Source organism: Bradyrhizobium sp. UFLA05-153, assembly GCF_054185185.1.
Genome location: NZ_JBBIAM010000018.1, coordinates 55858 through 111372 on the forward strand (window position 1 = coordinate 55858; position 55515 = coordinate 111372).

The 55515-nt window shown below is 64.4% G+C and carries 57 protein-coding genes, 2 tRNA genes and 1 pseudogene (2 of these 60 cut by a window edge); 25 read left to right on the forward strand and 35 right to left on the reverse strand.

Annotation, left to right across the window (positions count from 1 at the left end; genetic code table 11):
• A protein-coding gene (gene groL / locus Q2941_RS13430) for a chaperonin GroEL (RefSeq protein ID WP_458192770.1) crosses the window boundary here: on the forward strand, nt 1-1359 show its 3' portion. 282 nt of this gene lie to the left of the window's left edge; 1359 of the gene's 1641 nt are visible here — the last part of the coding sequence; its start codon lies off the left edge, out of view; it ends in the stop codon at nt 1357-1359.
• 155 nt (nt 1360-1514) lie between these two features.
• Here the strand turns inward: groL and Q2941_RS13435 are convergent.
• The 6 genes and pseudogenes from Q2941_RS13435 to Q2941_RS13460 all read right to left on the reverse strand — a co-directional run bounded on the left by Q2941_RS13435 (nt 1515) and on the right by Q2941_RS13460 (nt 5446).
• Nucleotides 1515-1783 (reverse strand): annotated as a pseudogene (locus tag Q2941_RS13435) (GIY-YIG nuclease family protein).
• A gap of 117 nt (nt 1784-1900) precedes the next feature.
• Entirely contained in the window at nt 1901-2647 is a 747-nt protein-coding gene (gene lepB / locus Q2941_RS13440) for a signal peptidase I (protein WP_458192771.1), read from the reverse strand.
• Between the two features lie 142 nt (nt 2648-2789).
• Nucleotides 2790-3941, reverse strand: coding sequence for a slipin family protein (locus Q2941_RS13445; protein ID WP_458192772.1), 1152 nt, complete (start codon nt 3939-3941; stop codon nt 2790-2792).
• A 340-nt stretch (nt 3942-4281) separates the two neighbouring features.
• Nucleotides 4282-4345, reverse strand: a tRNA-Lys gene (locus Q2941_RS13450).
• A gap of 6 nt (nt 4346-4351) precedes the next feature.
• Nucleotides 4352-4423, reverse strand: a tRNA-Leu gene (locus tag Q2941_RS13455).
• 183 nt (nt 4424-4606) lie between these two features.
• A complete protein-coding gene (locus tag Q2941_RS13460) occupies nt 4607-5446 on the reverse strand; it encodes a LysR family transcriptional regulator (protein WP_458192773.1) in 840 nt (279 codons plus the stop codon).
• Nucleotides 5447-5575: 129 nt separating this feature from the next.
• On the opposite strand from Q2941_RS13460, the gene Q2941_RS13465 reads away from it, so the two are divergent.
• Nucleotides 5576-6169: a cysteine hydrolase family protein gene (locus Q2941_RS13465; RefSeq protein WP_027525287.1), complete on the forward strand. Its 594-nt coding sequence runs from the start codon at nt 5576-5578 to the stop codon at nt 6167-6169.
• Nucleotides 6170-6198: 29 nt separating this feature from the next.
• Nucleotides 6199-6828, forward strand: a complete 630-nt coding sequence (locus tag Q2941_RS13470) for a glutathione binding-like protein (protein ID WP_027525288.1) — start codon at nt 6199-6201, stop codon at nt 6826-6828.
• Nucleotides 6829-6832: 4 nt separating this feature from the next.
• On the opposite strand, the gene Q2941_RS13475 is transcribed toward Q2941_RS13470, so the two are convergent.
• Nucleotides 6833-7993, reverse strand: coding sequence for a DUF2778 domain-containing protein (locus tag Q2941_RS13475; protein WP_371260508.1), 1161 nt, complete (start codon nt 7991-7993; stop codon nt 6833-6835).
• Nucleotides 7994-8565: 572 nt separating this feature from the next.
• On the opposite strand from Q2941_RS13475, the gene Q2941_RS13480 reads away from it, so the two are divergent.
• The gene (locus Q2941_RS13480) at nt 8566-9105 is read left to right on the forward strand and encodes a FecR domain-containing protein (RefSeq protein ID WP_027525290.1); all 540 of its coding nucleotides are present in this window, start codon (nt 8566-8568) and stop codon (nt 9103-9105) included.
• Nucleotides 9106-9154: 49 nt separating this feature from the next.
• A complete protein-coding gene (locus Q2941_RS13485) occupies nt 9155-11131 on the forward strand; it encodes a CHASE2 domain-containing protein (protein WP_458192774.1) in 1977 nt (658 codons plus the stop codon).
• On the opposite strand, the gene Q2941_RS13490 is transcribed toward Q2941_RS13485, so the two are convergent.
• The 5 genes from Q2941_RS13490 to Q2941_RS13510 form a co-directional block, all read right to left on the reverse strand.
• Nucleotides 11059-12561, reverse strand: coding sequence for a glycosyltransferase family 39 protein (locus tag Q2941_RS13490; protein ID WP_458192775.1), 1503 nt, complete (start codon nt 12559-12561; stop codon nt 11059-11061). The two genes, Q2941_RS13485 and Q2941_RS13490, sit on opposite strands and share 73 nt — an antisense overlap.
• A 6-nt stretch (nt 12562-12567) precedes the next feature.
• Nucleotides 12568-13713 (reverse strand): glycosyltransferase family 2 protein, encoded by a 1146-nt coding sequence (locus Q2941_RS13495; RefSeq protein WP_458192776.1) that lies wholly within the window; start codon nt 13711-13713, stop codon nt 12568-12570.
• Between the two features lie 229 nt (nt 13714-13942).
• Nucleotides 13943-14146, reverse strand: a complete 204-nt coding sequence (locus Q2941_RS13500) for a hypothetical protein (protein WP_027525293.1) — start codon at nt 14144-14146, stop codon at nt 13943-13945.
• 93 nt (nt 14147-14239) lie between these two features.
• Complete coding sequence (locus Q2941_RS13505) at nt 14240-14602, reverse strand: hypothetical protein (RefSeq protein ID WP_027525294.1); 363 nt, start codon at nt 14600-14602, stop codon at nt 14240-14242.
• A 554-nt stretch (nt 14603-15156) separates the two neighbouring features.
• On the reverse strand, nt 15157-15669 hold the full coding sequence (locus tag Q2941_RS13510) for an Lrp/AsnC family transcriptional regulator (RefSeq protein WP_051389911.1): 513 nt from the start codon (nt 15667-15669) through the stop codon (nt 15157-15159).
• 164 nt (nt 15670-15833) lie between these two features.
• Here Q2941_RS13510 and Q2941_RS13515 point away from each other — a divergent pair, with 164 nt between their 5' ends.
• From Q2941_RS13515 to Q2941_RS13545, 7 genes are all read left to right on the forward strand, one after another.
• The gene (locus tag Q2941_RS13515) at nt 15834-16070 is read left to right on the forward strand and encodes a hypothetical protein (RefSeq protein WP_458192777.1); all 237 of its coding nucleotides are present in this window, start codon (nt 15834-15836) and stop codon (nt 16068-16070) included.
• Nucleotides 16067-17326: a 3-methyl-2-oxobutanoate dehydrogenase (2-methylpropanoyl-transferring) subunit alpha gene (locus Q2941_RS13520; protein WP_254113792.1), complete on the forward strand. Its 1260-nt coding sequence runs from the start codon at nt 16067-16069 to the stop codon at nt 17324-17326. Before Q2941_RS13515 ends, Q2941_RS13520 begins: the two co-directional genes overlap by 4 nt.
• 3 nt (nt 17327-17329) lie before the next feature.
• Nucleotides 17330-18343 carry an alpha-ketoacid dehydrogenase subunit beta gene (locus Q2941_RS13525; RefSeq protein WP_254111739.1) on the forward strand — a complete coding sequence of 338 codons (1014 nt, stop codon included), beginning with the start codon at nt 17330-17332 and terminating at the stop codon, nt 18341-18343.
• A 1-nt stretch (nt 18344) separates the two neighbouring features.
• A complete protein-coding gene (locus Q2941_RS13530; protein ID WP_458192778.1) occupies nt 18345-19559 on the forward strand; it encodes a dihydrolipoamide acetyltransferase family protein in 1215 nt (404 codons plus the stop codon).
• 4 nt (nt 19560-19563) lie between these two features.
• Nucleotides 19564-20961, forward strand: coding sequence for a dihydrolipoyl dehydrogenase (lpdA, locus tag Q2941_RS13535; protein WP_458192779.1), 1398 nt, complete (start codon nt 19564-19566; stop codon nt 20959-20961).
• 319 nt (nt 20962-21280) lie between these two features.
• The gene (locus Q2941_RS13540) at nt 21281-22138 is read left to right on the forward strand and encodes a DUF72 domain-containing protein (RefSeq protein WP_371933056.1); all 858 of its coding nucleotides are present in this window, start codon (nt 21281-21283) and stop codon (nt 22136-22138) included.
• Between the two features lie 9 nt (nt 22139-22147).
• A complete protein-coding gene (locus Q2941_RS13545) occupies nt 22148-22609 on the forward strand; it encodes a DUF488 domain-containing protein (protein ID WP_027525302.1) in 462 nt (153 codons plus the stop codon).
• A 137-nt stretch (nt 22610-22746) separates the two neighbouring features.
• Here Q2941_RS13545 and Q2941_RS13550 read toward each other — a convergent pair whose 3' ends face one another.
• The 9 genes from Q2941_RS13550 to Q2941_RS13590 form a co-directional block, all read right to left on the reverse strand.
• Nucleotides 22747-23661, reverse strand: coding sequence for a PhzF family phenazine biosynthesis protein (locus Q2941_RS13550; RefSeq protein ID WP_027525303.1), 915 nt, complete (start codon nt 23659-23661; stop codon nt 22747-22749).
• 174 nt (nt 23662-23835) lie between these two features.
• A complete protein-coding gene (locus tag Q2941_RS13555; protein WP_254111736.1) occupies nt 23836-24735 on the reverse strand; it encodes an amidohydrolase family protein in 900 nt (299 codons plus the stop codon).
• 23 nt (nt 24736-24758) lie between these two features.
• On the reverse strand, nt 24759-26006 hold the full coding sequence (locus tag Q2941_RS13560) for an MFS transporter (protein ID WP_027525305.1): 1248 nt from the start codon (nt 26004-26006) through the stop codon (nt 24759-24761).
• A gap of 49 nt (nt 26007-26055) precedes the next feature.
• Nucleotides 26056-26787: a GntR family transcriptional regulator gene (locus Q2941_RS13565; RefSeq protein WP_458192780.1), complete on the reverse strand. Its 732-nt coding sequence runs from the start codon at nt 26785-26787 to the stop codon at nt 26056-26058.
• 133 nt (nt 26788-26920) lie between these two features.
• Entirely contained in the window at nt 26921-28228 is a 1308-nt protein-coding gene (locus Q2941_RS13570; RefSeq protein ID WP_458192781.1) for an adenylate/guanylate cyclase domain-containing protein, read from the reverse strand.
• A gap of 32 nt (nt 28229-28260) precedes the next feature.
• The gene (locus tag Q2941_RS13575; protein ID WP_458192782.1) at nt 28261-29424 is read right to left on the reverse strand and encodes an ABC transporter permease; all 1164 of its coding nucleotides are present in this window, start codon (nt 29422-29424) and stop codon (nt 28261-28263) included.
• Nucleotides 29421-30359, reverse strand: coding sequence for an ABC transporter ATP-binding protein (locus Q2941_RS13580; protein WP_458192783.1), 939 nt, complete (start codon nt 30357-30359; stop codon nt 29421-29423). Before Q2941_RS13580 ends, Q2941_RS13575 begins: the two co-directional genes overlap by 4 nt.
• On the reverse strand, nt 30356-31159 hold the full coding sequence (locus Q2941_RS13585; RefSeq protein WP_027525310.1) for an HlyD family secretion protein: 804 nt from the start codon (nt 31157-31159) through the stop codon (nt 30356-30358). Before Q2941_RS13585 ends, Q2941_RS13580 begins: the two co-directional genes overlap by 4 nt.
• The gene (locus Q2941_RS13590) at nt 31156-31851 is read right to left on the reverse strand and encodes a TetR/AcrR family transcriptional regulator (protein WP_458192784.1); all 696 of its coding nucleotides are present in this window, start codon (nt 31849-31851) and stop codon (nt 31156-31158) included. The genes Q2941_RS13585 and Q2941_RS13590 overlap by 4 nt, the downstream gene beginning before the upstream one ends.
• A gap of 110 nt (nt 31852-31961) precedes the next feature.
• Here Q2941_RS13590 and Q2941_RS13595 point away from each other — a divergent pair, with 110 nt between their 5' ends.
• Genes Q2941_RS13595 through Q2941_RS13605 form a run of 3 tightly spaced genes read left to right on the forward strand, consistent with a single transcriptional unit; the run spans nt 31962 to nt 33184 of the window.
• Entirely contained in the window at nt 31962-32297 is a 336-nt protein-coding gene (locus tag Q2941_RS13595; RefSeq protein ID WP_027525312.1) for an ArsR/SmtB family transcription factor, read from the forward strand.
• Nucleotides 32294-32755, forward strand: a complete 462-nt coding sequence (locus Q2941_RS13600) for an SRPBCC family protein (protein WP_254111731.1) — start codon at nt 32294-32296, stop codon at nt 32753-32755. The genes Q2941_RS13595 and Q2941_RS13600 overlap by 4 nt, the downstream gene beginning before the upstream one ends.
• Before the next feature lie 15 nt (nt 32756-32770).
• Nucleotides 32771-33184 (forward strand): GFA family protein, encoded by a 414-nt coding sequence (locus Q2941_RS13605; RefSeq protein WP_027525314.1) that lies wholly within the window; start codon nt 32771-32773, stop codon nt 33182-33184.
• Nucleotides 33185-33194: 10 nt separating this feature from the next.
• Here Q2941_RS13605 and adhP read toward each other — a convergent pair whose 3' ends face one another.
• Both adhP and Q2941_RS13615 read right to left on the reverse strand, forming a co-directional pair.
• Nucleotides 33195-34220 (reverse strand): alcohol dehydrogenase AdhP, encoded by a 1026-nt coding sequence (adhP, locus tag Q2941_RS13610; protein ID WP_458192785.1) that lies wholly within the window; start codon nt 34218-34220, stop codon nt 33195-33197.
• 166 nt (nt 34221-34386) lie between these two features.
• Nucleotides 34387-34797, reverse strand: coding sequence for a DUF2000 family protein (locus tag Q2941_RS13615; RefSeq protein ID WP_254111729.1), 411 nt, complete (start codon nt 34795-34797; stop codon nt 34387-34389).
• A gap of 312 nt (nt 34798-35109) precedes the next feature.
• Here Q2941_RS13615 and Q2941_RS13620 point away from each other — a divergent pair, with 312 nt between their 5' ends.
• Nucleotides 35110-36798: a CYTH and CHAD domain-containing protein gene (locus Q2941_RS13620; RefSeq protein ID WP_458192786.1), complete on the forward strand. Its 1689-nt coding sequence runs from the start codon at nt 35110-35112 to the stop codon at nt 36796-36798.
• A gap of 40 nt (nt 36799-36838) precedes the next feature.
• On the opposite strand, the gene Q2941_RS13625 is transcribed toward Q2941_RS13620, so the two are convergent.
• From Q2941_RS13625 to Q2941_RS13665, 9 genes are all read right to left on the reverse strand, one after another.
• Nucleotides 36839-37228: a DUF4189 domain-containing protein gene (locus tag Q2941_RS13625; RefSeq protein ID WP_458192787.1), complete on the reverse strand. Its 390-nt coding sequence runs from the start codon at nt 37226-37228 to the stop codon at nt 36839-36841.
• Between the two features lie 170 nt (nt 37229-37398).
• Complete coding sequence (locus Q2941_RS13630; protein WP_458192788.1) at nt 37399-39003, reverse strand: NTP transferase domain-containing protein; 1605 nt, start codon at nt 39001-39003, stop codon at nt 37399-37401.
• A complete protein-coding gene (locus Q2941_RS13635) occupies nt 39000-39701 on the reverse strand; it encodes an XdhC family protein (protein ID WP_254111726.1) in 702 nt (233 codons plus the stop codon). The genes Q2941_RS13630 and Q2941_RS13635 overlap by 4 nt, the downstream gene beginning before the upstream one ends.
• Nucleotides 39702-39703: 2 nt before the next feature.
• Nucleotides 39704-40027 carry an XdhC family protein gene (locus Q2941_RS13640; RefSeq protein WP_027525321.1) on the reverse strand — a complete coding sequence of 108 codons (324 nt, stop codon included), beginning with the start codon at nt 40025-40027 and terminating at the stop codon, nt 39704-39706.
• 10 nt (nt 40028-40037) lie between these two features.
• Nucleotides 40038-41240 (reverse strand): vWA domain-containing protein, encoded by a 1203-nt coding sequence (locus Q2941_RS13645; protein ID WP_458192789.1) that lies wholly within the window; start codon nt 41238-41240, stop codon nt 40038-40040.
• Nucleotides 41241-41352: 112 nt separating this feature from the next.
• A complete protein-coding gene (locus tag Q2941_RS13650; protein WP_027525323.1) occupies nt 41353-42258 on the reverse strand; it encodes an AAA family ATPase in 906 nt (301 codons plus the stop codon).
• Between the two features lie 36 nt (nt 42259-42294).
• On the reverse strand, nt 42295-43101 hold the full coding sequence (locus Q2941_RS13655; protein WP_027525324.1) for an FAD binding domain-containing protein: 807 nt from the start codon (nt 43099-43101) through the stop codon (nt 42295-42297).
• Between the two features lie 39 nt (nt 43102-43140).
• On the reverse strand, nt 43141-43626 hold the full coding sequence (locus Q2941_RS13660) for a (2Fe-2S)-binding protein (RefSeq protein ID WP_027525325.1): 486 nt from the start codon (nt 43624-43626) through the stop codon (nt 43141-43143).
• A 134-nt stretch (nt 43627-43760) separates the two neighbouring features.
• Nucleotides 43761-44207, reverse strand: coding sequence for an SRPBCC family protein (locus tag Q2941_RS13665; protein ID WP_027525326.1), 447 nt, complete (start codon nt 44205-44207; stop codon nt 43761-43763).
• 169 nt (nt 44208-44376) lie between these two features.
• On the opposite strand from Q2941_RS13665, the gene Q2941_RS13670 reads away from it, so the two are divergent.
• From Q2941_RS13670 to Q2941_RS13680, 3 genes are all read left to right on the forward strand, one after another.
• Complete coding sequence (locus tag Q2941_RS13670; RefSeq protein WP_027525327.1) at nt 44377-45732, forward strand: 3-carboxy-cis,cis-muconate cycloisomerase; 1356 nt, start codon at nt 44377-44379, stop codon at nt 45730-45732.
• A 15-nt stretch (nt 45733-45747) separates the two neighbouring features.
• A complete protein-coding gene (gene pcaD, locus Q2941_RS13675) occupies nt 45748-46530 on the forward strand; it encodes a 3-oxoadipate enol-lactonase (protein ID WP_254111723.1) in 783 nt (260 codons plus the stop codon).
• Between the two features lie 108 nt (nt 46531-46638).
• Nucleotides 46639-47031, forward strand: a complete 393-nt coding sequence (locus Q2941_RS13680; RefSeq protein ID WP_254111722.1) for a carboxymuconolactone decarboxylase family protein — start codon at nt 46639-46641, stop codon at nt 47029-47031.
• On the opposite strand, the gene Q2941_RS13685 is transcribed toward Q2941_RS13680, so the two are convergent.
• Nucleotides 46993-47538: a hypothetical protein gene (locus Q2941_RS13685; protein ID WP_027525330.1), complete on the reverse strand. Its 546-nt coding sequence runs from the start codon at nt 47536-47538 to the stop codon at nt 46993-46995. The genes Q2941_RS13680 and Q2941_RS13685 overlap by 39 nt on opposite strands.
• Nucleotides 47539-47725: 187 nt before the next feature.
• A complete protein-coding gene (locus Q2941_RS13690; RefSeq protein WP_284272422.1) occupies nt 47726-47884 on the reverse strand; it encodes a hypothetical protein in 159 nt (52 codons plus the stop codon).
• 262 nt (nt 47885-48146) lie between these two features.
• Here Q2941_RS13690 and Q2941_RS13695 point away from each other — a divergent pair, with 262 nt between their 5' ends.
• The 5 genes from Q2941_RS13695 (at nt 48147) to Q2941_RS13715 (ending at nt 53242) form a co-directional block, all read left to right on the forward strand.
• Nucleotides 48147-49064, forward strand: a complete 918-nt coding sequence (locus Q2941_RS13695; protein ID WP_027525331.1) for an ABC transporter permease subunit — start codon at nt 48147-48149, stop codon at nt 49062-49064.
• A gap of 12 nt (nt 49065-49076) precedes the next feature.
• On the forward strand, nt 49077-50405 hold the full coding sequence (gene livM, locus Q2941_RS13700) for a high-affinity branched-chain amino acid ABC transporter permease LivM (protein ID WP_458192790.1): 1329 nt from the start codon (nt 49077-49079) through the stop codon (nt 50403-50405).
• Complete coding sequence (locus Q2941_RS13705; protein ID WP_458192791.1) at nt 50402-51235, forward strand: ABC transporter ATP-binding protein; 834 nt, start codon at nt 50402-50404, stop codon at nt 51233-51235. The genes livM and Q2941_RS13705 overlap by 4 nt, the downstream gene beginning before the upstream one ends.
• Nucleotides 51232-51972, forward strand: a complete 741-nt coding sequence (locus Q2941_RS13710; protein ID WP_458192792.1) for an ABC transporter ATP-binding protein — start codon at nt 51232-51234, stop codon at nt 51970-51972. The genes Q2941_RS13705 and Q2941_RS13710 overlap by 4 nt, the downstream gene beginning before the upstream one ends.
• A gap of 151 nt (nt 51973-52123) precedes the next feature.
• Entirely contained in the window at nt 52124-53242 is a 1119-nt protein-coding gene (locus Q2941_RS13715; RefSeq protein WP_027525335.1) for a branched-chain amino acid ABC transporter substrate-binding protein, read from the forward strand.
• A 78-nt stretch (nt 53243-53320) separates the two neighbouring features.
• On the opposite strand, the gene Q2941_RS13720 is transcribed toward Q2941_RS13715, so the two are convergent.
• Entirely contained in the window at nt 53321-53698 is a 378-nt protein-coding gene (locus Q2941_RS13720) for a response regulator (protein ID WP_027525336.1), read from the reverse strand.
• A gap of 237 nt (nt 53699-53935) precedes the next feature.
• Between Q2941_RS13720 and Q2941_RS13725 the strand changes: the two genes are divergently transcribed.
• Nucleotides 53936-55515, forward strand: the 5' portion of a protein-coding gene (locus Q2941_RS13725; RefSeq protein WP_458192793.1) for a PAS domain S-box protein. Its footprint extends 1258 nt past the window's final position; 1580 of the gene's 2838 nt are visible here — the first part of the coding sequence; the start codon lies at nt 53936-53938; its stop codon lies beyond the right edge, outside the window.

A 55515-nucleotide genomic window follows, 5' to 3' on the forward strand; every position in this document is an offset into this window, starting at 1 on the left:
CTCGCGGCTGCGATCGTCCGTGAAGGCGCCAAGGCGGTTGCCGCCGGCATGAACCCGATGGACCTCAAGCGCGGTATCGACCTCGCCGTCGACGCCGTCGTCGCGGACCTCCAGAAGAACTCCAAGAAGGTCACCTCGAACGACGAGATTGCCCAGGTCGGCACCATCTCGGCCAATGGCGACCAGGAGATCGGCAAGTTCCTCTCCGACGCCATGAAGAAGGTCGGCAACGAGGGTGTCATCACCGTCGAGGAAGCCAAGTCGCTCGAGACCGAGCTCGACGTCGTCGAGGGCATGCAGTTCGACCGCGGCTACATCTCTCCCTACTTCGTCACCAACGCCGACAAGATGCGCGTTGAGATGGACGACGCCTACATCCTCATCAACGAGAAGAAGCTCTCCTCGCTGAACGAGCTGCTGCCGCTGCTCGAGGCCGTGGTGCAGACCGGCAAGCCGCTGATCATCGTCGCCGAGGACGTCGAAGGCGAGGCGCTCGCGACCCTGGTCGTCAACCGCCTGCGCGGCGGCCTGAAGGTCGCGGCCGTCAAGGCTCCGGGCTTCGGCGATCGCCGCAAGGCCATGCTGCAGGACATCGCGATCCTGACCGGCGGCCAGGCGATCTCGGAAGATCTCGGCATCAAGCTCGAGAACGTGACGCTCAACATGCTCGGCCGCGCCAAGAAGGTGATGATCGACAAGGAGAACACCACGATCGTCAACGGCGCCGGCAAGAAGGCCGACATCGAGGCGCGCGTGGCCCAGATCAAGGCGCAGATCGAGGAGACCACCTCGGACTACGACCGTGAGAAGCTCCAGGAGCGTCTCGCCAAGCTCGCCGGCGGCGTCGCGGTGATCCGCGTCGGCGGCGCGACCGAGGTCGAGGTCAAGGAGCGCAAGGATCGCGTTGATGACGCGATGCACGCGACCCGCGCCGCGGTCGAGGAAGGCATTGTCCCGGGCGGCGGCGTCGCCCTGCTCCGTGCTTCCGAGCAGCTCAAGGGCATCCGCACCAAGAACGACGACCAGAAGACCGGCGTCGAGATCGTGCGCAAGGCGCTGTCCTGGCCCGCTCGCCAGATCGCGATCAACGCCGGCGAAGACGGTTCGGTGATCGTCGGCAAGATCCTCGAGAAGGATCAGTACGCCTACGGCTTCGACTCGCAGACCGGCGAGTACGGCAACCTCGTCACCAAGGGCATCATCGACCCGACCAAGGTCGTGCGCACCGCGATCCAGAACGCCTCCTCCGTGGCGGCGCTGCTGATCACCACCGAGGCCATGGTCGCCGAGCTGCCGAAGAAGGCCGCTGCCGGCCCCGCCATGCCCCCGGGCGGCGGCATGGGCGGCATGGACTTCTGATCCAGCCGTTCTGGCAAACTCAAGAAATGCGAAACCCCGGCAGCGATGCCGGGGTTTTTGTTTTTATGCGCACTTTCTCCGCCCGTCATTCCGGGGCGCGCGAAGCGCGAGCTATGATGCGCAATTGCGCATCTGAGAATCCATAACCACGAACGTCAGTTGGTTATCCCGGAATAGAGATCGTCCCAGTTCGGGTTCTGCTCCTCGATCAGCCGCGTCTTCCAATCGCGCCGCCACTTCTTGAGCTCCTTCTCGCGCGCGATGGCATCGCTGCGTCATCGTAGACCTCAAACAGCACGAGCTTGTCGACGCCGTACTTTGTCGTGAAGCCGGGAACGGCTTTCGTTTTGTGCTCGCCAACGCAGCGTACGAGGTCGTTGGTCACGTCGATGTTGAGCGTGCCGTGCTTCTTGCTCGCGAGGATGTAGACGTACTAGGCCATTGCAAGCGCCTGGGGTTATGGATTCTCAGATGCGCAATTGCGCATCATAGCTCGCGCTTCGCGCGCCCCGGAATGACAGCTGAGAGAGCTGCAGCCCCCTCACCTCACCACCTTCCAGAACCGCTCCATGCGCGGGTCGCCGTCCTCGTCCATCGACCAGAAGATGCGGCTGACGCGGCCGACGAGATTGTCCATCGGCACGTAGCCGATCGAGGTCATCACGCGGCTGTCGGTCGAGCTGTCCCTGTTGTCGCCGAGCACGAAGACGTGGCCGGCCGGCACGGTGAAGACGAGCGTGTTGTCGTAGAGGCCGTTGTCGATGCAGTCATAGGTCTCGTAGCTCACGCCGTTCGGCAGCGTCTCGCGCCAACGCTTCACTCTTGCGCGATCGAGGCCGCACACGTTGGCGCTGGGGGAATCCTTCAACCGCTCGCGCGCGACCGGGCGGTCGTTGATGACGAGCTCGCCCTCCTGCATCTGGATGCGGTCGCCGGGCAGCCCCACCACGCGCTTGATGTAGTCGACGTTCGAATCCATCCCTGAGCGAAACACCACGATGTCGCCGCGCACGGGATCGGATGCGGAGATGCGCCCCGAGAACAAGGGTAGTGCATAGGGAAAGGAGTAGCGGCCGTAGCCATAGGCATACTTGCTGGCGAGGACGTAATCGCCCGTTAGCAGCGCCGGCGCCATCGAGCCGGAGGGGATGCTGAACGGCTCGAACAGGAAGAAGCGAAACACGAGCGGCGGCGACCACAGCACCGGGATCAACAGAATCAGGATCAGAACCGCCTTCCATTCACTGGATCGCGGCTTCGGACGAACGGATTCTTGAAGAGTGGTCATAATCCTGCCCGCGATACCTTCGAACGCGTCGAGACTGTCGCGCGGCTCGGCGCACTCAATACTCGCCTCACCTTGGTCGCAGTGTCCCTGCACTTCGTTCACCGGATAAACGAAAGGCCGCCCGTGGGCGGCCTTTCTGACGTCACGCGCTCTCGGGCGCCTTCAGGCGCACCAGCCGGGTGAGCAGGGCATCGAGGCCCTCGCCGTCACCGGCATGGAGGTCGATGCGGCCGACCTTCTCGACCAGCCGCTCCAGCGACTCCAGCTCCTTGAGCCGCAGCAGCAGGGGGTTCTCCTCCATCAGGCGGGCGGTGTTCAGAAGCGAACGCGTCGCCGCGGTCTCTTCCTGCCGGCGGATCAGGTTCGCCTTCGCGACCCGCTCCGCCTCCACCACCTTGTTCACCAGCTCCCGGATTTCGCCGGGCAGGATCACATCCTTGACGCCGAGCTCGGTGACCTCGACGCCGGATACCGCGACGCGTGCGCGCACATAGTCGCGCAGCTCCGCATCCAGCGCCGCCTTCGCCGACAGCACCTCGTCCAGCGTTCGGCCCGCCACCGCCTCGCGGATCGCGAACTGCACCAGGCGGTACAGCCAGGCATCCACGTCGGGCACGGTCGCAACCGTCCGCTCGGGATCGACGATCCTGCGGAACGCCGTCAGCGTCACCCGCAGCGCGATGCGATCCTTGGTCAGCATCTCCTGCGCGGTGATCTCGACCGCCTGGGGCCGCAGGTCGAGGCGCTTCACCTCGATCTTGCGGCCGACGGTCCAGAAGGCGTGCCGGCCGGGCGCAAGCCGCTCCACGAGCCGGCCCTCGACATAGAGCAGGCCCGCCTCGTGGTTCTCGACCACCGTCTCGCTCACGACGGTCGAACGATTGCGCTCGATCATGGTCAGGTGCCGCGCATCGACCTGGGGATCGCGCGACACATCGATGCGCTCGACATCGATGCGGGTTGCGACCTTCCAGTAGACACGCACCTGCCAGGGCGTCATCAGGTGCACGGGCCGTCCGTCAAGGCTGACGATGGCGATCTCGTCCGCCTTGGTCTCGACCGCCTCGAACAGCTCGGCGGCAAGATCAGGCCGTGCGGCCTTCAGCACCGCGTAGCGATCCGCAGAGAATTCGCTGCGAACCACATCGAGCACTTCAGCCTTCAGCTCGTGCAGGGGATCGAACAGGCGATGCCGACCGGGCGCAAGCACGCGCACGAGCTGCCCGTTGCGCGTGAGCAACGCACGCTCGCCATCCTTCACCGTCACGTTCAGCATCAGCAAATGCCAGCTCATGGCACGCCTCCATCATGTTGCCCTCCGGCCAGACGCGGCCGGACGGCGGGTTTCGTTTGCAAAGGACGTGAGGACGCGGACGACGCTTCCTGAGAAATCGGCGGGCCGGGGCTTGAGCTTGCGTGATGACGGGCGCACGCGCGCAATCGCCCGACGTGTGTCGAGCGGTCGCACGGAGCCACCCGGCATCGGCGCAAGCGGTATCTACCCGCGGCGCAAAGCCGGTCTCACAGTGTCGTTGTGCGGACGGAAAGCCTTTCGGCAAAACGGCCGGACTGCGACTGAAGCGCGCGTCCGGTCCCCTTCAGAGGAATCAGCTTTCTAGGCTGAAACGGAGCGCTGGAGCGGGATTCGAACCCGCGTCACGATGATTAAACGTCATCTGCTCTACCACTGAGCTATCCTTTGGTTGGTACAAGAAATCGGAATCGAACCGATGCCTTCGGATTTTACCCCGACGCTCTCCATGAGCTACATCCTGCATCTTCGTTCGGCGGAACACGAAACCGGAGACCGGCCCGCGCCAGTCGGGTCTCAGAGAGCCCGAACACATGGCCAACGCGAAGGAGCGCGCTCATAAGGCAAGCCGAGCTCGATTGCAAGCGTGATTCTTGCGACAATTTGAATTCGGCGCGCGAAGCCGCGAGATTGGTCGCCGGAAGCCGTTAGCTTTTCGCGAAATCCTTGAAGCAGGAGCGCACCCACTCGATCGTCAGACGCGTTGCGGGATCGCGCTTGAGGTGGTTTTGCACCAGCAGCCAGACGTCGCGGCGCCGGGGAAGCAAGGTGGCGCGCAGGCTGCGATCGACGAGCAACGCCTCGCAGCTGTATTCGGGCAGCACGCCGATCACCTGATGCGACTGGATCAGGGTGCGCATGACGCGGATGTTGTCGGTGACGCAGCGCGCATTCTTCAGCCGCTTCGCGCGCAAGAATTGCGCCTCGGGGATCGCGTCGAGCTCGTCCGGATAGCCGCACACGATCGGGTCGATGTCGCTCCGATCCGCCGGCTCGAAGAAATACAGGCGCACGTCGGCGAGCTTCGAAATCGTGAAATCGCCCTTGTCGGGCTTGCGCAGGCGAATGGCCAGATCGGCCTGCCAGCGCGAGAATTTCACATTCTCGCTCGAGGTGAGGAATTGCAGCGTCAGCCCGGGATTGTCGCGCAGAAAAGCTTGCGCGCGCGGCGCCAGCAGCTCCTCGGCGACCGTATTGGTGGAGGCGATACGCAAGCGGCCGACTGCACCGGGCTCGCTCTCGCCGATGCGATCGATCGCGGCGATATGCGCCGCCATGGCCTTGACGTGCTCGAGCACCGCTTCGCAATGGCGGGTCGGCCGGCGCAATCCGTCGACCGCCTCGAACAGGGGCACGCCGAGGTCGCGCTGGATCCGGGCGAGCCTGCGCCCGACCGTGGTCTCATCGATGCGCAGCCGTGCGCTGGCACCGGCATAGGTGCCCTCCTCCCGCACGGCCGCGATGATGCGGAGATCGTCCCAGTTCATGCAGCCATTTAGCACGCACGGCGCCACGCCTGCAAATTCGCAGCCATATGCTGCAATATTCCTGCACAATAGCAGGCCGGAGCTGCGCTAGGTTTTGTCGATCTGACGTCACCGAAAGGCAGCCTCACCATGACCGCTCCCAAGACCCTGCTCGAACTCGCCGGCGCTGATTTGAGCCTGCCCCGGCTCGGCGAGAGCTGTCTCGTCCTGATCGATCTCCAGAACGAATATCGCGCAGGCCCGCTGGCGCTGCCCGATGCGGAGGCGGCCATCGCGCGCGCGGCGCAACTGTTGGCCCGCGCGCGGCAGAGCGGTGCGGCGATCCTCCATATCGCGCACAAGGGCCGATCGGGCGGCCTGTTCGACCGCGAGGCGGAGCGCGGCGCGATCATTGCGAGCCTGGCGCCGCTCGCAACCGAGCCGGTGATCGAAAAGGCGCTGCCGAATGCGTTTGCCGGCACTGACCTGCAAGCACGGCTTGCCGCGACCGGGCGCAAGAACATCGTCATCGCGGGTTTCATGACCCACATGTGCGTCAGCTCGAGCGCGCGCGCCGCGCTCGATCTCGGTCTGCGCACCACGATTGCCTCGGATGCCTGCGCGACGCGCGACCTGCCTGACGGCCGCGGCGGCACGATCGCAGCCAGAACCGTTCATGACGTTGCACTCGCCGAACTGTCTGACCGCTTTGCCATCATCGCGCGCAGCGATGCGTTGATCTGATCAAATCCGAACACGGAGCATATCAACACATGCTGCAGCTCTTCTTCCGGCCAATGGCCTGCTCGCTCGCAAGCCGTATTGCGTTGATGGAGGCTGGCATCGAGGCGCGCTATCACCTCGTCGATCTCTGGACCAAGAAGGTCGTGGACGACGGCAGCGACTTCCGTAGCGTTTCGCCAAAAGGCGCCGTGCCGGTGCTGGTCCTGGAGAATGGCGAACGGCTGACCGAGAGCGCAGCGGTGCTGCAATATATCGCCGACTTGAAGCCTGAGCTCGGTCTCGCGCCGCGGCCCGGCGATCCCGATCGCTATCGCCTGCAGGAGTGGCTCAGCTTCATCGGCGCCGAGATCCACAAGGCGTTCCTGTTTCCGAGCTTCTGGTACAAGGACGAGGCGTCGCTTGCGAAGCCGCGTGCAAGAATCGGACAGACACTATCGATGCCCGCCACGCATCTCGCCGAGCGCGAATTCCTGGTCAGCGACCGCTTCACCGTTGCGGATGCGCATCTCACCTGGGCCTTGCTGCTGCTCCGTCCCGCAGGCGTCGACATTGCGCAATGGCCGTCGCTGGTCAGCTATCTCGCCCGCATGCAGGCGCGGCCCGCGGTGCGGGACGCGATTGCGACCGAAATGGCGCTGCGCAAGACAGTGACGGCTTAAGGTCTCACTCCACCCGCGCGAGCACGGCGAGCTTGCGGATGCCCCTGTTGCGGTAGGCATCAAGGAAGGCCGAGTAGTCGCGGAACGACACGCAGCCGTTGGAATCGCCGTTGGGTCCGAGCATGAAGGTGTGCGCGAGCAGGCCGTCGCGGCCGTAGATCGCGTTCTCGCCGCCGATCGGCGTCAGCCGCAACGCCGGTACGCCGTGGAACAGCGCCTCGCGCGGCTTCAGCGTATAGATGTGCGGCGGCGTCACGCCGCGCATGCGGACACGCGAGGAGTGCGGATCGTCGAGATTCGAGCCGAGGCCGGAATGCGCCTCGAGCTTCGTGCCGTCGGGCAGATACACCGTCTTGGCGGTGATGTCGTAGACCGCCGTGTCGCGGTCATAGGGCGGCGCACCGCCGAGCATCGGGTTCTGCTCCTTCGGCGCGATGCTCGCGGTCACACTCGCATCGGCTGAAGCGTAAGCAAGCAGGCCGCCTGACGGCTCGCGCTTGCCCCAGAGCTTCTCGACCATCGACTGCCGCGGCCCGGTGATCGCCATCACCGCCGCCTTCGCGCGATCGGCGAAAGACTTGGGCTTCGCCTCTGGCACGCGCGCGGTCTCGGCCGGCTCGGCCGAGGCAAGCTGCACCGGCGCATCTGCGCCGCGCTTGGCCTTTGCGGCGTCTGCGATCTTGGCGGGGCCTTGCGCCTTCGGCGCTTCCGCGACCTTCACAGGCGCGGCGGGCTTCGCGGTCTCCTTGGCGTCGGCAACGTTCGTGGCGGGCGCCTGCGGCGCCGCGCTCGCCGCGTTGGACGCCACGCTCTGCGGGGCTGCGGCGGCAAAACGCTCGTTGAACATTTCGCGGGTCATCGGCGTGACCACCCGCCCGCGATCGGGCAGCATCGCAAAAACTTCCCTGACCGCTTCGCCGGCCTCGCGCAGCGCGACCTTCGGCGCACGCTTGATCACGGGCTCGTCGTAGCCGGCGGTGCCAACGGTCGGATAGACGTTCGCGCCGAAGACGTTGTTGTAGACGGTCCAGCCGGCGCCCAGCACGAGGCAGCCGATCGCGGCGGCGCCGACGATGGTCTGGGTGGTCACTTTCCGGGAAGACTTCCGAGAATTCTTCTTGGACTTCCGTGCCGCGTTACTTTGCGCAGCGATACTCGTACTCATTCGCCTTGCGTCCAGGACGGTGTCACTCAGTCCCCCTTCGAAGTGCCGCTGCTGGTCACGGTCCGAGAACTGCATCTCGCAGAGGGTCGGAGCGTCATTAAGGCGACTTTTAGTTAAATGCGGATTAAGTTCGGGCGGATATGGGGCATCCCGCAAAGGCTGTCCCATTTCGGGAAAAAGTCCGCAGAATTACGGACTTAGACGAAGTTGTTAACCATATTTCTCGACCGGTTTGGCGCGATGATCTGCCCCCTCCGGTCACATCTCATGACGCATCCAACCACGGCCTTTTCGTGATCTTGAACGCCGCCGGATCATAGCGACGGAGCGTTGCGCGAGGCTGGCGGACTCCTCTGATGCGACACGCGATGCGCCGGCTGACATCGGTCTCATCGCGCGCCGAACGCCCACGCTACACGGCGCGCTGACCCAGAGTTGATTGCTCACGATCTGGAAAAGAGCCCAGCGACAAAATAGGTCCCATCTCGGCACTTTTCGGCAGCCTCTGCGCGTGATACGGTACCGTATCAAGATTGCCTTGAAATGTGCCGAGCACGCCAATGGAGGCTGGCATGAGAAGGGTCGCACACGCCGGATTTTGGTCTCTGGCGTCGTCGTTCTTGTTGATCGGACAGGCTGTCGCGCAGCCTGCCGGCGCGGGTTGCACGTCATCGCCGTCGGCCGCGGGAACGCAGACCGCTCATACGCAGACTTGGCGCTGCGACAACGGCATCACGATCGTTGCGGAAAATGGCGCCAGATTTGAACTTAAGGACGCCAACCGCGACGGACATATCGACTCGGTCGAGTTGAGCAGCAAGGCACTGCTGGTCGAAGTTCCCAAGAAGCCCCGCGGCAATCCCTTCAAGGTGCTGACGCCGCAGGCGATCGCCGCGGTGCGCGGCACGAGATGGGCCGTCGATGCCGCCGACGGCAGCAAGACGTCCGTATTCGTCGCCGACGGACGTGTCGGCGTCAGCCGCAGGGCTCGCGGACGGGCCGTCGTGCTCGGACCGGGCGAAGGCGTCGACGTCGAGGCGACCAGCATGGCGGAGGTCAAGCGCTGGGGCCAGCCACGCATCGACGCCTTGATGGCAAGACTCGGACAATAAGACTCGGACAATAGAGGTTCGGACAATAGGTGACGGCAGAACGAAGGGTATGAGTAGCCGACGTGTTCAGATCCTGGTTGCGCTCGTCCTCACTGCGCTGTGGGGCGCCGCCATTTACGTCGCTCACGCGAACGGCCATCTGCGGTTTCTCGATCGTCTCGAGGCGACGCTGACGGACTTGCGAACCTTGGCGCGCGGCGCGCAGCCTCCGCCCGATCTCGTCACCATCGTTGCGATCGACGACACCGTCGTGAAGCGCGGCGGCCGTTATCCGCTTCCCCGCGCCGACCTCGCGCGCGTCGTCGATGCCGTCGCGCAGTTCAAGCCGAAGGTGATTGCCGTCGACCTCCTGCTGGTCGATCCAGGCGCCAGACTCGGCGATGCCATGCTGGCGCGTTCGCTCGCTGGCGGCCCAACGGTGCTTGCCGCCGCGGCGATCTTTCCAACCACCAGCGATACCGTGGCAAGGAGCAGCGAAGGGCCGCTCGCCGCCCTGCCCCAGGCCGAGCGTTTCCTGCTGCCGCTGCCGGCCTTCGCCGATCACGCCGAGGTCGGCATCGTCAATGTTGCGACGGGGCAGTCCGGCTCCCCGCTCTCGGTCCCGATGCTGTTCCGGACCGGCGACAAGGTTGAGCTGTCGTTTCCGCTGCGTGTTGCGAGCCGCGCGCTCGGCCAGCCGCTGACGATTGCGCCCGATCACCTGATGCTCGGCGATCGCACGGTTTCGACCGACACCGACTTTTCGCTACCGATTACATATTACGGCCCGCGCCGCACGATCCGCACGTTGAGCGCGCAGAACGTGTTCGACGGCACGCTCGATCGCGGGACAATCGAGAACCGGATCGTCGTGATCGGCGCATCGGTGTCCGGCGGCGGCGATTTCTTCCCGACGCCGTTCGACACCCTGATGCCCGGCGTCGAGGTCGTCTCGACCGCGATCACGCACCTCGTCGCCGGCGACGGCATCGTGCGCGACCGCAAGGTTCATGTCGCGGACGCATTCGCCGCGATCCTGCTGCCAATGGTCCTGGTGGGTCTGCTTGCCTGGCGGCGCAGCGCGATCGGCCTCATTGCTGCCGTGGTGGTGGTGATGGCGTGGGCCGCTCTCAACCTGTTCGCGTTCACGCACGGTATCTGGCTCAACGCCGCAACCACGCTCGCGGCCGCGGTGCCGCCGGTTGCGATCTTTACCGGCGTGCAATTGTGGGCGGGCAGCCGCAGGACGCAGTACCTGACAGCAAAGAGCAGATCGTTGGCGCAATTCCAGGCACTCGCCGTACAGGAGTGGCTGGCGCGCGATCCCGATTTCCTCAGCGAGCCGGTTCGCCAGAATGCCGCCATCGTCTTCATCGACCTCTCCGGCTTCACTGCGCTCAGCGAACGGCTTGATCCGGACACGCTTCGCGAGCTGCTCAAGGCGTTTCATGCGCTGGTCGACAAGACGGCGGTCTCGTCCGGTGGAATGATCACCGGCTTCCTCGGCGACGGCGCCATGATCCTGTTCGGCCTGCCGCGCCCAACGCCTGACGACGCTGCGCGTGCCGTCAAATGCTCGCTCGAGCTGCACCGCGTTGTGAAAGACTGGATGGCATCGCTGCCAGCACCATACAGGGATCAGCTCGGCTTCAAGATCGGCGCGCATTTTGGTCCGATCGTCGCCTCGCGCCTCGGCGGAAGCCACCAGCACATCACCGCGACAGGCGACAACGTCAACGTGGCGAACCGGTTGATGGAGGTCGCCGCCCAGCACGATGCGCGGCTCGCGTTCAGCGATACCCTGCTGGACGCGGCCGACTTCCACGGTGATCCCCACGGCATTCTGACGGGACCGTTGCAGACGAAGGTTCGTGGCCGCGCCAGTGCGGTCACCGTCTGGTTCTGGCACGAAGAGCAGCAGCCGGGACAGACCGCGACTGAGGCCGACGCTGCGGGCTGCGAGCTCGAAACCCGTTACCGGGCTTCCGGCGGCGGCGAACGGTCGAGAACATCGCCTCTGGCGCCCTCCAGCAAATCGATCCCGTAGGTCTCGACGACAAACGGCCCCCGCTTGCGCTGCAATTCCGCAACGCGCGTCACCTGCGCGAAGATCTCGTTGAAGAAGGGGTGACCGCCGGCGCGGAGTTCGTCGACATAGAGCAAATTGCCGGCCAAGAGTTGCGGATCGGGCTCGCCCATGTTGACCCAGCGGATACGCTGGTCCCGCTGGACCACGCAGGTGCCGGGCGGCAGATAGAAGGCGAGCCAGGCGGTGGTGCCGTAGTCCGGCGCCAGGATGCAGGTCGCGTCGGTCTTCGCGCGGACCGCCTCGATCTCGGATGCGAGCGCGCGCCAGCCGACGCCGACGCTGCGCACGGTGGCGTCGCGGCGATAGCCGGACAGCCAGCCGGTATTGGCCTGCACGATGAGGGCCGCAAACATCGCGATGCCGGCGGGGGCCGCCCATTTCAGGCAGAATGCGACAAGGTCCTGCTGTCGCGGCTTCCATTGCGCGATGTGGGCGGCGACCGCGGCCGCGACCGCGAAGGCGGGGTAGACCGGCGCGAACCAGTTCGCCTCGACGCGGGCATGCAGCGAATGCCAGACGAAATAGGCGACGATGGTCCAGAACATCGCCTCGATCAGCACGCGCGAGGCCAGCGCGCCGGCCCGGCGCCAGGTCAGCGCGTGCAGGCCCATCGCACCGAGGATGAAGACCAGGGGTGTTGCGAACGCGATCTGAGTCGGGATCAGCTCGGCGATGAAGACCGGACGGAAGTCCTCGATCCTCGCGCGCCCGAGCTGCTTTGCGAACGAGACCCAGTGATGATCCGCATTCCAGAGGATCACCGGCGAGAACAGCGCGAGCGCAACGAGGCCGCCGAGATAGGGCCAGGGCGACAGGAACCAGCGCCGCAGCTTCGGCACCGCCGCGAGCCAGATCAGGATCGCGGCGCCAAAGAACATCGCGGTGTACTTTGACAGCAGCGCCGCACCGACGGCCGCTCCGACCGCAAGCCACCATGCGCCGCGGCCGGTCTCCAGAACCTTGGCCAGGAAGAACAGCACGAAGCTGGAAGCAACCAGCAGCGGCGCATCCGGTGTCACGATCAGCGTACCGATGGAAGCCATCATGGTCACGTTGAGCAGAATGGCGCTGGTTGCGGCCACGCGCGCGCCGCCGAACAGGATCGCGGCGGCGCGGTAGACCGCATAGCTCATCGGCAGCGCGAGCAGGACCGAGACCAGCCGCACGCCGAGCTCGGTGTCCCCCGCGATCATGGTGCCGGCGCGGATGACGTAGGCGACCATCGGCGGGTGGTCGTAGTAGCCGCCCGCCAGGCTCTTCGACCACATCCAGTAATAGGCTTCGTCGAAGGTGATCGGCGTTAAGGCGGCAGCGACCAGCCGCAGCACGACGAGCGCGATGATCATCAGCGCGGTGTTACGGACGATCCGCGCGTCGGCCCCGCCCATGATGCGCTATTTCTTGCGCCAGACGAACAGTCCGGACATCGCGTAGTTCCACACCACGCCCATCAGCGCGCCGGCCATGCCGGCAAGCCACCAGATCGGCTCCTGGTCGTAGACCGAAAAGGCGACGCCGACATTGGCGAACAGGCCGACGCTACAGACGATGTAGAAGGCGATCAGGCCGCGCACGATCGCAAAGCCTTTCAGCCGCTGGTCGCGATAGGTGAGGAAGTTGTTGAGGATGAAGTTGCTGGTCATGGCGACGAGCGCGCCGGAGGCCTGCGCCTCCGCGAACGGCGCCTTGAAGATCTCGAGGGCGATGAAAAGCGTCGTGAGATGCACGACGAGGCCGATGCCGCCGACCATCGCGAACAGAAGGAAGCGCAGCGACACCGCGTCGTTGGTCAGCTTCGCCAGCACGAGGCCCAGGAAATCGAGCGCGACCATGGAATCGAGCTTGCTCTCGCCATGCTGGCGCGCGCCGAAGGTGTAGGGAATTTCGACGGTGCGCAAGCCGCCGCGCGCGGACGCGACGACATCGAGCAGGATCTTGAAGCCATGCACCGAGAGTTTTGGCGCCAGTTGCTCGAAGCGGTCGGTGCGGATCATGAAGAAGCCGCTCATGGGGTCGGCGATCTCGACCTGCAGCACCTGCCTGGCGACTTCGGTCGCAAGCGCGCTGGCGCCGGCGCGCTGCTTGTTGAAGCCTTCGCTCTTGTAGCCCTCGATGTAGCGGCTGCCGACGACGAGTTCGGCCTGCCCGCTCGCGAGCAGCGAGAGCATCTTCGGCAGTTGCGTCTCGTCATGCTGGAGATCGGCGTCGATCACGGCCGCATAGGGCGCGCTTGAGGCCAGAATGCCTTCGATGCAGGCGCCCGACAGGCCGCGGCGGCCGATGCGGCGGATGCAGCGCACGCGGCTGTCGCGCCTGGCGAGCGCGCGCACCACGTCCCAGGTTCCGTCGGGCGAATTGTCGTCGACGAACACCACCTCCCAGGCGATGCCGGCCAGAGTGTCCTCCAGCCGCCGGTACAGGACCGTGACGTTGTCACGCTCGTTGAAGGTGGGGACGACGACGGACAGCTCTGGCGACCGCTGACCCGATTGCGGGGCCTGCGGCGGGGGCTCGGGGGCTGGTCTGATCGCTTCGTTCATGACGGGGAGCGTATATCCGCCGCGTCCTGCGATGCCAAGCCGGGGTTTTGAGGGGAACGCACCTAAAAAAGGGGTACAAAAATGCCAACGACCCCAGAATAACGAGCCGCGCGTACATCCGGCGCAGCCCAAGCTATTCCAAGGTCGTCCCGGCGCCGGAGCGGTGAGCTGCAACGTCGCCGTTATCAGCTAGATAGGAACGTCATTGGCCCTCCGCAAGAGGGCCGGCTTATTGGTTTGGCACTTCGCGGATGACCGGTCCGCGCGGAGCAGGCGCGGCCGGAGCCGCGGGTGCCGCGGCCGCAGGCTGGGCCGCCGCCTTCGGCTTCGGCGGCTTGCCATATTGGCCGATCGGCCCGAACACGACAGCAACCGCCAGCACGATAGCTGCGACGATCGCGCCAAAAATGCCTCCGACCGACTCAGACGTCATCCTGCCCGTTCCCGCTCCGGTGAGCCCTTCTGATATCACGGAAGCGCAGCCAGCCGGAAGGGCCGCAGGTTCCGACGGTTAATTCGCAGCCAGCTAGCGCTGAGGTGTCCTGTGCTTGGCGAAGGCCGTCACGATGTCCTTCTGCGCCGATTCTACCGCCCTGTTCGCGGTCGCGAGATGAGCGCCAGCATCGATGTTGGGATATTGCATCGTCAGATAGTCGAGCAACGCCACCCGGTAATACTGCCGCTCTGAGGGACAGGCGCCGGCGACCGAGCGGGAAAAATCCTGTTCCGAGAGGCCCTGATTGCTGTCGCGTGAATATTCCCGCGCCAGGCAGTGCCAGTAGTCGTCGCGGCCCTGGATCGCCAGCTTGTGCGCCCCTCCAGCATCATCGTCATCGGCAACGGCAGCAGACGTCATCATGACCAGCGCCAGTGCGATCAGCATCCGCATCTTGTTCTCCTGTTATCGCGGTCGAATGACAATAGAGTCTTTGCAGATTTTGCAAAAGGACAAGTCATTTCGATGTCAATCGAAGACCGGTTCGCCCTGAGTTTTTACTGTCAGCTGGATTGTGCGACCCCTTGCGGCGAAATGTTTTTCCGCAGATGGCGTCATCATTTTGTGGCCAGCACTCCGACGGAATTGCTTCTGCATTCAGCACTCCCCCGCGCAGGTGCTTTCCCATTGCCCTCCCCTTCGATCCACAGATGCGCGCTCTTCGCAAGGGACTGATCGACGCTGGATTGAGGGTAAACCAATAAGACGAAGAGCTAGCTTGTCACGAGGTTTACGCGCTATGACGCCGACGACAAGCCGATATTGTCGGCCGATTCCTTCTATGTGATCGTCAAGAAGGATGGGTGCTGGTGAGCGCTGGTGCGATCAAGCTATGTCGGCATCACCGGCAAGAAGACCGCTTTCTGACGAACCCCACTCTCTCAACTGGAACGCAAGGAGCAGACGTCACATTGTGTGACGTCTTCTCATCGCCGCGGCGCATTTGACTAGACCTGCACCGAGGTCAGTTTCTTCAGGCAGCGTAGCGCAAACGACGACCGGCTGTGGCGGATGCCTGGGATGCGATAGAGCTTTTCGCGCAGAAACCGCTCGTAGCCGGCGGTGCTTTCGACCGCGACCTTCACGACGTAGTCGTAATCGCCGGTGGTGAGATAGGCTTCGATCACCTCCGGCAAACTCGTGAGCAGTTGGCCGAAACGTTCGAGCGCCTCCTCGTCGTGGCGATCGAGCGTCACCTCTATGATGACCGTTTCAGGCAGGCCGAGCTTGTCCTGATTGAGCAGCGCGACGTAGCCATCGATATAGCCCTGCGTCTCGAGGCGCTTCAGTCTATTCCAGCATGGTGTGGTGGAGAGGCCAATCCGGTCGGCGAGTTGCGCCGTGGTCAGGCGCGCATCCTGCTGCAAGGCGCGCAGGATCTTGCGATCGATCTCGTCGAGCCGAAGCGCATCCTTGCGCGGAGCCTTGACTGGCCCTGTGGCATGTCGGACTGGCGCCATACCAAGAACTCCATTCTGGACCTATGGCCAATGTGCAGAAAATATATATCACATATTCGCGGGATACCCAGATCAAAAGAACAACAATCCCGAACTTTGCCAGTACGATATACTAACAAAACGAGACACATGCGGTGTTTTCTCTAGAGCTCCAGACCAGCGACATGCACGCCGCACTCGGCCGCCTGCTCGACCAGACGCGCGTCGCGGGACTACGGCTCGTTGCCGTCAGCGCTCGGGCCGAAGCGAACGAATGCCGCATCTCGGCTTCCATAGACATTGATGATCGCGACATCATCGACCGGCTCGCTCGCCGCGTCGGTGCATTGTTCTGCATCGATGCAATTGAGGTGAGAGGTGAATGCCAATGCCCGAACCCAACCTCATGCGTGACGCCATGATCCCGCGGGGCGAGGCGGTTCAATCCGCGGAGCATGCGCCCCTGAAACTGCACGTGCCGGAGCCCGCGGTGCGCCCAGGCGGCACGCCCGATTTCTCGAACATCCGCATTCCCCGCGCAGGCCAGGTCGACCGTCCCGAAATCGACGTGGACGCCGAGGCGATCCGCGACCTCGCCTTCTCTGTCATCCGCGTGCTCAACCGCGAGGGCAAAGCCGTCGGTCCATGGGCGGGCACGCTCTCTGACAGCGAATTGCTCGAGGGCCTTCGGCACATGATGACTTTGCGCGCGTTCGATGCGCGCATGCAGATGGCGCAGCGCCAGGGCAAGACGTCTTTCTACATGCAGCATATGGGCGAAGAGGCCGTGAGCTGCGCCTTCCGCAGGGCGCTCCTGCCGGGCGACATGAATTTTCCGACCTACCGCCAGGCGGGACTTCTGATCGCCGGTGGCTACTCGCTGGTCGACATGGCCAACCAGATCTACTCGAACACGCACGATCCCCTGAAGGGACGTCAGCTGCCCGTGATGTATTCCTCGCGGGAGCACGGCTTCTTCTCGATCTCCGGCAATCTCGCTACCCAGTACATCCAGGCGGTCGGCTGGGCGATGGCATCTGCGATCAAGAACGATACCAAGATCGCCGTTGCGTGGATCGGCGACGGCGCAACCGCCGAGTCCGACTTCCACGCGGCGCTGGTGTTCGCTTCGACCTATCGCGCGCCGGTCGTGCTCAACATCGTCAACAATCAGTGGGCCATCTCGACCTTCCAGGGCATCGCACGCGGCGGCTCCGGCACGTTCGCGGCACGCGGTCTTGGCTTCGGCATTCCGGCGCTGCGCGTCGACGGCAACGATTACCTTGCGGTCCATGCCGTCGCGAAATGGGCCTGCGAGCGTGCACGCCGCAATCTCGGCCCGACCCTGATCGAACACGTGACCTATCGCGTCGGCGCGCATTCCACCTCCGACGATCCCGCGGGCTATCGGCCGAAGACGGAATCCGAGGCATGGCCGTTGGGCGATCCCGTGATCCGGCTCAAGAACCATTTGATCGTTCGCGGTGTCTGGTCGGAGGAACGGCATAAGCAGACGGAGGCCGAGATCCTCGACACCGTGACCTCGGCACAGAAGGAGGCCGAAAGCTACGGCACGCTTCATTCCGAGCAACGTCCATCCGCGCGCGACATGTTCGAGGGCGTATTCGCGGCGATGCCGCCGCATCTGCGCCGCCAGCGCCAGGAAGCGGGAGTCTGAAACGTGCCACGGCGGACAATGATCGAAGCGATCCGGGACGCCATGGACGTGATGATGTCGCGCGATGACGATGTCGTCGTGTTCGGCGAGGACGTCGGCTATTTCGGCGGGGTATTCCGGGCAAGCCAGGGCCTGCAGGCGAAATATGGTACGAGCCGTTGTTTCGATACGCCGATCAGCGAGCTCGGCATCGTCGGTATCGCCGTCGGCATGGCCGCTTACGGCCTGAAACCCTGTGTCGAAATCCAGTTCGCGGATTACATGTATCCGGCCTACGACCAGATCGTCTCCGAGGCGGCGCGGCTGCGCTATCGCTCCAACGGCCAGTTCACCTGCCCTCTCGTGGTGCGGATGCCAACCGGTGGCGGCATTTTCGGCGGCCAGACGCATAGCCAGAGCCCGGAAGCGTTGTTCACCCATGTCTGCGGTATCAAGACGGTGGTGCCCTCGAATCCCCGCGACGCCAAGGGTCTCCTGATCTCGGCTATCGAGGACCCCGATCCCGTGATCTTCCTCGAGCCGAAGCGGCTCTATAACGGCCCATTCGACGGCCATCATGATCGGCCGGTCACGCCATGGTCGAAGCACGATCTCGGCGAGGTCGACGACGGACATTTTGCCATTCCGCTCGGCAGCGCCGCGATCCGCCGGCCGGGCAAAGCCGTCACCATTCTCGCCTATGGGACGATGGTGCACGTCGCCGAGACTGCGGCAACCGAAACCGGTGTCGACGCCGAGATCATCGATCTTCGCACACTGCTGCCGCTCGATCTCGATACCATCGAAAGCTCCGTCAAGAAGACCGGACGTTGCGTTATCGTGCACGAGGCGACACTGACCTCAGGTTTCGGTGCCGAGCTCTGCGCACTCGTTCAGACGCGATGCTTCTATCATCTGGAAGCGCCGATCGCGCGTGTCGCCGGCTGGGACACGCCCTACCCGCACGCGCAGGAATGGGACTACTTCCCCGGACCCGCGCGGATCGGCCGTGCGCTGATCGAAACGCTGGAGGCGTGAGATGGCGGAACGCGCCGTCAAGCTGCCCGACGTCGGCGAAGGCATCGCGGAAGCCGAACTCGTGGAATGGCACGTGAAGGTCGGCGACATCGTGCGCGAGGACGCCGTGCTCGGTGCAGTCATGACCGACAAGGCGACGGTGGAAATCCCCTCGCCCGCCGAAGGCCGCGTCATCTGGCTCGCCGGGCATGTGGGCGATGTGCTCGCCATTGGTTCGGACTTCGTTCGGCTGGAAGTTGAAGGCAAGGCCGAGCCACCGGCCGAGATGAAGACGACCAAAACAGTCGCTCAACCTGTGGCCGCGACACCGCTTCGGCCAGCGGTTGCGGAACCTCCCGGCGAGCAAACCAAGCCGCTGGCTTCCCCAGCGGTCCGCTTGCGCGCGCGTGAAGCAGGCCTCGACCTGCGCCAGATACAGGGCACGGGTCCTGCCGGGCGCATCACCCATGCCGATCTCGACGCCCATCTTGCGCACAGTTCCGTCGGTGCCGCGGCGACCACATACCTGACGAAGACCGGCGTCGAAGACATCAAGATCGCCGGTCTCCGCCGCAAGATCGCGGAGAAGATGTCGATCGCGAACTCGCGCATTCCCCACATCACCTATGTCGAGGAGGTCGACGTCACCGCACTTGAGGATCTACGTGGCAAGCTTAATGGCCAGCAGCGGCCCGGCAAGCCGAAGCTGACCTTGCTGCCATTCCTCATGCGCGCGATGGTCCGCGCGATCGCCCAACAGCCGATGCTGAATGCCCATTTCGACGACGAGTCCGGCATCGTGCACCGACATGACGGCGTCCACATCGGGATCGCCACTCAGACACAAAATGGCCTGGTGGTGCCGGTGGTTCGACATGCTGAATCGCGCGACATCTGGAGTTGTGCCGCGGAGGTCGCTCGGCTCGCCGAAGCGGCTCGGAAAGGCAGCGCCTCGCGCGACGAACTCAGCGGCTCGACCATCACGATCACGTCCCTCGGGGCCATGGGCGGGCTTGCGACCACCCCAATCATCAATCATCCCGAGGTCGCGATCATCGGCGTCAACCGCATCGCCGTCCGTCCACATTGGGACGGCGCGGCCTTCGTACCGCGCCAGATGATGAACCTGTCGTCCAGCTTCGATCATCGCGTGATCGACGGTTTTGATGCCGCGCAGTTCGTGCAGCGAATCAAGACGCAGCTCGAGACGCCTGCCATGATCTTCATTGACGCATAGAGCGATGAACGAGATCACCTGCAAGCTCCTTGTCATCGGCGCGGGCCCCGGCGGCTACACCTGCGCGATCCGTGCCGGCCAGCTCGGCATCGACACGATCATTGTCGAAGCTGAAAAGCCGGGTGGCACCTGTCTTAACGTCGGCTGCATTCCCTCGAAGGCGTTAATCCACGCGGCCGCCGAGTATGAAACCGTTGCGCAGGCCGCGGATAGAAACAGCGTACTCGGCATTTCCACGGCGAAGCCGTCGCTCGACTTCGCCAAGACCATCGCCTGGAAGGACAATATCGTCCGGCGCCTGAACGGGGGCGTGGCCGGTCTCTTGAGGCGAGCAGGCGTCAGGCTCGTGGCCGGATATGCCCGTTTCCGGGACGGCAAGACCGTCGAAGTCGAAACCCAATCTGGTCCGCAAATGATCCGTGCCGAAACGGTGGTGATCGCGACAGGTTCCGAACCGGTCGCGCTGCCGTTTCTTCCCTTCGGCGGCCGCGTGATCTCGTCGACCGAGGCGTTGGCGCTCACCGAAATCCCAAAGAAGCTCGTTGTCGTTGGCGGCGGCTATATCGGCCTTGAGCTCGGCACGGCATTCGCCAAGCTGGGTGCGGCCGTTACCGTGGTCGAGGCCGCACCGCGTATTCTGCCCCAATATGACGGCGACTTGAGCGATCCGGTCGCCAGGCGCTTACGAGCGCTCGGCGTCTCGGTTCTGACAGGCGCGAAGGCAAAAGTACTCGTCGCCGATGGCACGGCGCTTGAAATCGAAACGGCCGGCGGCGAGCGGAAAACGCTTGATGCCGACAAGATTCTTGTCACGGTCGGCCGCAGGCCCGCGACCTCCGGCTTTGGCCTTGAACTTCTTGATCTCGACATGGATGCCCCCTTCATCCGGATCGACGACAAATGCCGCACCTCGATGCGCGGCATCTCGGCAATCGGCGACGTCACGGGAGACCCAATGCTCGCGCATCGTGCGATGGCGCAAGGTGAGATGGTGGCTGAGATCGTCGCCGGCCACCGCCGCGCCTGGGACCGGATTTCGATTCCGGCGATCTGCTTCACCGACCCCGAGATCGTCACCGTCGGCCTGTCACCAAGCGAGGCGGGCCAGACCGGTTTCGACATCAAGACCGACCTGTTTCCGTTCAAGGCCAATGGCCGTGCCCTGACCCTGGATCGTGAGGATGGCTTCATCCGGACCGTGGCACGCGCCGACAACCATGTCCTGCTCGGCATCCAGGGCGTCGGTGCGGGCATTGCCGAGCTTTCAGCAGCCTTCAGCCTTGCGCTGGAGATGGGCGCGCGCCTCGAGGATATCGCGGGGACGATCCATGCGCACCCGACCCAAAGCGAGGGCTTCCACGAGGCCGCGCTGAAATCGCTGGGGCACGCAATTCATATTTAACGTACGGGCGAGGCCTCCGTGTGTGCAGCGCGCATCATGGCCCATGTAGCGATCGGCCATAGCCGTCCGCAACATGGAGACGAAGCGGTCTCGCCGAGGTCGTCTCATGTGAACGAGCCTGAGAGCCAAAGCGCTGCGGCTCATCAAAAATTGCTGATTATCCAGCAGCTTAGCTCGATGTAAAACTATATGCAGAAGAAAGGAGTTTATGTCACTGTCAAAACTATTCAAAACTATATTGTCTCTCGATAATCGCAGATCCCGATGACGAGCTTAGACGGGGCGCCGCAACTGGCCAATCAGATCTGGTTTGATTAGGATGAAGGCCATCCCCTCATTCGCGCGAGATCCTCCGGTGGCCAAAGCAAAAACCGCGTCGCAAAAATCGGGCAACATCTTCATCGGCATCGGCGGCTGGACTTTCGAGCCCTGGCGCGGCGTATTCTATCCGGAGAAGCTCACGCAGGCGAAGGAGCTGTCCTATGCCGCATCGAAGCTGACCTCGATCGAGATCAACGGCACCTATTACGGCTCGCAGAAGCCGGAGAGCTTTCGCAAATGGGCCTCCGAAGTGCCCGACGGCTTCGTCTTCTCGGTCAAGGGACCGCGCTTTGCCACCAACCGGAGGGTGCTGGCGGAGGCCGGCGACTCCATCAAACGCTTCTACGATTCCGGCGTGCTGGAGCTGCGCGACCGCCTTGGCCCCGTGCTGTGGCAGTTCGCGCCGACCAAGAAGTTCGACGGCGCCGATTTCGGCAAGTTCCTGGAGCTGTTGCCGCGCAAGCTCGATGGCCGCGCGCTGCGCCATGTGGTCGAAGTCCGGCACGACAGCTTCTGCACGCCCGACTTCGTCGCGCTGCTGCGCGAGTTTGAGACGCCCGTGGTATTCGCCGAGCACGGCAAATATCCGGCGATTGCGGACGTCGTCAGCGATTTCGTCTATGCGCGGCTTCAGAAGGGCAATGACGAGCTGAAGACCTGCTATCCGCCCAGGGATCTCGATGCCTGGGGCAAGCGGTTTCAGGCCTGGGCCTCGGGTAGTGAACCGGATGACCTGCCGAAAGTTGACAAGGCAAAGCCCAAGAAGGAGCCGCGCGACGTATTCGCCTATGTCATCCACGAGGGCAAGGTGCGCGCGCCGGCCGGCGCCATGGAACTGATCGCGCGGGTCGCCTGAGGTTTTGGCATGGCCAAAGCGAAAAAGCTCTTCACCATCGGCTATGAGCAGACACCGCCCAAGGCGGTGCTGGACGAGCTCGAGCATGCCGGCGTCAAGCTGCTGGTCGACGTGCGCGCGGTGACGTCGTCGCGCCGGCCGGGCTTTTCCAAGAAGCAGCTCGCGGCGGGGCTCGACGAGCGCGGCATCGCCTATGTCCACCTCGCGGCCCTCGGCACGCCCAAAGAGGGGCGGCTCGCCGCGCGCAGCGGCGAGTATGCAGTGCTCGAGAAGATCTACTCAAAGCACCTGAAGACGCCGCAGGCCAAGGAAGAGCTCGACGAATTGTCTGCGCTGGTGAAGAAAGCGGGTCCAGTCTGCCTGCTCTGCTACGAGCGCGACCACACTCACTGCCATCGCCAGATGATCGCCGAGATCATCGAGGAGCGCGACGGGGTGAAGGTGGAGAATTTGGTGGGACGGCAGATTTGACCGCCATTCCACTCTGGCTGTCATTCCGGGGCGCGACGAAGTCGCGAGCCCGGAATCCATTCATCCGCGAACTCTGCGGCCCGATGGATTCCAGGCTCAGCGCTTCGCGCTGCCCCGGAATGACGAGTTGAGAGAGCTTAGCCCTCCGCCGCCAAGCGGAACGTTCCTTCCATCATCTGCACGCACTGGCCGCCGACGTGAGAGGACAGCAGCGCGCCGTTCTGTTTCACCACGCGCGTCAGCAGGATGCTCGGCCTGCCCATGTCAAAGCCCTGGCCGATCGTGAGCTTCAGCTCACCGTCGCGCTGGGGATCGAGATCGGCAAACAAGGCGGCCGCGGCGACCGTGGCACTGCCGGTTGCGGGGTCCTCGATCAGGCCGCTGGCGCCGGGGAAGAACATCCGCGCTTGGAGATCACAAGGTTTCTCCGCCGCTGGCACGTCGCGCGTGTAGAAATAAACCGCGAAGGCGCCGTCGCGCGGCAACACCCGGCCAAACGCGGCAGCGTCGGGCTTCGCCCGTCGTACTGCATCGCGCGAGCGCACTTCCGCCACCACGAACGGCGTTCCGACGCCGACGACCTGCGGCGCATGGCGATCGATCTTAATGTCATTCGCAGTCAATGAGATGCAGGCCGCGACGTCCTCGGCCGAAAGCTGCGCGAAGCGCGACAGCGGCTGCGGCGCGGTGAGCTCGGTGCTAACCACGCGGCCCTGCTCCCTAAAAATGTCGACCGCCACGAGCCCTGCCTTCTCTTCGAATAGCAGGCGCGACTTCGGCTCCTTCGCGAGGCTGGCTAGCACGAAGGAAGTGCCGACATTGGGATGACCGGCGAAGGGAATTTCCCTCACCGGCGTGAAGATGCGCACCTCCGCATCATTGGCCTTGTCGCGCGGCGGCAGCACGAAGGTGGTCTCGGAATAGTTGAACTCGGTCGCGATCGCCTGCATCTGCTGCGTCGACAGCCCGCCGGCATCGAGCACGACGGCAAGCTGGTTGCCGCCGAAGGCGCGGTTGGTGAACACGTCGACGGTGATGTAGCGGCGTTGCATCTTTCTTCCCTCACGCAAAGTGCAGCCTCAACCGGCTGCATCGGCCTGCATGTTACAGGCCGACGCCAGCAGCCGTCATGCCCCAAAACTCGGAGCACTCGGTGCAATCGCGCGAGATTCTTGTTTGAGCATGATCTCTTCGGAAAACCGCTTCACACTTTTCCGGATCATGCTCTAGAAGCGGAAGAGTGGTCGCGGCGAGGCAAGCACCTGCGCGCGCTCGTCCTTATCCGTGACGAGCTCGTCGAGGAAGCGGCGGTTCTTCTCATAGACCTGCGTCGCCTCGAACTGTGTGTGCGGCCAGTCGCTGCCCCACAACAGACGGTCGAGACCGTAAGCTGTGCGCAGCGGCGGGTACGCTTCCTTCGCAAAACTCTCGCCGGCCGCACCGTTGCGGTACGGCGCGGAGATCTTGACCCAGACGTTTCTGGTCGCACCCAGCTTCAGCACCGACTGGAAGCCGGGATCGGCGACGCCGAGTTTTGGATCGGGCAGCGTGAAGTGATCGAGCACGACGGTGATGCCGCGATCGAGAAGCTGCGGCGCGAGCGCTGCGAGATCGGAAGCGTTGCGCTGGATCTCGACCTGCCAGCCCAGCGATTTGACCGATGCGAGCAGCGCCTTCCATTCTGGCGCAGCGAGATCCGGCAAGGGCTGGCCGACGAGGTTGAGACGGATGCCGACGACGCCGGCGCGGTCGAGCGTGGCAAGCTCCTCGGCAGGAACCGCGGGATCGACGACGGCGATGCCACGCAGCCGGCCGCCGGTCGCCTTCAGGCATTCGACGAGATAGGAATTGTCAGTGCCGAGAAAGCTTGGTTGCACCAGCACGCCGTTGGTCATGCCGTTGCGATCGAGCTGTTGCAGATAGAGATCGAGCGGCGCGTCATAGTCCGGCGCGTAACGCCGGCCTGGCGCGAGCTTGAGGCCACGGTGAAAGACGTGGGCGTGGGTATCGATCGTAGGCATGGTCACCTCACCTACCGCCCTGCCCGCAGCGGCGGTCACCGCCACAAGGGCAGCAGCGCCCACGCCGAATTGACGGCGCGTAAGGCCGCGTTCGCTTGTCATCATGTTCGTTACTCCACATTCGCAGGTCAGGCGCGCGTGCCGGCTACGGCCTGCTCAAAAACCTTGCCGCGGGTTTCTGGCAGCAGCAGCACCGCGATCAACACCAGCGAATAGGCAAAGGCCGCATCGATGCCGATCGCCGGCCCGAGGCCGATGTGGTCACTGAGATACCCGACGAGGAACGGGAACGCGGCGGAAACGACGCGGCCGAAATTGTAGCAGAAGCCGACGCCGGTGCCGCGCACGCCCGCGGGATAGAGCTCGCTGAACAGCGCGGCCATGCTCGCCGGAATGCCCGCGGAGAAGAAGCCGAGGGGAAAGCCCAGCACCAGCATCTGCGAATTGGAGAGCGGCGCAAAGATGTAGATCAGCACGGTGACGATGCAGGCGGTGGCGAAGAATGCAACATTCGCGCGCCGCCCGATGCGGTCGCTGATGATGCCGCTCATCACGCAGCCGCAGAAGAAAGCGATGATGATGACGGCAAGATAGCCGCTCGAACCCAGCACCGACAAATGCCGCACCTCGCGAAGATAGGTCGGCAGGAACGTCGTCAGCGCGGCGTAGCCGCCATGCGCGCCGGTGCCGAAGAGGCCGCCGATCAGCGTCGCGCGCAGCACGTCGCGATGGAAGATGCCGGCGAGCGTGGCGAAGAACGGCGGCTGGGCTGCACTCGGTGCCGCGCGCTGCGGCTCCTTCAGGCCGCGGCGGATGAAGATGATCAGGAGCGCGGGTAACAGTCCGATCGCGAACAGGATCCGCCAGGCGATATCCGCCGGCGCATAGGTGAAGACCAGCGCCGACAGCAGCACGGCTGCGCCCCAGCCCACCGCCCAGGCGCTCTGCACCGAGCCGAGCGCCTTGCCGCGGTGCTCGGGGCGGATGATCTCGGCCATCAGCACCGCGCCGCAGGCCCATTCGGCTCCGAAGCCGAGGCCCTGAATGGCCTTGAGCACCAGGAGCTGGGTAAAGCTCATCGCGAAAGCGCAGGCGAAGGTCGCAAGCGCGAAGGTCGCGACCGTGATCTGGAGCGCCTTCACGCGCCCGAAGCGGTCGCCGAGCGCGCCGCCGATCCAGCCGCCGAACGCACCGAAGAACAGCGTGATCGAGCCGAGCAGGCCGGCGTCGGCCTTGCTGATTCCGAAGGCTGCGATCAGCGCAGGGATCGCAAGGCCGAACATCTGGACGTCGAGCGCATCGAGCGCCCAGCCGCCGAAGCTTGCCCAGAAGGTGCGCCGCTCCAGCGGCGAGCTTTCGCTGTACCAGTTTGCCATCGTCTCTCCCCTGAATTCTTTGATTGCTTGATGTATGTGACGCCCGCGCTCACCGGATCTCGGCGTGGTAGCGGAAGCGATTGGCCGGCCCACGCGAGCGGCGCCATTCGATCGGACGCCGTTCGAGATCGAGCGCGAGACGCTCGATGACGATCAGCGGCGCGTGGGCCTCGAGCCGCAGCAGGCGAGCCTGCATCTCGCTCGCGGTCTCGACGGTGAGGATTTCCTCCGCCGACACCACCACCTCGCCGCAGCACTCCTCATAGAGCGGATAAAGCAGGTCGCCGAACTCGGACGGATCAATGTCGAGGATCGCCGCGAAGCGCGATCGTTGCAGCCAGATTTCTTCGGCGAGCAGCGGCACGTCGTCGATCAGACGCAGGCGCGACAGGCTGATCACGGGCTCGCCGACGGGGATGCGCAGCGCGGATGCAACGGCGGAGGTCGCCGGCACGCATTTCCGCCTGAGGATGCGGCTCTGCGGCACGCGGCGCTCGCCACTCTCGGACTGGAAGCGGAAGAAGCGGAACAGCGAGGAGTTGAAGCGCGCGCGGCGAACGAAAGTGCCGCGGCCCTGCTGGCGCTCCAGCACGGTGTCGCTGACCAGCTGATCGATCGCCTTGCGCACCGTGCCGATCGCGACGCTGTAGTGCGCGGCGAGCTCGGCTTCGGACGGGATCGGCTCGCCCGGCCGCCATTCATTGCGATTGATCCGCGCGGCGAGATCGTCGCGCAGGCGCTGATAGCGAGGCAGGCGGTCGTCGAGCGGGGTTGAATTCATATAGTCATATAGATGACTAGATGAAATGAGAGTCAAGCGCTACTATAGTACCTCCGCTCAAACCAAACACTCCGTCATTCCGGGGCGGCTCGAAGAGCCGAACCCGGAATGACGGCTTCATCAGCGGAGCGCCCTACCCCAGTTGAAACACCGCCATCCGCCGCTCATAGCCGCGCACCTCGACCTCGCCGAGCGCAACCGCGTCCTCACCATCGTCACCCAAGGCTTCGCGCACAGACTCCGAAATCAGGAGCTGCGATCCAAAATCCTTGTTCAGCGCCTCGAGCCGGGAAGCAAAATTCACGGTGTCGCCGATCACCGTGTACTCCTTGCGCCGGGGCGAGCCGATATTGCCGGCGACCACCTCGCCGAAATGGATGCCGATGCCGATCCGCAGCGGCCAGCTCGATTGTGCGTTGATGCGGTCCATCGCGGCGAGCATCTCGCGGCCGGCGGCCACCGCCCGGTGCGCAGCGTCGGCCGCCGCCAGCGGCGCGCCGAACAGTGCGAGAAAGCCGTCACCCAGAAACTTGTTCACGATGCCGCCATGGCGGTCGAGGATGTCGACCAGCACGGCGAAGGCGCCGTCGAGCCGGTCGACCACATCCTGCGGCGAGCGCGACCGGGCGCCCGCGGTGAAGCCGCGGAAGTCGACGAACATCACCGCGACGCGCCTGATATCGCCGCCGGCGCTGGTGCCCTCCGCCATCAGCCGCTCGACGACCTGCGGCGAGACATGCTGGCCGAACAGGTTCGTCACCCTATCGCGCGCGGTGGCGGCGGCGATGCTCGCGGCAAATTGCCGGCGGAGCTGCGCCCCGACCGAGCCTGCCAGCACGCCGCAGATCAGGATGATGGCGCTGCGCACTGCGTGGAAGTAGGCCTGAGGCTCGCCGGCGCCGCTGACGGGATCAAAATAGAGCGCGACGGCGAGGAGCTGGGCTGCTGCCACGAAACCGGTGAAGGCCGACAACCAGAAATCCAGGCGCAGCGTCGAGAGAATGATGAAGATGAAATAGACGAGAGGCACGGCAAAGCCGAGTGCCGGGATCGCCCCCATGCTGCGGATTTCCAGGACCAGGATGACCGTCGGCAGCGACGTCTCGATCAGCGTCCCGATGTACCGCCTGACCACCGGCACGTCCCGATCGAGCCTGAGATGTCGCCTGATCTGGGACTGAACCCAGACCTCGAACAGAACGAACCCGATCAGCAGGCCGTAGACCTCGATCAGCCCTAACGTCCCGTGCCAGACCCGGTCCACGACGCTGGGGGCGATCAGGTACATCGCGGTGATGAACAGGATCATGACGCATCCCGTCACGATCAGCGCCTTGACGCGCAACAGCTCGGTCCGCAGCACCTCGCGCGCCAGCTCGTGCTCGAAATCCGCCGATATCGCGGCTTTCTGCCCGGCTGCGCTGCTTGCAAAACTGACCATCTCGCCCCCTCGTCGCTGCGGGGCATTTTGCCTCAATCGAGCGTGCGGCGGAAGCGCGTCACGGCGATGACCATGGCAACCAGCATGAGGGCCGCCAGCGCCAATGTATCATATTGCAGGTTCTGCACGGTTGCGCCCTTGAGCATAATGGCGCGGACGATGCGCACATAATGCGTCAGTGGCAGGCCCTCGCCGAGATATTGTGCCCAGACCGGCATGCCCGCGAACGGGAACATGAAGCCGGACAGCAAAATGCTCGGCAGGAAGAACATCAGCGACATCTGCATTGCTTGCAGTTGATTCTGCGCGATGGTGGAGAAAGTGTAGCCGATCGCGAGATTGGTGGTGATGAACAGTGTCGAGAGCAGCGCCAACAGGGTGAGGCTGCCGAGCACGGGCACGCCGAACAGCAACACGCCGATCGAAAGAATCAGGAAGGCCTGGATGAAGCCGACCAGCACGTAGGGGACGATCTTGCCGAACATCACCTCGACCGGCTTGATCGGCATCGACAACAGGCTCTCCATGGTGCCGCGCTCGATTTCGCGCGTCACCGACAGCGCAGTGAAGATCAGCATGGTCATGGTCAGGATGGTGCCGACCAGCCCCGGCACGATGTTGAGCCGCGAGGACGCGGCCGGATTGTAGCGGGCGTGCGCGCGGATCTCGAACGGCATTTCCGGGGGATCGCCGATATAGAGATCGTGCTGGAGCGCTGTCTGCACGACCATGCCGAGCGAGCCGAGCGCGGCGCTTGCCGCGACCGGATCGGTCGCGTCGGCTGCGACCAGCAGCGCCGGCTTGTCGCCACGCCGCACTGCCCGCTCAAAACCGCGGGGGATCTCGACGCCGAACAGCACCTTGCCGGACTTCAGGAGATTGTCGAACTCGTCGACGTCGTGCACCTCGCGGGTGAAACGGAAATAGGCGGTGTTCTCCAGCGCCTTCAGCACCGAGCGGGCAAGATCGCTGTCCTCCTGGAGCAGGACGGCGCTCGGCAGATTGTGCGGCGTTGTGTTGATGGCGAAGCCGAACAACAGGAGCTGCATCACCGGGATCATCACGATCATGGCGAAGGAGACGCGGTCGCGCCGGAGCTGGATGAACTCCTTCACGACCATCGCATAGGAGCGTCGCCAGAAGCCGAAGCGCTCGCGGATGTCGTGACCGTGATCTGATATGTCTGTAGCGCTCATTGGAAATTGTCCTTCGAGCGGTTCATGAGTTCGATGAAGACGTCTTCGAGCGAGGGATGCGACTTCTGCCAGTGCAGGCCGCCCTTGTCGCGCCAAGGCGCGATGCTGGTCTCGAGCGCGGTGACATCGCGGCCCGAGACATGCAGCGAGGTGCCGAACGGCGCGACCATGTCGACGCCGGGCTTGCCGGTGAGCTCGGCGACGAGGCCGTTCAAATCATCGCCGGTGACGGTGTAGGTGGTGAGCGCCGATTTCGCGATCACCTCGTCCACGGTACCGTGCGTCAGGAGATGCCCATAGGCGATATACGCGATCTCGTGGCAGCGCTCGGCCTCGTCCATGTAGTGGGTGGAAACCAGAACGGTGAGACCTTCGGCGGCTAGCGCATGAATCTCGTTCCAGAAGTCGCGCCGCGCCTTCGGATCGACGCCGGCAGTCGGCTCGTCCAGCAGCAGGAGCTGCGGATTGGGCAGCGTGCACGCCCCTAACGCCAGCCGCTGCTTCCAGCCACCGGAGAGCTCGCCCGCAAGCTGCTCCTCGCGTCCGGAGAGACCGAGCCGCTTGATCATCTCGGCTGCCGCGCCGCGCGCATCGCGCATGCCGTAGAGCCGCGCGACGAACTCCAGATTCTCGCGCACCGAAAGATCCTGATACAGGCTGAAGCGCTGGGTCATGTAGCCGACCTGGCGCTTGATGCGCTCGGCGTCGCGCCTGATGTCGTAGCCCAGGCAAGTGCCCTCGCCGCTGTCGGGCGTCAAGAGCCCGCAGAGCATGCGGATGGTCGTGGTCTTGCCGGAGCCGTTGGGACCGAGAAAGCCGTAGATCGAGCCGCGCTTCACCTGCATCGACAGGTCATGCACGACCTCGCGGCCGCCAAAGGACTTTGTCAGCCCTTTGACGTCGATCGCGATACCGTTGCCGGCTGTCCCGTTCATCGCTTGTCCGCCACCGGAGTCTTGATTTCAGAAGTCTTGGGATTGAGATAGACGTCGATCGGCTGGCCCACCCGCAGCGCATCGGGCCGCGAGGGCCGCGCCTGGATCAGATAGACGAGCTTGTTGCGCTCATCGAGGCTGTAGATCACCGGCGGTGTGTATTCGGCCGTGGTCGCGATGAAATAGATCTTCGCGGTAAGGTCGGCCGCGCAATTGTCGCAGACGACCCGCACCTGATCGCCGATCGCAAGCTTTGGCAGTTCGGTCTCCGGCACGAAGAAGCGCAGCTTCATGTTGCCGGGCGGCATGATCGAGAGCACCGGCCGCTGCGCCGCCACCATCTCGCCCTCGCGGAAATAGATCTGCTGGATCGTGCCGGCGACCGGGGCAAAACCTTTCCGCCGCGCAAGCCGCGTCTCCGAGGTTGCCACGCGCGCCTGGGCGACCCGCAGGTCCGAGACGGCAGAATCGAGCGTCGCCTGCGTCCCGGAGCCGGTCTTTCTAAGTGACTCCGCACGATCATGGGTCTGCTGCGCGTTCGCCAGCGTCGCCTTGGTTTGATTGAGGTCGGCAAGCTGGAGATCGTCGTCGACCGAGTAAAGGGCATCGCCGACCTTCACCTCGTCGCCCTCGCGGACGTTGAGCTTGGTGACGCGGCCGGCCTCATCGGGGCTGACGAAGATCATGTCGGCCTCGACCCAACCCTGGAAGCCGGGATCGCGGTTGTCCTTGCAGGCGGCCAGCCCAATGGTGAGAGCAACGGCCAGTGCCGCGCGGAAAATGACTTGCGACGACCTCATGTCGTCCTCCGTTCGCCAAAAATCAAATCAAGATGGACACGCAGCATCTCCTGCGCGTCGAGCGGGAAGTGCCGCGCAAACAGGCTCTGCCAGATCACCGCGATCAGGGCGGGCGCGACCAGGATCTGCGGAAAACGCGCCAGGTTCTTTTGCTGAATCTCGCCGCGGGCGATGCCGAGCTCGATCAGCGCGCGCATGCCGGCCATCCCGCGAGAGACGACCTCGCGGTAGTAGAAGTCGGCCACGGCCGGAAAACGCGGCCCCTCCGCCACGATCAGGCGCACGAGATCGCCACGCCTGGTGTTCGCAATCTCCTTCAGGAAATTGGACGCAAAGGCCTCGACGAGGTCGCGCACCGAGCCGGTCGGCGGCGGCAGTGTGGTGAGCCGCTCGACCACCGGCACGATCACGATGCGCACCAGTTCCTCGAACATGGATTCCTTGTCCTTGAAGTGCAGATAGATCGTGCCCTTGGCCACACCTGCGCGCTTGGCGATGTCGTCGAGCCGCGTCGCCGCAAAGCCGCGCGCGATGAACTCTTCCAGAGCCGCCTCCACGATCGCCGCACGCCGCTCCGCCGCGCGCGCGGCGCGACTTGATCCGGGAGCGGCAGCTTCTTCGCTGGCTTCGAGCGCACGGCCTTTGGCGCGGACTGCGGATGGCATGGCGGGTTTGCTTGGCTTCTTTGTCATATGCAATATATGACTGACCGGTCAGTCAAAGTCAAGCGATCAATCCGCGCTTGAGATATCGAAACAAATTAGCGTTGACTAATGCATTAGCCATTGCTAATTGAATGACTATGCTCGAAGCCGTCTCAAACCCCGTCACCACCGTCATGCGCGCTCTCGCTGATCCGACTCGCCGCGCCGTGTTCGAGCGCGTCTTCGAGAACAAGGAGATCAGCGTCGCGGAGCTGACGCGCGGCAGCGGCGTTACCCAGGGCGCGATCTCGCAGCACCTGAAGTCGCTGAAGCAGGCCGGCCTCGTCGCCGAGCGCGCGGAGGGCCGCAACGTCTATTACCGCGCCGCGCCGCAGGGGCTCGAGCCTCTGGTCGAATGGATGGATCATTACGGCGTCTTCTGGCGCGAGCGCTTTCAGAATCTGCGTGACCTCTTGAAGGAGATCGATCCGTGAGTGCTGTCGCTTCCAACGTTCAAACCCAGGACATCGTCATCGACGAGGTCTTCCCTCACGCGACCGCGACGGTCTGGAAGGCGCTGACCAGCGCTCAGTTGATCGCGCGCTGGCTGATGCCGCCGACCGGCTTCGAAGCGATCGAAGGCAAGACCTTCACATTCCAGACTAACCCGGGCGGCGCCTGGGATGGCGTGATCCATTGCCGGGTTCTGGAGGTCGTGCCGAACCGGCGTCTCGTCTACGCCTGGAAGGGCGGCAACGAACGCAACACCGGCTACGGTGCGCCGCTCGATACCGTCGTCACCTGGTCCCTCACCCCCATCGAAGCAGGCACACGGATCCGCCTGGTCCATGCGGGCTTCGTCATGCCCAGGAACGACTCCGCCTACAACGTCATGAGCGGTGGCTGGAAGAAGGTTGTCCGCCAGCTCGGCGAGATCAGCGGCGAAGAGTGAGCAGGAGATATCGCGATGACCAAGCCCTATACCGGCGGCTGCGCCTGCGGCGCGATCCGCTATTCGATTGCCGGCGAGCCCCTCTTCGCCAACCACTGCCAGTGCCGGGACTGTCAACGTGAAAGCGGCACCGGCCACGGCTCATACCTCACCTTCGCGCGCGCCGGCGTCACGGTGACGGGCGGGGCCAAGCAATGGGACATGGTCGGCGACAGCGGCAACGTGAAGACGCGCGCCTTCTGCTCCGTCTGCGGCTTGCCGGTCTACATGACCTTCGCCGCAATGCCCGAAATTTTCACCATCCGCGCCACGAGCCTCGACGAGCCTGCCCGCTACAAGCCGCAGGTGGTCACTTACGCAGCGCGCGGACATGACTGGGATCGCCTCGACCCCAACTTGCCGAAGTTCGAAACCATGCCGCCGGCGTGAGACGCCGGCGCTAGCCAAAATCGAGCACCATGCGGCCGTCGATCTTGCCGGCCTTCATCCTGTCGAACACCGTGTTGATCTCAGCGAGCGGCACCTTGGTGACCTCGGCGTGGACCTTCCCGTCGGTCGCGAAGGCGATGGCCTCGTCGAGATCCCTGCGGGTGCCGACGATCGAGCCGCGCACCGTGATGCGCTTGAGCACGACGTCGAAGATCGGGGTCGGGAATTCGCCGGGCGGCAGACCGACGAGGCTGACGGTGCCCTTCCGGCGCACCATCTTCAGCGCCTGCGCGAAGGCGGCCGTCGAGACGGCCGTCACCAGCACGCCATGCGCCCCTCCTCCGGTCGCGGCCAGCACCTTGTCGACGGCATCCGCATTCAGCGCGTTGACTGCGAGATCGGCGCCGGTCGTGCGCGCCAGCGCGAGCTTGTCCTCGGCGATGTCGATGGCGGCAACCTTGAGCCCCATCGCCTTGGCGTATTGGATCGCGACATGGCCGAGACCGCCGACGCCCGAGATCACCACCCACTCGCCGGGCCGCGCCTCCGTCTCCTTCAGTCCCTTGTAGGTGGTCACGCCGGCGCAAAGGATCGGCGCCACGCCGGCAAAATCGATATTGGCCGGCAGCTTCGCCGCGAACGCGGCAGAGGCGACGACGTATTCGGCAAAGCCGCCATTCACGCTGTAGCCGGTATTGTGCTGGTGCTCGCACAGCGTTTCCCAGCCGGTCTCGCAATATTCGCAAGCCATGCACGAATCGTGCAGCCATGCGACGCCGACGGCATCACCGACCCTGAGATTGGTGACGCCGGTTCCCAGCGCGGCAACGGTGCCAGCGACCTCGTGGCCGGGGATGAAGGGCGGAACCGGCTTCACCGGCCAGTCTCCGGACGCGGCGTGCAGATCGGTGTGGCAGACCCCACAAGCCTTCACCTTGACCAGGACCTCGCCCGGACCCGGCTGCGGCACCGGCACATCCTTGATCTCGAGCGGCTTGCCAAAGCTGGTGACTACAGCGGCTTTCATGGTCGGCATCGGTCTGCTCCTTTGCATTTGCGCAAAGTCCTTTGCATTTGCGCAAAGGCAGACTAGCGACCGCGCGCGGCACGCCCTTGATTGGCGTCAAACAGCACAATCTTTGCGCATGGCGAACCACCGGTATCACAACGTGGTGACAACGACTTCGCGCGAGCTCGCAGCGTCAGCTGTGGAACTTCAATCCATCGACAATTTTATCGATCACCTTGCGTTCGGCGCGCATCGCGATGCCGACAAGATTGAGATCGGCGCGCCCAACCGCCTTCACCGCCGCGCGATTGGCAGCATCATGCGTGGTCCCGAACATATCCTCGGTATAGAGCGCGGGCGTGACGTTGCGCGACAGCGCGCGATCGAGCGCGCGGGACAATGCAGCACCGTCGGCGCCGTAGATCAGGATCGGCTGGCCGATCAGCGGGAGATATTTCGTCGCGGACGCATCCTCGTAGGGATCGCCGATACATTCGGGAAAGGCTGCGGCAATGCCGCTGGTCAGGAAGGATGCGACGTTGAGCTTCTGCCAGGCCTGAAGATCAGTGCGGATGACGACGGCGATCTTGGTATCGAACTGCATGATTTCTCCCACGCATTCCGCATATTGCAAAATACGGTTCCTCACGCGAACATTGGTCGAGTGCGAATGTAACGCGGATTGACCTATCGATCACAATTCGAAAGTTTCGACCTGGATGCAACCGGGGACCGCTTCCCCGCCCGAATCGAGTCGGGTATATACGTCACTGCACTGTCATCAAACTGTCACATCATTCCTATGTCCGAAACTGGCACCATTAAGCCGGCCTTCGAATCCGCGCGTAATGTGCCTCGGCCCAATGGCCGTGTTGTCCATCACGACGCAAGAACCAAAGACTCTCTCGCTTCCAGCATGGACCGAGAGCATGGCTCGCAAGAGCTCGTTGACAATGCGCGCGCACTCAACGACCTCTCTCGCGCCGAGGGCGTTGGCCTCGATGAGGCACCGCCCCACGGTGAGAAGCCTGCACCAGACATCTCCCCGTCTCGCGACGCTGCTCCAGGCGCCGCAGAATTCGAACTCAAGCTGCTCGTCGATGCCGATCGCCTCGCCGATTTCAACGCTGCCCCGATCATCGCGGCGAACGCACGCAACAAGGGCACGCGAAAGCACCTCAAGGCCGTCTACTACGATACACCCAAGCGTGCGCTTCAACGCAACGGATTGAGCTTCAGGGTCCGCCAGAGCGGCGCACGTTTCACGCAGACCGTGAAGGCCGAGTCTGGAGACGATCCGCTCCGGCGCGGCGAATGGGAAGCGAGCGTGCCCTCCACGGCTCCCGACATCGCGCTGGCGCTGCCCTTCATTCCTGACAAGCTGCCGGCCGATCTCGAACGTCATCCGCTCGAGGCGGTCTTCACCACCGACATTCACCGGCATCAGCGCATCGTCGACCTGCCATCCGGCACGGTCGAGATTGCATTCGACCAGGGCGTCCTGAAATCCGGCGATCGTACGATGCCGGTCAGCGAGATCGAGTTGGAGCTCAAGTCCGGCAGCCCGTCTGCGATCTTCGAGCTTGCGCTGCGGCTCGCCGAGCATGGGCCGGTGAGACCATCCATCCGCAGCAAATCGGCACGCGGATTTGACCTCGCCGCCGACACCCCGCCGGCCGCAAGAAGGCCGCGCAAGCTGCGCCTCGACCCGTCGGCCTCACTCGATGAGACCTTTGCCGCGATCCTGCGCGCCTGTCTCCTTCATCTCCTCCAGTCGCTTCCCGCTGCCGAGGATGGACGCGATCCCGAGGGGATTCATCAGCTTCGCGTCGCGCTGCGGCGACTGCGATCCGCCATGCACCTGATGCAATCGGTCGTATCCGTGAGCAAGCTCGAGCTGCTGCGCTCGGAGGCCAAATGGCTGGCGCAAAATCTCTCTGCCGCGCGCGATTGGGACGTCTTCCAGCGGGAGACCCTGGCTACCGTCGCGCAAGGCTGCCCCTCGATCGCAGGCTTCGAGGCGCTGGACCAGGCTGCAAAGCAGCGGCGGACGGCGTCCTACGACAAGGCACGCCTGGCGCTCGCCGACCGCCGGGCCTCGTATCTCGTGATCGGGCTTGGCGGCTGGATCGAGGCGCGCGGCTGGCGCAGCGACGTCGCGCCCGAATATCTGGCACAACTGGCCGAGCCCGCCATGAACTTCGCGCGGCGCATCCTGTCCACCCAGCATGCAAAGGTGCTCAAGCGCGGCCGCCGCTTCAAGTCGCTCACGGCGGAAGAACTACATCGCTTGCGGCTCTCGGTGAAGAGGCTGCGCTATGTCGCTGATTTCCTGTTGCCGCTCTACGGACAGCGGAAATCGGCGAAACGCTTTTCTGCCAGGCTGGTCGATTTGCAGAACGAGCTCGGCACCTATAATGACATGGCGGTCACGGCATCGCTGCTCACGGATATCGGCACGGAGTCCTCAGACAGCGGCATCGCGGCAGCCGCGATCGCCGGCTGGCAGGCGCACGCGATGGTCGGCAGCGAACCGCGCCTGAAGAAGGTGTGGTCGGATTTCGTGAAGGCGAAGGTGCCCTGGTCGATCGAGGCGGAGGCCTGATCGGCCAAGCCACCGCAAGCCACTGCGGACGATGCAGGCTTCAGCCCTTGGCGTCGCAGGCCCAGGCGCGGATCACGCATTCCTTGCCACCATATTTGTAGCATTCGCGCGTGGCGGCGTTGAGCGTGGTCGAGATCTTCGGCTTCACGGCATAGCCATAAGCGCCGCAGGGGTTGGCGAGATCGACGGACATGGCGGCGCAGGCGCGTTTCATGGTCACGGTCGTGCAGTCGCCCTTGCACTGCTTTTGTGCCGCGACGCGCGCCGCAGCTTCGCCGGGGAAGTCATATGCATGGCCGTAAGCGCCGCATTTGCCGACCGCGAAGGCCCCGGCGGCGTGCGCGTCCGTGACGTAGCGGGCCCCAGCCACAGCAACGCTCAGCCCAAAGAAAAACATCGCGCAACGGCGCGCGACGACGTTCGAAGCCATGGAAAATCCCCTCCCCCGAGGCAGGCGGAGACGACTCTATCGGCCGGTCGTTTCCAGATGGTGAACGAGTGGTTGAAATCGCCACTTCGTAGAAGCGTAACCCACCTCTTTGCGATCCGCGTGGAGAGAAGTGGTGGGTTACGCCTTCGCTAACCCACCCTACGGCAGCGTCACACGCGTCTCGCCGCTTCCAGCGCCTGCGGCGTGTCGATGTCGAGGAAGGCGCTCTCGCCGTCGACCGGCACTTCGGCAACCACCTCCGCATGCTTGGCGATCACGTGCCGTGCGCCGATGTCGCCGTCGAGCGTCATCAACTCGCTGAAGAAGCGGCGCGACCACAGCACGGGATTGCCGCGGCGGCCTTCGCTCACGGGCACGGCGATCAGGTTGCCGCGGTCGGGCGCAAAGCTGTCGATGAGGCGGTCAATCAGACCGGCATCGATCAGCGGCATGTCGCCGAGGCAGACCAGCGCGCCATCGCAGGTCTCCGGCACGACCGCGATGCCGGCCTTGACCGAACTTGCGATGCCGCCGGCAAAATCCGGATTGCGAACGAACTTCACCTTCAAGCCGCTGAGTGCCTGCTCGACCAGCTCGGCCTGATGGCCGGTGACGACGATGACCTCCGACGCTTTCGAGGCCAGCACCTGTTCGGTCGCGATCCGCACCAGCTTCTTGCCCTCCAGCTCGGCGAGCAACTTGTTCGGCCCGCCCATCCGGGTCGAGCGACCGGCGGCGAGCACGATCGCCGCGACCCGGCTGTTGCCTTCGGTCTCGGGTTTTGCACGCGGCTGCGGCCGCGTGACGATCTCCATCAGGAGGCCGCCGACGCCCATGCCCATCAGCTCGGCGCGCGTGACCTTGATGCCGGCGAGTAACCGCATCAGCACCCAGTCAAAGCCGTTCTCGACCGGCGAGCGTGCACAGCCCGGCGCGCCCAGCACCGGCACTGCGCCGGCGCGGCCGATCAGCAGCAGATTGCCGGGATCGACGGGCATGCCGAAATGCTCGATCGCGCCGCCGATCTCGGTGATTGCCGCCGGGATCACGTCGCGACGATCGGCGATCGCGGAGGCCCCGAACACGATGACGAGCTCGGCGCCGAGTCCCAGCAGCTCCTTGATCGCAGCCGACAGCGCCGTCTCCTCATGCGGCACCCGCCGCTCGGCGATAATGGTCGCACCCGCGGGCGCGAGCCGCTCGGCGGTGACGCGGAGCGTCTTGTCGACGACCTTGGAGGACAGTCCGGGCAGCAGCGTCGAGACGACGCCGACACGCTTGATCACGTAAGGCGCAACGCGCAGCACGTCGCGGCCCGCCGCCTTCACCGCGGCATCGCGCAAACTCCCTTCGACGCCGAACGGAATGATCTTGACCGTGCCGACCATCTCGCCCTCGACCACCGGCTTGAAGGCGGAGAGCGTCGCAAAGGTAATGGCTTCGTCGACATTGTTGATGCGGTCGACCGCAGCGCGGTCGATCACCAGAACGCCCGGGCGCGCCGCGAACAGATTGGCGCGACCGGTGAAGGCGCGCTCGACATGAATGCCCTCGCCGCCGACGGCCTCCGCAATGCTGGCGGCTGCGACGTCCTCGGAAACGTCGCCCTGCTCCATGCGCACCACGACGATGTCCTTGATGCCGGCGCGCGTCAGCGCCTCGACCTCGGCAGGCCCGATCGTCGTGCCCTTCTTCAGCACCAGCGGACCCTGGCGCAGGGTGTGGACGGTCACCCCGCCGATCGCATCCTTGGGGCTCGCCGGGCCGAACTTCATGCCGCTTCTTCTTTTTCTTTTGGAGGTAGCCGAAGCACCGCCGTGATCTCTGCCATGATCGACACCGCGATCTCGGACGGCGAGACCGCGCCGATTGCAAGCCCGATCGGCGCGTGGATGCGGGCGATATCAGAGTCCTTCGCGCCCTGCGCCCGCAGCCGGTCCCCGCGCTTGGCATGCGTCTTCCGCGAGCCGAGCGCCCCGATATAGAAGCAGTCGCGCTCGAAGGCGTGCAGCAGCGCGGGGTCGTCGATCTTGGGATCGTGGGTCAGCGCGACGAAGGCAGTGTAGTGGTCGATGTTGAGCGGCGGCAGCGCGACGTCGGGCCATTCCGCGATCAGCGGCACATCCGGAAACCGCTCGGGGCTCGCAAAGGCCGTGCGGGGATCGACCACCGTGACGTCGTAGCCGAGCGAGCGCGCCATCGGCGCCAGCGCCTGGCTGATATGGACGGCACCGACGATCACCATCTTCGCGGTCGGCGCGTAGACATTGAGGAACAGCTTCTTGCCGCCGGCCTCGACGTTGCCGCTCTTGCCCGTGCGGAGCTGTTTTTCCAGCTCGGCGCGCAGCGGATCTTTCGCAAAGTCCCTGGCTTTCACCAGGCGCTGCTCACCGCTCTCCGTATCGGTGACGAGGATGACCGGCCGCCGCGCGGCGCGCTCGGCATTGAGTTCGTGCAGGGTTTCCAGCTTCACGGCTAGCCGACTTTCTCGACGAAGACGCGGATAGTGCCGCCGCAGGACAGCCCGACGTTCCAGGCGGTCTCGTCGGCAACGCCGAACTCGAGCATTTTTGGCTTGCCTGTCTCAATCACATCCATGGCCTCGGTGACCACGGCGCCTTCGACGCAGCCGCCCGAGACTGAGCCCAGAAACGTGCCGTCGTCGTTGATCACGAGGCTCGAGCCCGCCGGCCGCGGCGCCGAGCCCCAGGTCTCCACCACCGTTGCGAGGGCAACGCCATGGCCGGCCTTCTGCCAGTCCTCCGCCGCCTTCAGGATATCCTCGTCGCGATCGAGCATGGCCTACCTCTCAAGCTGCGGAACGGATCAGGCTGCGGTGATGCGGCGGCAGCGGCTGGGAGAGCGTCTTGATCAGCTCCTGGATCGAACTCAAATTATGCACGGGGCGGAATTCGTCAACGTGGGGCAGCATCATTTTGATGCCCTGCGCCTTGGCCTCGAAGCCGCCGAACCGCAGCAGCGGGTTCAGCCAGATCAGCCGGCGGCAGGAACGGTGCAGCCGGTCCATCTCGAAGGCGAGCTTGGAGTCGGCCTCGCGCTCCAGCCCGTCGGAGATCAGCAGCACGATGGCGCCCTGGCTCAGCACGCGCCGCGCCCACAATTTGTTGAAGTTGTGCAGCGAGGTTGCAATGCGCGTGCCGCCGGCCCAGTCCTCCACCGCCGCCGAGCAGCTTGCCAGCGCCTCGTCCGGATCGCGCTGGCGGAGCGCACGGGTGACGTTGGTGAGACGGGTGCCGAACAGGAACACGGAGACGCGCTTCCTCGCATCAGTGATGGCGTGCAGGAAGTGCAGGAACAGGCGGGTGTATTCGCTCATCGATCCCGAAATATCCAAGAGCGCCACGATCGGCGCCGGTTTCTCGATCCGCCCGAGCCGGTGGATGTCGATGATGTCGCCGCCGGTGTGCAGCGAAGCGCGCAAGGTTCGGCGCAGGTCGAGGCGCAGCCCGCGCCGGTCGGGCCGGTGCCGCCGCGTCAAGAGCTCGGCCTGTGGCAGCTTCATCTTCTCGATCGCGCGCAGCGCTTCGCTGATCTCGGCCGCGCTCATCTGCGCAAAGTCTTTCTTCTGCAGGATTTCCTTGTCGGAGACCGACAGGCGCAGATCCTGCTCCTGGCGCTGCGGCGTCTCCGTCATCTGCGGCTGCGACAGCGCCTCCTGGACGCGGCGCGAGGCCGGCGGCGGCTTCTTCTTGGCGTGATCGGGCAACGGCACCGAATCCAGCATGTTCTTCCACTCCTCCGAGGCGCGGAAGAACAGGTTGAAGGCCTGCCTGAAGATCAGCGCATGCTCATGGCGCTTGACGAAGATCGCCTCCAGCGTGGTGAAGACGTCGGCGCGGCTGCCGATGTCGATCACCTGGAGCGCGTTGACGGCGTCGATCACCGCGCCGGGGCCGACGGGAAGACCGGCGGCACGAAGCGCGCGGGCGAAGCCGATGATGTTGTCGGCGAACTGCTCGGTCTTCTCAGGCGCAAGGTGATTGATGGCCATGGTCGTAACCTACCCTCACGTCATTCCGGGGCGCGACGAAGTCGCGAACCCGGAATCCAGAAGTTGCGGCGCGAGATTCCGGGTTCACGCTCCGCGTGCCCCGGAATGACGGCTATTCGCTCGTCGCGTCCTTCAGCACCTTCTGCAAGGCATCGCCCTGCATGCGGACGATGTCGTCCTGATACTTGAGCAGCGCGCCCAGCGTGTCGCCGACGACCTGCGCCGTCAGCGAGCGGGCGTCGAGCTCGGAGAGCGCGGTGGCCCAGTCGATGGTCTCGGCGACGCCCGGGGACTTGTAGAAATCCTGGTTGCGCAGCGCTTGCACGAAGCGCACGACCTGCTGCGACAGCTTTGCGGAGATGCCGGGCACGCGCGTCTTGATGATCGCAAGCTCGCGCTCGGCGGAGGGATAGTCGACCCAGTGATAGAGACAGCGCCGCTTCAGCGCGTCGTGGATCTCGCGGGTGCGGTTGGAGGTGATGATGACGATCGGCGGATGCGGCGCCTTCACGGTGCCGAACTCGGGGATGGTCACCTGGAAGTCGCTGAGGATTTCGAGCAGATACGCCTCGAACGCCTCGTCGGCGCGATCGAGCTCGTCGATTAAGAGCACTGGCGGGCCGGCAACGTCCGGCTCCAGGGCCTGGAGCAACGGCCGCTTGATCAGATAGCGATCGGCGAAAATGTCGGACGAAAGCTGCTCGCGATCGGTGTCGCCGGCAGCCTCGGTGATCCGGATCGCGATCATCTGGGCGGCGCTGTTCCACTCATAGACCGCCGAGGAGACGTCGAGGCCCTCATAGCATTGCAGGCGGATCAGCTTCCGTCCCAGCGCAGCCGACAGCACCTTTGCGATCTCGGTCTTGCCGACGCCGGCCTCGCCTTCCAGGAACAGCGGCCGCCCCATGCGCAGCGACAGATACGTCACCGTCGCCAGCGACCGCTCCGCGAGATAGCCGCGCGAAGTGAGGAGTTCGAGCATCGCATCGACCGATGCCGGCAGTGCCGCTGCAGTCATGAAAGAGCCAGTCTCGCTACGCCCTGTCCGGGCCCATCACTCTTTGGCGTTGGCAGCGTCGACGGCGCGCCGCGTCAGCACCCCGATCAGGTGCGCACGATACTCGGCGCTGCCGTGGATATCGCTGTTGAGGCCTTCGGCCGGCACGTCGATGCCGTCGAGCACCTTCGAGGAGAAGCGCTTCTTCAAGGCTTCCTCGAACGCGGTGACGCGGAACACACCGTCCGAACCGGCGCCGGTGACGGCGACGCGCACATCCGAAGGACGCCGCGCCACGAATACGCCGACCAGCGCATAGCGCGAGGCCTGGTTACGGAATTTGACGTAGGCCGCCTTCTTCGGCAGCGGGAACATCACCTTGGTGATGATCTCGTCGGCCTCAAGCGCGGTCGAGAACAGGCCCTGGAAGTACTCTTCCGCCTTCAGGCGGCGCTTGTTGGTGACGATGGTGGCGCCGAGCGCGAGCACCGCGGCCGGATAGTCCGCGGTCGGATCGTTGTTGGCGAGCGAGCCGCCGATCGTGCCCTTGTGACGGACGGCCGGATCGCCGATGCCGCCGGCAAGGCTCGCGAGCGACGGGATCGCTTCGCCGACGATGGCCGACGTCGCGACATCGGCGTGCTTGGCCGTGGCGCCGATCACCAGCGAGCGGCCCTTCATCTCGATCGTATCGAGACCTTCGATATGCGAGAGGTCGACGAGATGCGGCGGGCTTGCGAGGCGCTGCTTCATCACGGGAATCAGCGTGTGACCACCGGCGATCACCTTGGCATCCTCGTTCTTCACCAGCAGATTGGCCGCCTGCCGCACGGTCCCAGGGCGATGATATTTGAATTCGTACATAATGGACTTCCTGATCGCGAGAGGCGCGCGAGTGTCGGTTTACGCGAGATCGGATTTCGCCATCGCCTTCGCGCCGGCGGCGATCGAGGCGACGATGTTCTGATAGCCGGTGCAGCGGCAGAGATTGCCCTCGAGCTCTTCGCGAATCGTATGGTCGTCGAGCTCGTGGCCCTTGCGATGGACGATGTCGATCGCGGTCATGATCATGCCGGGCGTGCAGAAGCCGCACTGCAAGCCGTGATGCTCGCGGAAGGCCTCCTGCATCGGATGCAGCGGCGCACCATCGGCGGCCAGCCCCTCGATGGTCTTGACCTCGTGGCCGTCGGCCATCACCGCAAGCGTGGTGCAGGACTTCACGGCCTTGCCGTCGAGATGCACGACGCAGGCGCCGCACTGCGAGGTGTCGCAGCCGACATGGGTCCCGGTCAGGCGCAGATGCTCGCGCAGGAACTGCACCAGCAGGGTGCGGGGGTCGACGTTGGCGTTGACGGGATTGCCGTTCACGATAAGGGAGATTTTGGCCATCAGGACTCTCTGGTCAGCACCCCGCCGGGTCCCGGCGAAGCGGTTCTTATAGTTATTCCAGCCCATCATATGGGCCATTGCACCTTCGGGCAACATCGCCCGAAATGCAGGCAGTTATGCCTTAAGGCGCAGGGCTAACCCTGTACCGCCTTGGCGAAATTCGCAAAAAATTCGTCGGCGAGCTTTTTGGCGGCGCCGTTGATCAGGCGCTGGCCGAGCTGCGCCAACTTGCCGCCGATCTGCGCCTCGACATCATAGGAGAGCAGCGTGCCGCCGTCCTTCTCCGACAGCTTCACCGACGCGCCGCCCTTGGCAAAGCCGGCCACCCCGCCCTCGCCTTCGCCGGAGATCTTGTAGCCGTTCGGCGGGTCGAGATCGCTGAGCATCACCTTGCCCTTGAAGCGCGCCGACACCGGGCCGACCTTCATCTTGGCGACCGCGCGAAATCCGCCGTCGTCGGTCTTCTCCAGTTCCTCGCAGCCGGGGATGCAGGCCTTCAGCACCTCGGGATCGTTGAGCTTGGCCCACACGGATTCGCGCGACGCCGCAAGCTGAACTTCGCCGTTCATTGTCATGGCCATGGGCTGCCTCCCGGGATCACTGACGCAACGCTGCTCAAGTAACGCAGGGCCGCCGCAAAGGAAAGGGCAGCCGGCGATCACATGCAATGCATATTCGCAACTGCAAAAAGCTTGCGCCAGCGGTTTGGGATTGGCAGACGCTGCCCTTGGTGGTTAGGTCCCGCGCAACATGAGCACATCCCTCTCCCCCCTGCTTGCGCCGATGCTGTCGAGCGCAGCCATGCGCGCGATCTGCGATGATCGGGCTTACCTGCAAAACATGCTCGAATTTGAGGCAGCGCTGGCCCGCTCGGAAGCTGCTACCGGCGTGATTCCCGCAAGCGCGGTCGGCCCAATCGAAGCCGGCTGTCAGGTGGCCGCGTTCGACCTTGGCGCGCTTGCGGAGGCCGCGACCAGGTCGGGCAATCTGGCGATCCCCCTCGTCAAGGCGCTGACCGCCAGCGTCGCCAAGGCCGATGCGGAGGCCGCGCGCTACGTGCATTGGGGCGCGACCAGCCAGGACGTCATCGACACTGCGACCATGCTCATGCTTCGCGCCGGGATCGATGCGCTGGATGCCGATCTCAGCCGCGCCATCAAAGGGCTCGCCGCACTGGCGCGCACCCACCGCAACACCGCCATGGTCGCGCGCACCTGGCTCCAGCACGCGCTGCCGATGCCGTTCGGATTGAAGGCTGCCGAATATGCCGCAAGCCTTGCCCGCGCGCGCTGCCGGCTGCGGCGGCTGCGCCGCGAAGGCCTCGCGCTGCAATTCGGCGGCGCCGCCGGCACGCTCGCAGCGCTCGGCGACAAGGGGCTCGTCGTCGCCGAGCGGCTTGCACAGGAGTTGGACCTGCCATTGCCCGAGGCGCCGTGGCACACCCATCGCGACCGACTCGCCGAGGCGGCATCAAGCCTTGCCATTCTTGCCGGCAGCTGCGGCAAGATCGCCCGCGACGTCTCGCTGATGATGCAGACTGACGTCGCCGAAGCCTTTGAGCCCGCCGGGGAAGGCCGCGGCGGCTCCTCGACCATGCCGCACAAGCGCAATCCGGTCGCAGCGGCAAGCGCGCTTGGGGCGGCCACGATGGCGCCGCAGCTGGCCGCAACGATCTTCGCAGCCCAGGTCCAGGATCACGAGCGCAGCGCCGGCCCGTGGCACGCGGAATGGCCGACACTGCCGCAATTGATGCTGGTCGCCTCAGGCGCGCTTGCGGCCATCGTCGATATCGCCGAAGGCCTCGACGTCGACGCGGCGCGCATGCGCGCCAATCTCGACACGACGCATGGCCTGATCATGGCGGAGGCCGTCACCTTCGCGCTCGCCGAGACGATCGGCAAGAGCGACGCACATCACCTGGTCGAGGCTGCCAGCAAAAAGGCGGTTGCCGAGAGGAAGCATTTGCGCGACGTGCTCGCGGCTGATTCGAAGGTCACCGCGCATCTTGCCCCGGAGAAAATTGCGGCATTGTTCGAGCCGATGGCCTATCAAGGCGCTTCCCAGGCCCTGATCGACCGGCTGCTCGACAGCCTCGACCGCGAATAGAACGGAGACCCCGCCATGCCCATGATCGATGCCGACGGGTGCCTGCTCAACGTCTCCGTCGAGGGCCGCGACGGCGGCCCGACCCTGATGCTCTCCAACTCGCTCGGCTGCACGCTGCAGATGTGGGAGCCGCAGATGAAGGCCCTGACGCAGGTATTCCGCGTCATCCGCTACGACCGCCGCGGCCACGGCAAGTCCACCGTAGCCCCCGGCCCCTATTCGATGGAGCGCTTCGGCCGCGACGTCCTGGCGATCCTCGACGACCTCAATATCGAGAAGGTGCATTGGTGCGGCCTGTCGATGGGCGGCATGGTCGGGCAGTGGCTGGGCGCCAATGCGCCGGAGCGGCTCGGCAAGATCGTCCTCGCCAACACGAGCTGCTACTACCCCGATCCGACCAACTGGCACAACCGCATCAAGGCGGTGAAGGAAGGCGGCATCGCAGCGGTGGCCGACACCGTGATCGCCGGCTGGCTGACGGCCGACTTCCGCGAGCGCGAGCCGCAGATCGCCGCGAAGATGAAGGCGATGCTGGTGGCCTCACCGGTCGAAGGCTATCTCGCCTGCTGCGAGGCGCTGTCGACCCTCGACCAGCGCGCGCTGCTGCCGAAGATCAAGAGCCCGACGCTGGTGATCGCCGGCCGCCACGACACGGCAACCCCGATCTCGGCGGGCGAACTGATCCGCAGCCAAATTCCAGGCGCCAGCATGACCATCATCGATGCCGCCCACATCTCCAATGTCGAGCAGCCGCACGCCTTCACCGACGCGGTGGTCGGCTTCTTGACGCAGCGGTAGTTGTTGATTGTCATTCCCGGGCGCCTCGAAGAGGCGAACCCGGAATCTCGAGATTCCGGGGTCGATGCTTCGCATCGCCCCGGAATGACTCAATTCTGGAGGACACAAATGGACGACGAGAAGCGCCGCGATGCCGGCATGAAGGTGCGCCGCAAGGTGCTCGGCAACGCCTGGGTCGACAAGTCGATCACCAACCGCAATGCGTTCAACACCGATTTCCAGGACCTGATTACCCGCTACGCCTGGGGCGAGATCTGGACGCGGCAGCATTTCGACGAGCGGACGCGGCGCGTGCTCGTCATCGGCACCATGGTCGCGCTCGGGCAATGGGACGAATTCCGTCTGCACGTGCGCGCAGCCCTCGCCGAGGGCGGCTTCACCCCCGACGATATCAAGGAAATCCTTCTTCAGCAGGCGATCTATTGCGGCGTGCCGGCGGCCAACCACGCCGTCAAGGAAGCCTCAGCGATTGTGCAGGAGCTCGGCCTGCTCAAAAGCTAGCGGAGCCTTTTCCAGAACGTTGGCTTCCAGAACCCTGGCTTCAACAGGTCGCCGGGCCGGCCGTTCGATCAGCAGCACGATCGCGGCGCCGAGCAGCAGCAGGAGCTCGGTCGCATGCAGCCTGAGGGCGGCCATCTCGCCGACCTTCGAGGCCATCACCATGCTTGCGAACGAGATCAGGCTGCCAATGAAAAGCGCAATCCCGAGCGCCTCGTCGGAGCCGCCCGCCCTGCGGACCCGGGGGATCGAGAGCAGCGCCAGAAAAATGGCAAAGAACGCCACCACGGTGAGGCGGCCGAGCGCCAGCAGCCACGCCGCGCGGACCGTGCTCATGCCCGATATCTGGAACTGGTCGCTGATGAACAGCGCCACCGCGACGCTCGGCCGCTCAAAGAGGCCGTGCACGGGGGCGACCATGATGTTGACGGCAATCAACGTCCAGGCCGGGATGAAATAGGCGGCCAACACCACGCCATTGATTGAGCCGATCCGCCAGTTTTTCAGCATTGCCGCTTCCCGCATGATTTCCGTCGGCCCGAGCCGGTCGGGCCTTTTTCAGCAGCTAACCCCCCTCGACTTGAGGCGGCAATTTAAACCCTTTGTTTACCTTAACTGCTGTGGACAAGCCGCGGCGGGACAAAAGGAAAAGTCCCGCCTTTCGGCGGGACTGTCACAATTCCAAGGTGCTTCGAGATCAACGCTGGTCCTGACCATGCTGGCCCGGCTTGTCGCCCTGGCGCATCGGATCCTGCTGCTGCTGTCCGGGTTTCTGGCCGCCACCCTGCTGCTGATCGGGGCGCTGGCCGGGCTTCTGATTCTGCTGGCCCGGATTCTGGTTCTGCTGCTTCGTCATCGCGGGAAACTCCCTTGTTGGGCGTCACAACGTGAGATAACGGCCCACACCTATTTTAGTTGCCCGGAACCGGGTTCCCTACCCCGAGGCGGGAACCAGGATGCGAAATGAACTCTGTACAAGCCTTTATGCCAAGGCCAGCCCAGTTGCGGCGGTCAGTTCCCTCCTGTTACAACAAATGAAATGCTCAAGGGCTGCCGGGGCCCAAGAACTCTCTCAAGAGCTCCCTTTGAGCGGCGTCAAGTTGAGACAACGGCAGCCCATGGACTATTTCACCCAGCAGCTCATCAACGGTCTCGTCCTCGGTTCGATCTACGGCCTGATCGCCATCGGCTACACGATGGTCTACGGCATCGTCGGCATGATCAATTTCGCCCATGGCGACATCTTCATGATCGGCGGCTTCATCGCCCTGATCACCTTCCTGATCCTGATCTCGATCGGCGTGACTGCGGTTCCCCTCATCCTCCTGGTCGTGCTGCTGGTGGCGATGGCGATCACCGCGCTCTATGGCTGGACCGTCGAACGCATCGCCTACCGCCCACTGCGCCACTCCTTCCGCCTCGCCCCGATGCTGTCGGCGATCGGCATGTCCTTCGTGCTCACGAACTACTCGCAGGTGGCGCAGGGCGCCCGGGTCAAGCCGATCCCGCCGTTGATCACCGGCGGCTACACGCTGCACGAGAGCGCGGACGGTTTCGTGATCCAGCTCTCCAACATCCAGATCCTGGTGGTCATCACCACGATCGTGCTGCTGTTGATCTTCAACCGGCTCGTCTTGCGGACGCGGCTCGGGCGCGACATGCGCGCCTGCGAGCAGGACCAGACCATGGCGGCGCTGCTCGGCGTCAACGTCGACCGCACCATCTCCATGACCTTCGTGATCGGCGCGGCGCTCGCGGCGGTGGCGGGCTTGATGTACCTGCTCTACTATGGCCAGGTCGATTTCAACATGGGCTTCGTCGCTGGCATCAAGGCCTTCACGGCCGCCGTGCTTGGCGGCATCGGCTCGCTGCCCGGCGCGGTGCTGGGCGGGCTTGCGATCGGCCTGATCGAGACGTTCTGGTCGGCCTATTTCTCGGTCGAGTACAAGGACGTCGCCGCGTTCTCGATCTTGATCATCGTGCTGATCTTCATGCCGACCGGCCTGCTCGGCCGTCCCGAAGTCGAAAAAGTCTGACGGGTCGCCAGTGTGACAGCTCTTTCGCAAGAAACGGTATCCGCAACCCGCACCGCAGCGGGCATCCCCTTCATCCTGAAAAAGGCCTTCCTGAGCGCTCTCGTCGCGCTGGTGCTGTTTTCGCTGATGATCGGCATCCGCACCGAGGCCGGTCCCGATGGGCAACTGACCTACTGGGCGCGGTTCGGCGAACTCGCCTCCATCGTCGGCATCGTGTTCGGAGGATCGATCCTCATCGAATTGGCGCGGCAATGGATCGGCCCTATCGGCGCCGAGAAGCTGGTACCGCCCGCCGTGCATCGCGGCATGTCGATCCTTGGCCACTACCTGGCGCCGGCGCTTCTGATCTTCACCCTCCTCGTGCCGGTCATCTTCTATAACCAGCGCTACATCCTCGACCTCGCGATCCTCGTGCTCACCTATGTGATGCTGGGATGGGGCCTCAACGTGGTGGTCGGGCTCGCCGGCCTGCTCGATCTCGGCTACGTCGCTTTCTATGCGGTCGGGGCCTATTCCTACGCGCTGCTCGCCACCAATTTCGGCTGGTCGTTCTGGATCTGCCTGCCGCTCGCCGGTATCCTCGCAGCCATGTGGGGCGTTATGCTCGGCTTCCCGGTGCTACGGCTGCGCGGCGACTATCTCGCGATCGTCACGCTCGCTTTCGGCGAGATCATCCGGCTCGTCATCATCAACTGGCAAAGCCTGACCGGCGGCCCGAACGGCGTCACCGGTATTCCGCGCCCCACCCTGTTCGGCATCCCGCTCGACAACAGCGACGACGGGCTCGCCGCAAAGCTCGGCATCGAGTACTCGCCGACGCACCGCATCGTCTTCCTGTTCTACCTGATCCTGGCGCTGGCGCTGCTCACTAACTGGGTGACGATCCGCCTGCGGCGCCTGCCGATCGGCCGCGCCTGGGAAGCGTTGCGCGAGGACGAGGTCGCCTGCCGCGCGCTCGGCATCAACACCACGACCACGAAACTGACGGCGTTCGCGACGGGTGCGCTGTTCGGCGGCTTCGCCGGCGCCTTCTTCGCCACGCGCCAGGGTTTCATCAGCCCGGAATCCTTCACCTTCCAGGAATCCGCACTTGTGCTTGCCATCGTGGTGCTCGGCGGCATGGGTTCGCAGCTTGGCGTGGCGCTCGCCGCTCTCGCCATGATCGGCGGCTTCGAGCTGTTCCGCGGGCTTGAGATCTACCGCATGCTGGTGTTCGGCTGGGCGATGGTGCTGATCATGATCTGGCGGCCGCGCGGCCTGATCGGCCATCGCGCGCCGACCGTGTATCTGAAGAAAGCGCAGGCCATCTCCTCCGACCTCGTCAAGGAAGGCCACGGATGAGCGGCGAGCGTATCCTCAACGTCGATCAGCTCACCATGCGCTTTGGCGGCATCGTCGCCGTGCAGGATCTGTCGTTCTCGGCGGACCGGCGCAAGATCACGGCGCTGATCGGACCGAACGGCGCCGGCAAGACCACGGTGTTCAACTGCATTACCGGCTTCTACAAGCCGACCGGCGGCGCCATCCGCCTCACCCACGATGACGGCAAGGAAATCGCGCTCGAGCGGCTCAACGACTTCCGCATCGCCAAACAGGCCAAGGTCGCACGCACCTTCCAGAACATCCGCCTGTTTCCCGGGATGACCGTGCTGGAAAACCTGATGGTGGCGCAGCACAACATGTTGATGCGCGCCTCCGGTCTCACCTTTCTCGGCCTGGTCGGCGCGCCGAACTACCGCAATGCGGAAGCGCATGCGATCGGTCTCGCCACCGATTGGCTGAAGCGGGTTAGCCTGTTGGATCGCGCCGACGATGCGGCCGGCAACCTCGCCTATGGCGACCAGCGCCGCCTCGAGATCGCGCGCGCGATGTGCACGGAGCCTGCACTATTGTGCCTCGACGAGCCGGCTGCCGGCCTCAACGCGCGCGAGAGCGCCGCCTTGAGCGAGCTCCTGCTTTCGATCCGCAACGACCTGGGAACCTCGATCCTCCTGATCGAGCACGACATGTCGGTCGTGATGGAGATCTCCGACCACATCGTGGTGATGGACCACGGCGTGAAGATCGCGCAAGGCACGCCGCGCGAGGTGCGCGACGATCCCAAGGTGATCGCCGCCTACCTCGGCGCCGACGAGGAAGAGGCGATGGCGGTCATGGAGAGCGGGTCGTGACGGCGGCATCCCCCCTGCTCGCGATCCGGGGCCTGCGTGCGGCCTACGGCAAGATCGAGGCGCTGAAGGGCGTCGACGTCGAGATCAATTCCGGCGAGATCGTCGCGCTGATCGGCGCCAACGGCGCCGGCAAGTCGACGCTGATGATGACGATCTTCGGCAAGCCGCGCGCCCGCGCCGGGCAGATCCTCTACGAGGGCAAGGACATCACCGCCGTCCCGACCCACGAGATCGCCCATTTGCGCATCGCGCAATCGCCGGAAGGCCGCCGCATCTTCCCGCGGATGAGCGTCGCCGAGAACCTCCAGATGGGGGCCGACGTCACCGACAGCACGCCAGCGGAACGGGAGAGCACGCTCGAGCGCGTGTTCGCCCTGTTTCCCCGCCTGAAGGAACGTTTCGCCCAGCGCGGCGGAACCCTGTCCGGCGGCGAGCAGCAGATGCTGGCGATCGGCCGCGCCTTGATGAGCCGCCCTCGCCTGCTCATGCTCGATGAACCCTCGCTGGGGCTCGCCCCGCTCATCGCGCGGCAGATTTTCGACGCGATCCGCACCCTGAACCGGCAGGACGACCTGACCGTGCTGATCGTCGAGCAGAACGCCAACCATGCCCTGAAGCTCGCCCATCGCGGCTACGTCATGGTCAACGGCTTGATCACGCTGGCGGGCAGCGGCGCCGAATTGCTGCAGCGCCCCGAAATCCGCGCCGCCTATCTGGAAGGTGGCCGGCACGCCTGACCGGCCCCGCCCTGCGCGAGAATGGCCTAGATATCTTTGCTAATGCCCGTATTTTGCCGGTGACTTCTCCGTAAATTCATTCAAGAATGGCGCCGGTTTGAACCGGGCCAACCCGGCAACTCCCAACAGACGACCACCCGCGAGGTATCTCATGAAATCACTGAAGCTCATCGGTCTGGCATTTGGCGCGTCCGTAGCGCTGTCGACGGCAGCGTTCGCGCAGGATATCACCATCGCAGTTGCGGGCCCGATGACTGGCACCGAGTCCGCATTCGGCCGGCAGATGAAAAACGGCGCCGACCTGGCGGTGGCGGACATCAACGCCGCCGGCGGCGTCAACGGCAAGAAGCTCGCGCTCAACGCCGAAGACGACGCCTGCGATCCGAAGCAGGCCCGCTCGGTCGCGGAAAAGATCGCCGGCGCCAAGATCCCGTTCGTCGCCGGGCATTTCTGCTCGTCGTCCTCGATCCCGGCCTCTGAAGCCTATGCGGACGGCAACGTCCTGCAGATCACTCCGGCTTCGACCAACCCGCTCTTTACCGAGCGCAAGCTGTGGAACGTGGCGCGTGTCTGCGGCCGCGACGACCAGCAAGGCCTGATCGCCGCGCAGTTCATTGCCAAGAACTACAAGGGCAAGAACATCGCGATCCTCAACGACAAGACCACCTACGGCAAGGGTCTTGCCGACGAGACCAAGAAGGCGCTCAACAAGGCTGGCATCACCGAGAAGCTCTACGAGTCCTACAACAAGGGTGACAAGGACTTCAACGCGATCGTCTCGCGTCTGAAGAAGGAGAACGTCGACCTCGTCTATGTCGGCGGCTACCATCAGGAAGCCGGCCTCATCCTGCGCCAGATGCGCGACCAGGGCCTGAAGACGGTGCTGATGTCGGGCGACGCGCTGGCCGACAAGGAGTACGCCTCCATCACCGGCCCGGCGGGCGAAGGCACGCTGTTCACCTTCGGCCCCGACCCGCGCAACAAGCCGTCCGCGAAGAAGATCGTCGAAGCCTTCAAGGCCAAGGGCATCGATCCGGAAGGCTATACGCTCTACACCTACGCCGCGCTGCAGGTCTGGACGCAGGCGGTCAAGAAGGCCGGCACGACCGATCCGAAGAAGGTGATGGAGACCATCAAGGCCGGCAAGTGGGACACCGTGCTCGGCCCGATCGAGTATGACGCCAAGGGCGACATCAAGCAGATCGACTATGTCGTCTACAAGTGGGACGCCAAGGGCAACTACGCCGAACTCGGCGCCAAGGGTTCCTGACGAGAGTTCGCAATGCCTCGGCCTTGAGGCCATCATCACAAACGCCCCGGCTCGCCGGGGCGTTTTCGCATCTGCCGGTCAGACCGCCGCCTTGAGCTTGCCCGATTGCGCCGTCTTGAGCGCCTGGAGGAGATCGTTGGGCCGGAACGGCTTCTGCAGGCAGACGACGTTGGCGAGGCCAGGCGCCTCCTCCATGAAGTCGAGGGCGGTCATGCCGGAGACGGCGACGATCGGAAAATTTGGCGAGCTCTCGCGGATCGCCGTCATGACCTCGAGGCCGCTGGTGTCGGCCAGGAAAATGTCCACGATCGCCGCATCGAACGCCGATTCGCCAAATGCCTTCAGGCCGGCCGCACCGCTCTCCGCCTCCACGACCTCGAAACGATTGACCCGGAGCACGATGGACACCATCGCCCGGACCTCCTTCTGGTCGTCGATCACGAGGATACGGGGCATGGGAACAACTCCCGGCATCATGAAATTGGTATCGCTCCAGGAATCTGCCTTCCGGAACGGGATCCCGCCACAGCGGAAGAGGTATTATTTCCCCGATCGGTAAAGGCCGGCTTACCCGGCCTCGGCTCCTCGTTCTCAGAAAAATTAAGTAAGCTCTAACCCTCGGTTGAGTCGCGTATCTTCCCATCAGAGCGCGTGCCCAGACCCTGCTACCGCACAGAGAGGTAGCGGGCTAAGATGCTTCCCAGGGAGTGTCTTACTGGAGGCGTCAATGGCGGTCCGCAAGAGGTGAACGTGCTGGCACCGAACGACCGAAGCGCCTTCCTTTCGACCTTGCCGGCCGCTCGGAGCGATCGCACTGCAGCATTGGCGATCGTCGGCGTCTCGTCGATTCTGTTCGCACTTGCCGTTCCCTTCGCCCGCGTGCCGCTTGCGCGCATTCCGGCCTTCGTCGCGAGTTACCAGTCCGCGCTCGCCGTCAGCGACATCGTCACTGCCGTGCTCCTGCTGTCGCAATTTGCGGTCTTGCGGACCCGCGCGCTGTTGATGCTCTCGACCGGCTACCTCTTCACCGCGGCCGCAGCGATTGCCCACGCCCTGACCTTCCCCGAGCTATTTGCGCCGACAGGACTGCTGGGCGCGGGTCCACAGACCACCGCCTGGCTCTACATGATCTGGCACGGCGGCTTTCCGCTGTTCGTGCTCGCCTATGCAGGGCTGAAGGACGCTGGCGGCGGCGTCAAAATAAGGGGGACGGTGCGCCGCGCGATCCTCTGCAGCATATTGGGATCGGCCGTGGCGGTCATCGCCTTCGTTTGGATCGTCACGGCCAAGCACGACCTGCTGCCGGACCTCTTGCGCAACGGCCACTTTACGCCCACGCAGATCGGTGTGATCTCGTTCGTATGGTCCCTGAGCGCCGCCGCCCTGGTCACGCTGTGGTTTCGGCGGCCGCATTCGGTGATCGACGTCTGGCTCATGGTCGTCATGTGCGCCTGGCTGTTCGATATCGCCCTGTCGGGAATCCTCAATGGCGCGCGTTTCGATCTCGGTTTTTACGCCGGGCGCGTCTACGGTCTTTTGGCCGCGAGCTTCGTGCTCGCGGTGCTGTTGATAGAGAATGTCCGCCTCCAGGCGCAGACCATAGATCTGCTCGGCATGCTGCGACGGCAATCGGCATCGGAGCGCGATCGCTTCGGCGAGCGCGAACGGCTGTTCAGCGCAGTCGTGGAATCCTCCAACGATGCCATCATCACCAAGGCGCTCGATGGCACCATCACCGCGTGGAATCGCGCCGCCGAGCGCTTGTTCGGCTTCTCCGCGGCGGAAGCCGTCGGCCAGCCGATCGACATCATCATGCCGGAAGGTCGTCGGGAGGAGACGGAGGAGATCCTCGCCCGCACCCGCAATGGCGAGGTCATCGAGCAGCACGAAACCGTGCGCGTGAACAAGAGCGGGCAGCCGCTCGACGTCGTGCTCAGCCTGTTCCCGCTGTGGTCGTCAGACGGCAAGATCATCGGCGCCTCCAAGATCGCCCGCGACATCACCGAGCGGAAGCGAACGCAGGCCGCGCTCAATCGCGAGGTCGAGGAGCGTCAGCGCATCTTCGAGACGTCACAGGACCTGATCCTGGTCACCGACGGCTACGGCAATTTCGTCCAGGTCAGCCCGAGCGTGAGGGATATCCTCGGCTTCAGGCCGGAGGACATGATCGGACACAACGCGACGGAGTTCATCCATCCCGATGATCTCGAGAGGACGCGCGAGGAAATGCGCGCCGCGCGACGCGGCCTGACCAAGCGCAGCTTCGAGGCGCG

Bases quoted from the DNA above. Each gene is read 5' to 3' on its own strand.
- lepB (WP_458192771.1), bottom strand. From the start codon at position 2,647: ATGACCACTCTTCAAGAATCCGTTCGTCCGAAGCCGCGATCCAGTGAA.
- Q2941_RS13445 (WP_458192772.1), bottom strand. From the start codon at position 3,941: ATGAGCTGGCATTTGCTGATGCTGAACGTGACGGTGAAGGATGGCGAG.
- Q2941_RS13460 (WP_458192773.1), bottom strand. From the start codon at position 5,446: ATGAACTGGGACGATCTCCGCATCATCGCGGCCGTGCGGGAGGAGGGC.
- Q2941_RS13465 (WP_027525287.1), top strand. From the start codon at position 5,576: ATGACCGCTCCCAAGACCCTGCTCGAACTCGCCGGCGCTGATTTGAGC.
- Q2941_RS13470 (WP_027525288.1), top strand. From the start codon at position 6,199: ATGCTGCAGCTCTTCTTCCGGCCAATGGCCTGCTCGCTCGCAAGCCGT.
- Q2941_RS13475 (WP_371260508.1), bottom strand. From the start codon at position 7,993: ATGAGTACGAGTATCGCTGCGCAAAGTAACGCGGCACGGAAGTCCAAG.
- Q2941_RS13480 (WP_027525290.1), top strand. From the start codon at position 8,566: ATGAGAAGGGTCGCACACGCCGGATTTTGGTCTCTGGCGTCGTCGTTC.
- Q2941_RS13485 (WP_458192774.1), top strand. From the start codon at position 9,155: ATGAGTAGCCGACGTGTTCAGATCCTGGTTGCGCTCGTCCTCACTGCG.
- Q2941_RS13490 (WP_458192775.1), bottom strand. From the start codon at position 12,561: ATGGGCGGGGCCGACGCGCGGATCGTCCGTAACACCGCGCTGATGATC.
- Q2941_RS13495 (WP_458192776.1), bottom strand. From the start codon at position 13,713: ATGAACGAAGCGATCAGACCAGCCCCCGAGCCCCCGCCGCAGGCCCCG.
- Q2941_RS13500 (WP_027525293.1), bottom strand. From the start codon at position 14,146: ATGACGTCTGAGTCGGTCGGAGGCATTTTTGGCGCGATCGTCGCAGCT.
- Q2941_RS13505 (WP_027525294.1), bottom strand. From the start codon at position 14,602: ATGCGGATGCTGATCGCACTGGCGCTGGTCATGATGACGTCTGCTGCC.
- Q2941_RS13510 (WP_051389911.1), bottom strand. From the start codon at position 15,669: ATGGCGCCAGTCCGACATGCCACAGGGCCAGTCAAGGCTCCGCGCAAG.
- Q2941_RS13515 (WP_458192777.1), top strand. From the start codon at position 15,834: ATGCACGCCGCACTCGGCCGCCTGCTCGACCAGACGCGCGTCGCGGGA.
- Q2941_RS13520 (WP_254113792.1), top strand. From the start codon at position 16,067: ATGATCCCGCGGGGCGAGGCGGTTCAATCCGCGGAGCATGCGCCCCTG.
- Q2941_RS13530 (WP_458192778.1), top strand. From the start codon at position 18,345: ATGGCGGAACGCGCCGTCAAGCTGCCCGACGTCGGCGAAGGCATCGCG.
- lpdA (WP_458192779.1), top strand. From the start codon at position 19,564: ATGAACGAGATCACCTGCAAGCTCCTTGTCATCGGCGCGGGCCCCGGC.
- Q2941_RS13540 (WP_371933056.1), top strand. From the start codon at position 21,281: ATGAAGGCCATCCCCTCATTCGCGCGAGATCCTCCGGTGGCCAAAGCA.
- Q2941_RS13545 (WP_027525302.1), top strand. From the start codon at position 22,148: ATGGCCAAAGCGAAAAAGCTCTTCACCATCGGCTATGAGCAGACACCG.
- Q2941_RS13550 (WP_027525303.1), bottom strand. From the start codon at position 23,661: ATGCAACGCCGCTACATCACCGTCGACGTGTTCACCAACCGCGCCTTC.
- Q2941_RS13555 (WP_254111736.1), bottom strand. From the start codon at position 24,735: ATGATGACAAGCGAACGCGGCCTTACGCGCCGTCAATTCGGCGTGGGC.
- Q2941_RS13560 (WP_027525305.1), bottom strand. From the start codon at position 26,006: ATGGCAAACTGGTACAGCGAAAGCTCGCCGCTGGAGCGGCGCACCTTC.
- Q2941_RS13565 (WP_458192780.1), bottom strand. From the start codon at position 26,787: ATGAATTCAACCCCGCTCGACGACCGCCTGCCTCGCTATCAGCGCCTG.
- Q2941_RS13570 (WP_458192781.1), bottom strand. From the start codon at position 28,228: ATGGTCAGTTTTGCAAGCAGCGCAGCCGGGCAGAAAGCCGCGATATCG.
- Q2941_RS13575 (WP_458192782.1), bottom strand. From the start codon at position 29,424: ATGAGCGCTACAGACATATCAGATCACGGTCACGACATCCGCGAGCGC.
- Q2941_RS13580 (WP_458192783.1), bottom strand. From the start codon at position 30,359: ATGAACGGGACAGCCGGCAACGGTATCGCGATCGACGTCAAAGGGCTG.
- Q2941_RS13585 (WP_027525310.1), bottom strand. From the start codon at position 31,159: ATGAGGTCGTCGCAAGTCATTTTCCGCGCGGCACTGGCCGTTGCTCTC.
- Q2941_RS13590 (WP_458192784.1), bottom strand. From the start codon at position 31,851: ATGACAAAGAAGCCAAGCAAACCCGCCATGCCATCCGCAGTCCGCGCC.
- Q2941_RS13595 (WP_027525312.1), top strand. From the start codon at position 31,962: ATGCTCGAAGCCGTCTCAAACCCCGTCACCACCGTCATGCGCGCTCTC.
- Q2941_RS13605 (WP_027525314.1), top strand. From the start codon at position 32,771: ATGACCAAGCCCTATACCGGCGGCTGCGCCTGCGGCGCGATCCGCTAT.
- adhP (WP_458192785.1), bottom strand. From the start codon at position 34,220: ATGCCGACCATGAAAGCCGCTGTAGTCACCAGCTTTGGCAAGCCGCTC.
- Q2941_RS13615 (WP_254111729.1), bottom strand. From the start codon at position 34,797: ATGCAGTTCGATACCAAGATCGCCGTCGTCATCCGCACTGATCTTCAG.
- Q2941_RS13620 (WP_458192786.1), top strand. From the start codon at position 35,110: ATGGACCGAGAGCATGGCTCGCAAGAGCTCGTTGACAATGCGCGCGCA.
- Q2941_RS13625 (WP_458192787.1), bottom strand. From the start codon at position 37,228: ATGGCTTCGAACGTCGTCGCGCGCCGTTGCGCGATGTTTTTCTTTGGG.
- Q2941_RS13630 (WP_458192788.1), bottom strand. From the start codon at position 39,003: ATGAAGTTCGGCCCGGCGAGCCCCAAGGATGCGATCGGCGGGGTGACC.
- Q2941_RS13640 (WP_027525321.1), bottom strand. From the start codon at position 40,027: ATGCTCGATCGCGACGAGGATATCCTGAAGGCGGCGGAGGACTGGCAG.
- Q2941_RS13645 (WP_458192789.1), bottom strand. From the start codon at position 41,240: ATGGCCATCAATCACCTTGCGCCTGAGAAGACCGAGCAGTTCGCCGAC.
- Q2941_RS13650 (WP_027525323.1), bottom strand. From the start codon at position 42,258: ATGACTGCAGCGGCACTGCCGGCATCGGTCGATGCGATGCTCGAACTC.
- Q2941_RS13655 (WP_027525324.1), bottom strand. From the start codon at position 43,101: ATGTACGAATTCAAATATCATCGCCCTGGGACCGTGCGGCAGGCGGCC.
- Q2941_RS13660 (WP_027525325.1), bottom strand. From the start codon at position 43,626: ATGGCCAAAATCTCCCTTATCGTGAACGGCAATCCCGTCAACGCCAAC.
- Q2941_RS13665 (WP_027525326.1), bottom strand. From the start codon at position 44,207: ATGGCCATGACAATGAACGGCGAAGTTCAGCTTGCGGCGTCGCGCGAA.
- Q2941_RS13670 (WP_027525327.1), top strand. From the start codon at position 44,377: ATGAGCACATCCCTCTCCCCCCTGCTTGCGCCGATGCTGTCGAGCGCA.
- pcaD (WP_254111723.1), top strand. From the start codon at position 45,748: ATGCCCATGATCGATGCCGACGGGTGCCTGCTCAACGTCTCCGTCGAG.
- Q2941_RS13680 (WP_254111722.1), top strand. From the start codon at position 46,639: ATGGACGACGAGAAGCGCCGCGATGCCGGCATGAAGGTGCGCCGCAAG.
- Q2941_RS13685 (WP_027525330.1), bottom strand. From the start codon at position 47,538: ATGCTGAAAAACTGGCGGATCGGCTCAATCAATGGCGTGGTGTTGGCC.
- Q2941_RS13690 (WP_284272422.1), bottom strand. From the start codon at position 47,884: ATGACGAAGCAGCAGAACCAGAATCCGGGCCAGCAGAATCAGAAGCCC.
- Q2941_RS13695 (WP_027525331.1), top strand. From the start codon at position 48,147: ATGGACTATTTCACCCAGCAGCTCATCAACGGTCTCGTCCTCGGTTCG.
- Q2941_RS13705 (WP_458192791.1), top strand. From the start codon at position 50,402: ATGAGCGGCGAGCGTATCCTCAACGTCGATCAGCTCACCATGCGCTTT.
- Q2941_RS13715 (WP_027525335.1), top strand. From the start codon at position 52,124: ATGAAATCACTGAAGCTCATCGGTCTGGCATTTGGCGCGTCCGTAGCG.
- Q2941_RS13720 (WP_027525336.1), bottom strand. From the start codon at position 53,698: ATGCCCCGTATCCTCGTGATCGACGACCAGAAGGAGGTCCGGGCGATG.